This window comes from Pseudomonas asuensis (assembly GCF_014646755.1).
Classification (GTDB): domain Bacteria; phylum Pseudomonadota; class Gammaproteobacteria; order Pseudomonadales; family Pseudomonadaceae; genus Chryseomonas; species Chryseomonas asuensis.
Window position 1 is genome coordinate 1 of sequence record NZ_BMNW01000016.1, and the last position, 49,574, is coordinate 49,574.

41 protein-coding genes and 9 pseudogenes are annotated in these 49,574 nt (G+C 51.5%); 22 read left to right on the forward strand and 28 right to left on the reverse strand.

Translation table 11 applies throughout. The features are described 5' to 3' along the window. Window positions 1-97: 97 nt before the first annotated feature. Window positions 98-505, reverse strand: coding sequence for a GNAT family N-acetyltransferase (locus IEX86_RS22490; protein WP_188868413.1), 408 nt, complete (start codon window positions 503-505; stop codon window positions 98-100). A 131-nt stretch (window positions 506-636) separates the two neighbouring features. On the opposite strand from IEX86_RS22490, the gene IEX86_RS22495 reads away from it, so the two are divergent. Further along, entirely contained in the window at window positions 637-1,164 is a 528-nt protein-coding gene (locus IEX86_RS22495; protein ID WP_188868414.1) for a hypothetical protein, read from the forward strand. A 4-nt stretch (window positions 1,165-1,168) separates the two neighbouring features. On the opposite strand, the gene IEX86_RS22500 is transcribed toward IEX86_RS22495, so the two are convergent. After that, window positions 1,169-2,056 carry a LysR family transcriptional regulator gene (locus tag IEX86_RS22500; RefSeq protein WP_188868415.1) on the reverse strand — a complete coding sequence of 296 codons (888 nt, stop codon included), beginning with the start codon at window positions 2,054-2,056 and terminating at the stop codon, window positions 1,169-1,171. A 151-nt stretch (window positions 2,057-2,207) separates the two neighbouring features. Here IEX86_RS22500 and IEX86_RS22505 point away from each other — a divergent pair, with 151 nt between their 5' ends. Together IEX86_RS22505 and IEX86_RS22510 are read left to right on the forward strand one after the other, a co-directional pair. Then, window positions 2,208-3,767, forward strand: a complete 1,560-nt coding sequence (locus IEX86_RS22505) for an MFS transporter (protein WP_188868416.1) — start codon at window positions 2,208-2,210, stop codon at window positions 3,765-3,767. 181 nt (window positions 3,768-3,948) lie between these two features. Further along, window positions 3,949-5,145 carry an MFS transporter gene (locus tag IEX86_RS22510; protein ID WP_188868417.1) on the forward strand — a complete coding sequence of 399 codons (1,197 nt, stop codon included), beginning with the start codon at window positions 3,949-3,951 and terminating at the stop codon, window positions 5,143-5,145. Between the two features lie 476 nt (window positions 5,146-5,621). Here IEX86_RS22510 and IEX86_RS22515 read toward each other — a convergent pair whose 3' ends face one another. After that, a complete protein-coding gene (locus tag IEX86_RS22515; RefSeq protein WP_188868418.1) occupies window positions 5,622-6,008 on the reverse strand; it encodes a cupin domain-containing protein in 387 nt (128 codons plus the stop codon). 51 nt (window positions 6,009-6,059) lie between these two features. Beyond that, on the reverse strand, window positions 6,060-6,836 hold the full coding sequence (locus tag IEX86_RS22520) for an AraC family transcriptional regulator (protein ID WP_188868446.1): 777 nt from the start codon (window positions 6,834-6,836) through the stop codon (window positions 6,060-6,062). A 298-nt stretch (window positions 6,837-7,134) separates the two neighbouring features. Between IEX86_RS22520 and IEX86_RS22525 the strand changes: the two genes are divergently transcribed. Continuing rightward, complete coding sequence (locus IEX86_RS22525; RefSeq protein ID WP_229685458.1) at window positions 7,135-8,061, forward strand: DMT family transporter; 927 nt, start codon at window positions 7,135-7,137, stop codon at window positions 8,059-8,061. 63 nt (window positions 8,062-8,124) lie between these two features. Beyond that, entirely contained in the window at window positions 8,125-8,592 is a 468-nt protein-coding gene (locus IEX86_RS22530) for a DUF1203 domain-containing protein (RefSeq protein ID WP_188868419.1), read from the forward strand. A gap of 208 nt (window positions 8,593-8,800) precedes the next feature. On the opposite strand, the pseudogene IEX86_RS22535 reads toward IEX86_RS22530, so the two are convergent. Continuing rightward, window positions 8,801-9,479 (reverse strand): annotated as a pseudogene (locus tag IEX86_RS22535) (NADPH-dependent F420 reductase). Between the two features lie 96 nt (window positions 9,480-9,575). On the opposite strand from IEX86_RS22535, the gene IEX86_RS22540 reads away from it, so the two are divergent. Then, window positions 9,576-10,466 carry a LysR family transcriptional regulator gene (locus IEX86_RS22540; protein WP_188868420.1) on the forward strand — a complete coding sequence of 297 codons (891 nt, stop codon included), beginning with the start codon at window positions 9,576-9,578 and terminating at the stop codon, window positions 10,464-10,466. Between the two features lie 525 nt (window positions 10,467-10,991). On the opposite strand, the gene IEX86_RS22545 is transcribed toward IEX86_RS22540, so the two are convergent. The 3 genes from IEX86_RS22545 to IEX86_RS22555 are packed head-to-tail and all read right to left on the reverse strand — an operon-like array spanning window position 10,992 to window position 12,526. Next, on the reverse strand, window positions 10,992-11,423 hold the full coding sequence (locus tag IEX86_RS22545; RefSeq protein WP_188868421.1) for a carboxymuconolactone decarboxylase family protein: 432 nt from the start codon (window positions 11,421-11,423) through the stop codon (window positions 10,992-10,994). A gap of 28 nt (window positions 11,424-11,451) precedes the next feature. Further along, window positions 11,452-12,069: an FMN-dependent NADH-azoreductase gene (locus tag IEX86_RS22550; protein WP_188868422.1), complete on the reverse strand. Its 618-nt coding sequence runs from the start codon at window positions 12,067-12,069 to the stop codon at window positions 11,452-11,454. Continuing rightward, window positions 12,062-12,526: a GNAT family N-acetyltransferase gene (locus IEX86_RS22555; protein ID WP_188868423.1), complete on the reverse strand. Its 465-nt coding sequence runs from the start codon at window positions 12,524-12,526 to the stop codon at window positions 12,062-12,064. The genes IEX86_RS22550 and IEX86_RS22555 overlap by 8 nt, the downstream gene beginning before the upstream one ends. A gap of 121 nt (window positions 12,527-12,647) precedes the next feature. Here IEX86_RS22555 and pdxR point away from each other — a divergent pair, with 121 nt between their 5' ends. Both pdxR and IEX86_RS25835 read left to right on the forward strand, forming a co-directional pair. Further along, window positions 12,648-14,045 carry a MocR-like pyridoxine biosynthesis transcription factor PdxR gene (pdxR, locus tag IEX86_RS22560; RefSeq protein ID WP_229685459.1) on the forward strand — a complete coding sequence of 466 codons (1,398 nt, stop codon included), beginning with the start codon at window positions 12,648-12,650 and terminating at the stop codon, window positions 14,043-14,045. A 235-nt stretch (window positions 14,046-14,280) separates the two neighbouring features. After that, a complete protein-coding gene (locus tag IEX86_RS25835; protein ID WP_373290477.1) occupies window positions 14,281-14,562 on the forward strand; it encodes an EamA family transporter in 282 nt (93 codons plus the stop codon). 144 nt (window positions 14,563-14,706) lie between these two features. Here the strand turns inward: IEX86_RS25835 and IEX86_RS22565 are convergent, their stop codons facing one another. The 4 genes and pseudogenes from IEX86_RS22565 to IEX86_RS22580 form a co-directional block, all read right to left on the reverse strand. Further along, on the reverse strand, window positions 14,707-17,319 hold the full coding sequence (locus IEX86_RS22565) for a PAS domain-containing protein (RefSeq protein ID WP_308423911.1): 2,613 nt from the start codon (window positions 17,317-17,319) through the stop codon (window positions 14,707-14,709). Between the two features lie 12 nt (window positions 17,320-17,331). Beyond that, complete coding sequence (locus tag IEX86_RS22570) at window positions 17,332-17,526, reverse strand: hypothetical protein (protein ID WP_188868426.1); 195 nt, start codon at window positions 17,524-17,526, stop codon at window positions 17,332-17,334. 499 nt (window positions 17,527-18,025) lie between these two features. After that, window positions 18,026-19,378 (reverse strand): annotated as a pseudogene (locus tag IEX86_RS22575) (glycoside hydrolase family 5 protein); the annotation flags it as partial. 664 nt (window positions 19,379-20,042) lie between these two features. Next, window positions 20,043-20,576, reverse strand: coding sequence for an RNA polymerase sigma factor (locus IEX86_RS22580; RefSeq protein ID WP_188868427.1), 534 nt, complete (start codon window positions 20,574-20,576; stop codon window positions 20,043-20,045). A 567-nt stretch (window positions 20,577-21,143) separates the two neighbouring features. On the opposite strand from IEX86_RS22580, the gene IEX86_RS22585 reads away from it, so the two are divergent. The 4 genes from IEX86_RS22585 to IEX86_RS22600 all read left to right on the forward strand — a co-directional run bounded on the left by IEX86_RS22585 (window position 21,144) and on the right by IEX86_RS22600 (window position 24,796). Beyond that, window positions 21,144-21,500, forward strand: a complete 357-nt coding sequence (locus tag IEX86_RS22585) for a DUF1090 domain-containing protein (protein WP_188868428.1) — start codon at window positions 21,144-21,146, stop codon at window positions 21,498-21,500. 582 nt (window positions 21,501-22,082) lie between these two features. Then, window positions 22,083-23,771: a Na/Pi cotransporter family protein gene (locus IEX86_RS22590; protein ID WP_188868429.1), complete on the forward strand. Its 1,689-nt coding sequence runs from the start codon at window positions 22,083-22,085 to the stop codon at window positions 23,769-23,771. Window positions 23,772-24,054: 283 nt separating this feature from the next. Next, window positions 24,055-24,393 carry a hypothetical protein gene (locus IEX86_RS22595; protein ID WP_188868430.1) on the forward strand — a complete coding sequence of 113 codons (339 nt, stop codon included), beginning with the start codon at window positions 24,055-24,057 and terminating at the stop codon, window positions 24,391-24,393. Next, complete coding sequence (locus IEX86_RS22600) at window positions 24,386-24,796, forward strand: hypothetical protein (protein ID WP_188868431.1); 411 nt, start codon at window positions 24,386-24,388, stop codon at window positions 24,794-24,796. Before IEX86_RS22595 ends, IEX86_RS22600 begins: the two co-directional genes overlap by 8 nt. Window positions 24,797-24,814: 18 nt before the next feature. On the opposite strand, the pseudogene IEX86_RS22605 reads toward IEX86_RS22600, so the two are convergent. Further along, window positions 24,815-26,254 (reverse strand): annotated as a pseudogene (locus IEX86_RS22605) (HD domain-containing phosphohydrolase). Between the two features lie 89 nt (window positions 26,255-26,343). Between IEX86_RS22605 and IEX86_RS22610 the strand changes: the two are divergent. The 5 genes and pseudogenes from IEX86_RS22610 (at window position 26,344) to IEX86_RS22620 (ending at window position 29,089) form a co-directional block, all read left to right on the forward strand. Beyond that, complete coding sequence (locus IEX86_RS22610) at window positions 26,344-27,114, forward strand: alpha/beta fold hydrolase (protein WP_188868432.1); 771 nt, start codon at window positions 26,344-26,346, stop codon at window positions 27,112-27,114. 58 nt (window positions 27,115-27,172) lie between these two features. Continuing rightward, window positions 27,173-27,337, forward strand: coding sequence for an NAD(P)-binding protein (locus IEX86_RS25840; RefSeq protein ID WP_373290476.1), 165 nt, complete (start codon window positions 27,173-27,175; stop codon window positions 27,335-27,337). Between the two features lie 84 nt (window positions 27,338-27,421). Then, window positions 27,422-28,022 (forward strand): annotated as a pseudogene (locus IEX86_RS25170) (GMC family oxidoreductase N-terminal domain-containing protein); the annotation flags it as partial. Window positions 28,023-28,265: 243 nt separating this feature from the next. After that, window positions 28,266-28,745 (forward strand): GMC oxidoreductase, encoded by a 480-nt coding sequence (locus IEX86_RS25175; protein ID WP_229685461.1) that lies wholly within the window; start codon window positions 28,266-28,268, stop codon window positions 28,743-28,745. A 53-nt stretch (window positions 28,746-28,798) separates the two neighbouring features. Next, window positions 28,799-29,089: a Rossmann-fold NAD(P)-binding domain-containing protein gene (locus IEX86_RS22620; protein WP_188868433.1), complete on the forward strand. Its 291-nt coding sequence runs from the start codon at window positions 28,799-28,801 to the stop codon at window positions 29,087-29,089. Between the two features lie 1,632 nt (window positions 29,090-30,721). On the opposite strand, the gene IEX86_RS22625 is transcribed toward IEX86_RS22620, so the two are convergent. The 3 genes and pseudogenes from IEX86_RS22625 to IEX86_RS22635 form a co-directional block, all read right to left on the reverse strand. Further along, on the reverse strand, window positions 30,722-31,942 hold the full coding sequence (locus tag IEX86_RS22625; protein WP_188868434.1) for an ATP-binding protein: 1,221 nt from the start codon (window positions 31,940-31,942) through the stop codon (window positions 30,722-30,724). Between the two features lie 214 nt (window positions 31,943-32,156). Next, window positions 32,157-32,993 (reverse strand): annotated as a pseudogene (locus IEX86_RS22630) (IS5 family transposase); the annotation flags it as partial. Between the two features lie 565 nt (window positions 32,994-33,558). Continuing rightward, window positions 33,559-33,954 (reverse strand): helix-turn-helix domain-containing protein, encoded by a 396-nt coding sequence (locus tag IEX86_RS22635; RefSeq protein ID WP_308423910.1) that lies wholly within the window; start codon window positions 33,952-33,954, stop codon window positions 33,559-33,561. Between the two features lie 18 nt (window positions 33,955-33,972). Here IEX86_RS22635 and IEX86_RS22640 point away from each other — a divergent pair, with 18 nt between their 5' ends. After that, window positions 33,973-34,416: a hypothetical protein gene (locus IEX86_RS22640; protein WP_188868436.1), complete on the forward strand. Its 444-nt coding sequence runs from the start codon at window positions 33,973-33,975 to the stop codon at window positions 34,414-34,416. A gap of 1,027 nt (window positions 34,417-35,443) precedes the next feature. Here IEX86_RS22640 and IEX86_RS25180 read toward each other — a convergent pair. From IEX86_RS25180 to IEX86_RS22655, 4 genes and pseudogenes are all read right to left on the reverse strand, one after another. Continuing rightward, window positions 35,444-35,842 (reverse strand): annotated as a pseudogene (locus tag IEX86_RS25180) (hypothetical protein). Window positions 35,843-36,283: 441 nt separating this feature from the next. Further along, complete coding sequence (locus IEX86_RS22645; RefSeq protein ID WP_188868437.1) at window positions 36,284-36,490, reverse strand: hypothetical protein; 207 nt, start codon at window positions 36,488-36,490, stop codon at window positions 36,284-36,286. Between the two features lie 296 nt (window positions 36,491-36,786). Further along, complete coding sequence (gene fabF, locus IEX86_RS22650) at window positions 36,787-38,076, reverse strand: beta-ketoacyl-ACP synthase II (RefSeq protein ID WP_188868438.1); 1,290 nt, start codon at window positions 38,074-38,076, stop codon at window positions 36,787-36,789. A 523-nt stretch (window positions 38,077-38,599) separates the two neighbouring features. Continuing rightward, window positions 38,600-39,166, reverse strand: coding sequence for a TetR/AcrR family transcriptional regulator (locus IEX86_RS22655; RefSeq protein WP_188868439.1), 567 nt, complete (start codon window positions 39,164-39,166; stop codon window positions 38,600-38,602). A 189-nt stretch (window positions 39,167-39,355) separates the two neighbouring features. On the opposite strand from IEX86_RS22655, the pseudogene IEX86_RS22660 reads away from it, so the two are divergent. Further along, a pseudogene (locus IEX86_RS22660) lies at window positions 39,356-39,526 on the forward strand (integrase); the annotation flags it as partial. Window positions 39,527-39,592: 66 nt separating this feature from the next. On the opposite strand, the gene IEX86_RS22665 reads toward IEX86_RS22660, so the two are convergent. The 3 genes from IEX86_RS22665 to IEX86_RS22675 form a co-directional block, all read right to left on the reverse strand. Next, the gene (locus tag IEX86_RS22665) at window positions 39,593-40,057 is read right to left on the reverse strand and encodes a response regulator (protein WP_188868440.1); all 465 of its coding nucleotides are present in this window, start codon (window positions 40,055-40,057) and stop codon (window positions 39,593-39,595) included. A gap of 120 nt (window positions 40,058-40,177) precedes the next feature. Further along, window positions 40,178-40,375, reverse strand: a complete 198-nt coding sequence (locus IEX86_RS25845; protein WP_188868441.1) for a response regulator — start codon at window positions 40,373-40,375, stop codon at window positions 40,178-40,180. A gap of 594 nt (window positions 40,376-40,969) precedes the next feature. Beyond that, window positions 40,970-41,875, reverse strand: a complete 906-nt coding sequence (locus IEX86_RS22675) for an aromatic alcohol reductase (protein WP_188868442.1) — start codon at window positions 41,873-41,875, stop codon at window positions 40,970-40,972. 97 nt (window positions 41,876-41,972) lie between these two features. Here IEX86_RS22675 and IEX86_RS22680 point away from each other — a divergent pair, with 97 nt between their 5' ends. After that, a complete protein-coding gene (locus IEX86_RS22680) occupies window positions 41,973-42,368 on the forward strand; it encodes a winged helix-turn-helix transcriptional regulator (protein ID WP_188868448.1) in 396 nt (131 codons plus the stop codon). A 268-nt stretch (window positions 42,369-42,636) separates the two neighbouring features. On the opposite strand, the gene IEX86_RS22685 is transcribed toward IEX86_RS22680, so the two are convergent. Then, on the reverse strand, window positions 42,637-43,146 hold the full coding sequence (locus IEX86_RS22685) for a signal peptidase II (protein ID WP_188868443.1): 510 nt from the start codon (window positions 43,144-43,146) through the stop codon (window positions 42,637-42,639). A 154-nt stretch (window positions 43,147-43,300) separates the two neighbouring features. Beyond that, on the reverse strand, window positions 43,301-43,816 hold the full coding sequence (locus IEX86_RS22690) for a GNAT family N-acetyltransferase (protein WP_188868449.1): 516 nt from the start codon (window positions 43,814-43,816) through the stop codon (window positions 43,301-43,303). A 778-nt stretch (window positions 43,817-44,594) separates the two neighbouring features. Between IEX86_RS22690 and IEX86_RS22695 the strand changes: the two genes are divergently transcribed. Together IEX86_RS22695 and IEX86_RS25190 are read left to right on the forward strand one after the other, a co-directional pair. Further along, window positions 44,595-46,241, forward strand: coding sequence for a preprotein translocase (locus IEX86_RS22695; protein WP_229685460.1), 1,647 nt, complete (start codon window positions 44,595-44,597; stop codon window positions 46,239-46,241). Window positions 46,242-46,664: 423 nt separating this feature from the next. Then, on the forward strand, window positions 46,665-46,754 hold the full coding sequence (locus tag IEX86_RS25190) for an SEC-C metal-binding domain-containing protein (protein ID WP_229685462.1): 90 nt from the start codon (window positions 46,665-46,667) through the stop codon (window positions 46,752-46,754). A 477-nt stretch (window positions 46,755-47,231) separates the two neighbouring features. On the opposite strand, the pseudogene IEX86_RS22700 reads toward IEX86_RS25190, so the two are convergent. From IEX86_RS22700 to IEX86_RS22710, 3 genes and pseudogenes are all read right to left on the reverse strand, one after another. Further along, window positions 47,232-47,484: pseudogene (locus IEX86_RS22700) on the reverse strand (transposase zinc-binding domain-containing protein); the annotation flags it as partial. Between the two features lie 114 nt (window positions 47,485-47,598). After that, the gene (locus tag IEX86_RS22705; RefSeq protein ID WP_188868444.1) at window positions 47,599-48,528 is read right to left on the reverse strand and encodes a hypothetical protein; all 930 of its coding nucleotides are present in this window, start codon (window positions 48,526-48,528) and stop codon (window positions 47,599-47,601) included. Between the two features lie 177 nt (window positions 48,529-48,705). Beyond that, window positions 48,706-49,574: pseudogene (locus IEX86_RS22710) on the reverse strand (IS3 family transposase); the annotation flags it as partial.

The following is a 49,574-nucleotide window of genomic DNA, read 5'->3' on the forward strand; positions in this document are numbered from 1 at the left end:
GCCTTGAAAGGGCAAACACCGATTGGCTTTATCCTCGGGCAATGGCATAAACAGCCACAGCTCTTTTTAACCGACCCAAACCCCTTCTTCCCGGGACCTAACAGTTATCGATTCGAGCATCCGCCTCGATACGTTTTAAGCCAAGCCTTGTGAATGCAAGACCAACGACAAGCCTGACAGCTTCTGTGGCATAGCCTTTGCCAGCTTCATACTGGTCGATGCGGTAGCCGAGAACGGCTGAATGATAGTGAGCCCGCTGAACCGCTCTGAGGTTCACTCGACCAATAAGATGGCCCGACGGATTCCTAAGTAGATATTGGTATCCCTTGTCGTTACAGGCGTCATCAATAGCGGCTTCGATGGCTTCTGATACTCCCTGCAGTGAATAGTAATCCGGGTTGCGCGCATTGATCTGCGACTCAAAATAAGCTCTGTTCTGAACCTCGAAGCGCAAGAGGTCTTCAGCATCAGCCCTGGTTACATCAGCGATAGCAAGACGATTCATAGAAACCTTATCGTTGGCCTGTTAAACGCAGCTTGGCACCCTGCTCTGCCATGCATTGTGATCTCTACAATAGTCAGTTCAAGACCTTGTTATATTGAGGCGAATTCCGTCCATAAGTATCGTTGATAATAATGACTACAAATTCTCGCTCTGCTATCGAACACTACATTCGTGCCAAGGACGGTAATCGTCCGCATCTGATGGCTATGGCCTTTCATCCAGACGCTACGTTGGAGATGCAGGTACATACTGGCGCAATCTCATTTCCTGCAAAAACAAAGGGATTAAAGGAAATCAGTAATGTACTGGTAAGTCGATTCGGGGCCACTTATGAAAATGTCTATACTTTTAGCCTTGGAACGCCGCCTGAGCCAGATGCGAGTGCTCATACCAGTAAGTGGCTGGTAGCCATGTCCGACAAGCAAACTGCAGAGGTAAAAGTTGGTTGCGGTCTTTATGAGTGGTCATTTACATCAGGATTGGTAAGCAGGCTTCAGATCACGATCGAGCATATGCAGGTATTACCTTATGACGCGCTCTGTCCGATCATGACATGGGTAGCCCCGCTACCATATCCCTGGGTTTCACAAGCAGAACTAACCAACCTGGCACCTGAGCTTGAAGCAATCAGTGACATACTCAACTACATCGGGGGTTAACAGATTATGGAGCAGGCAACAGGTGCTCCGAAACGAAGTCGATAAAGACCCGGAGCTTTGGCGCCATATGCCGGCTGGACGGCCACAGGATATTGAAGCAACCGGTATGCTCGATGTGGTCATCCAGCACTGAAACCAGCTCCCCCCTCTCAAGCGACTCTCTCACCATAAAATCCGGGAGGCAAGCTATGCCCAGTCCGGCTCTGGCCACATCTACCAGTACTTCCGAGGTGTTGAATACAATCGTCTGTGAAAGCAGAGGTGTTGTCTGGTCGCTTTGCCGTATTGGCCAGGGCTCGAATCGACCGGTGGAGGGAAACCGGTGTTGTAGGCAGACATGCCCCTCCAAGTCTCGTGGCTCGTGAGGTATGCCGCGTTCAGCAAAATACGCGGGAGAGCCAACGAGCTGCAGATGATAAGTCCCGAGACGCCGAGACATAAGTCTTGAGTCAGAAGGCTCACCGGTGCGTATGACTGCATCGAAACCTTCTTCAATGATATCGACTAGGCGATCAGTGAAATCAACATCCAGCTCAACCTCTGGATATGTTTTCATAAAGCGGATCAGTACCGGCATGACCAGCCCGCTTACCAGTGGCAAGCTGATGCGAAGTCGTCCTCGCGGGGCCTTGTGGGTCTGTGATAGCTCAAGCTCTGCGGCTTCAAGCTCTGCCAGGATGCGTCTGCACCGCTCAAGAAACATTACCCCTTCCTGAGTCAGGGTGATGCTTCGTGTACTTCGGTGAAACAGGCGAGCCCCCAGCTGCTCCTCCAGTCGAGCAATACTCTTACCCACGGCGGAAGAAGACAGCTCCAGATGTTTTCCAGCTCTGGTAAAGCTCCGCGTCTCGGCGACCTGAACAAACACGGCAATCCCGTTTAGGTTTTCCATTACCTGCTCTAATTAAAGAATTTTATTCCGATATGTTCAGATTTTAAGCCTGTTTTTCCTGAACACAAGCTCTTCTACCCTACCGCCTTGTCAGTACAGATCAACAGATCGGTGTTGGTTAAAAGCCCTCCTTCCCTACAAGGTGTTAGAGATGAACCCTTCCAAGTCCTTCTTCACGAGACACCTCCTTCACCTGCTGGCCGCCTGCCTTACGGGGATACTCATCCCGCTCTGCTTCACAGGACCTGCCGTAGTACTTCCCATGCTGAGCAAGGAACTGGGCGGTAGTGCCAGTGAGCTTAACTGGGTCGTAAACGGCTATATCCTCACCTATGGCAGTGCGATGATGGCAGCGGGCAGCCTAACCGATATTTATGGTAGACGACGCATATGGCTGATCGGGCTGGCCTTCTTCGCGCTGGTTACGTTCGCGATCCCCTACGCTAGGTCTGTCTTCTGGATTGATATCTTTCGCCTTTTACAGGGACTTGGAGGAGCGGCTGCATTTGCCGGTGCGATGTCCTCACTGGCGCAGACCTTTCATGGCGCTATTAGTACGCGTGTTTTCAGCCTAATAGGCACGACATTCGGTGTGGGCCTTGCCTTTGGGCCTCTGGCGTCTGGCTGGCTGGTTGAAGTCGCTGGTTGGGCCTGGGTGTTTAATGCCACCGCCATAATCGGCGTTGCAGGTTTTCTTCTGGTGCTCAGAACTGTGAGGGAGTCCATGACCTTGGCCGGCCAAAGGCTCGATTGGCTTGGCGCCGTCACCTTTACGCTGGCGCTGGCCGCGTTTACCTATGGGGTCCTGCTGGCTCCCGAGTATGGCTGGCGGGACGGGTGGGTTCTGGGAGCACTGGTCTTGTCAGGGATAGCACTGGCAGCTTTCATCCGGATAGAACAGCGCGTTGCGAATCCCATGCTTGATCTGTCTCTATTTTCAAGCGCCCGCTTCGTCGGCGTGCAGGTGCTGGCTGCTTCTCCGGCGTTTTTCTTTGTAGTATTGATTGTCATGCTTCCAGCCCGCTTCATGGGCATAGAGGGTCTTACTGCGCTACAGGCTGGCCAGCTCATGATAGGCCTTGCTGCTCCTCTTTTGGTCGTACCGTTTCTCGCCGCGCTGCTGTCGCGCTGGCTAACCTCCGGGGTGCTCTGCGGGCTAGGCCTAGTGCTGGTTGCGATAGGACTAATGTGGCTGGGCACAACAGTAGGGCGTGAGGGCGGCGCACATGCGGTATTGCCCATGATAGTGATAGGCATTGGCATAGGACTGCCCTGGGGCTTGATGGATGGTATGGCAGTAAGCGTTGTAGAGCCCGAGCGAGCGGGAATGGCTACTGGAATTTTCAATGCTGTGCGGGTTTCCGCGGATGGCGTCGCCATTGCACTGGTGGGTGCCCTGCTTGCCACCCTTATCCAGTCAGGCCTGTTTCTCTCCATGAGAGATGTACCAAGGGGCGTACTGACCGAGGTATCCAGTCGCGCAGCATTAGGAGATTTGCGGACCGCATCTACCATGCTACCCAACAAAACCCTGGCCATACGTGAAGCCTATGAGGAAGGCTTTCGGTTTTTACTCTTTGTTCTAGCAGGCTTGAGCGTTTTAACCGCTCTGCTCGTGGTGCTATTGCTCGGACGAATTCAGGTTCATGCGGGGCAAGCGCCTAACGTTAAAGACAGCTTACCTGCGCCGCTGACTCCGGACGTGCACTGATGCGGCGGCATCCGCTTTTACTTCCGTTTACCAAAATTTAATCTCTATGACCCATTAAGGCTGGTGCCCAGCAATGTCACACGTACGCTGCAAGAATCAAGTAACGTTTCCTATTAAGGTTACCAGTGAAGAAAAGTTTGTTTGCGAGGTAACGGCTGATGCGGATTATCCAGCGTAGAGGATGTGGTCTGCTGCATGGATCGTGGTGGCGGTATTCATGCTGTCTAATTCACCTACGCCGCTGTATGCCTATTGGCAACAGAAGATAGGCTTTTCCTCTGGCACTCTGACACTTATATTTGCTGCTTATATCATTGGGCTGATCACAACATTGTTGTTCGCAGGCCAGCTTGCAGACCGGTACGGTCGTAAGAGATTACTCGTGCCAGGACTCATAGGGGCAATTCTGGCCACGCTGCTCTTTGAGACGGCAAACTCAGTAACACTCCTGTTTCTGGCACGTCTATTGACAGGTATTGCTGTAGGAATCGTCGTAACCGCCGGGATGGCACTAGTGGTTGATCATGCGGGTCCTTCCAAGCTTTCATCAGGTGCGCTCCTTGCATCGATGGCCATAGTAATAGGTGCAGGGCTTGGTCCCCTCTTCGCAGGTATTATTGTTCAATATAAGCCCGAACCGACCGTAATGACTTTCACTGCTGAGCTCGTGATTCTGCTCAGCGCGATCATTGCTCTCATAGTGCAGCCTGCCAACGTGCGATCACACGAGAATGAACGACGTCAATGGCGTCTTCCCACGGTCCCGGGGCATTCATTGGGGCATGTCCTTATAGGTATCGCCTTTTTTGGACCGGGTATCAGTGCGACCTCGTTCGTACTATCGCTTGGTCCGTCCATGCTGTCGCCTATCCTGCATGTCCAAAGTCCGCTCATAGCAGGTACGACTGCATGCGCCATGTTTGGCGTAGCCGTAGCGATACAGCTCGGCATTAAGAAAGCCGCGGTCAATTTGATCTTTTTAGTAAGTGGCTGCGCTACCTGCGGCGCCATGACTCTGTTAATTATAGCTTTGCACTGGTCCTCTGCTGTGCTGCTGATCCTGGCTGCGCTTTTGGCTGGCGCTGCCCAAGGGGCCGGTCAGTTAGGAGGATTTAGTCTGATTGCTCAGCATGTTCCAGATAATCGCCGAGCAGAAGCGAATGCCCTCTTCAACCTGGGAGGCTATCTACCAGCAGGACTCCTGCCAATCCTCACAGGAATTATAATAGACGTATCATCACTTGAAGTTGGAGCATTTACCTTGGCCACATTGCTAGGTCTAGCCGCTTTCGTGGCCTTGATAGCACTGACCGTCACTACGCGGCCAAGGCGTTTACAAAAAAAGTGGTGCGTATCAATCACTCGGAATCAAGACTAAACACTCCCTTGCCCGCATCTGATGAGGCGAAATCTTCAGCTATAAGATCCAATACGTCTCTGATTCTAACTTCTTCCCTGACATCGCTCCCTGCAACCATTTCAGCAATTGCCTGACGCTTCATTAGCAGGTGAGCGAGCGCTTCAAGGTCACTCGCGTTGAGATCTAATCGCAAGGTCACGTGATGGGTCATGCTTCGAAGCGAGATATTCGTCTCGTATTCAAAGGGAAACTCTATTTATCGGCTAAGCCGTACTACTTGACCCACGTAAGAAAAGTCATATCACTACATAGTTATCTTTTTTTAAACACGTTAGAGCAGTGTTTGAACTTGATATCCCATGGCTCTTACAGATAAATGCTGATACATGCAGCCACATGTCAGTACTGTTGCTCAGATAGAACCTAGAGCTTTGCACCGTGCGGCTCAAAGCTCTGTTCTAATTACACTGTGATGTTAATCGAATGTTTATCTGCTAAATCCAAACGTCATTGATAGCCGTACGGTCTCCACCCTCATGTCCAGTATTCAGGACACCACGCGGCTCGATCAGCAACAGCTTGACCTCTTCTTCTGCATAGGGTTTGTGCTCAACGCCGTTAGGTACCACAAATAGCTCACCCGCTTTTAGCGTCACGCTACCGTCCCGAAAGTCAATCCGAAGCGTGCCTTCAAGTATCAAAAAGGTCTCGTCTGTCTCCCGATGGGAATGCCAGATGAAGTCCCCCTGGATCCGTGCGATCTTAAACTGGTAGTCATTCATCTCAGCAACGACCCTTGGTGACCACTGCTCAGTTACCAGCGACAGCTTTTGCAGCAGATTTATGGCGGAGTAAGAGGCTTGAGTAGCAGTAATATCCATGAGACCGGCTCCTTTGCTTGCGGAGCCCTTACACTAACTGGACATAATTGATTACTCTTGGACGATCGTGCAGGTTTGCCGTCCAAGCATGCTTAGCCAGCGCGCCGGCGAAAGGCCGTAGCACCTCATGAAATGACGATTCATATGGCTTTGATCAAAAAAGCCAGCAGCCATAGCCGCATCAACCAAATTGAAACCGCCTAGCAGCATCTTTCGAGCTAGATCCAACCGACGCAGTGTTATGTACCGATAGGGACTTGTGCCATACAGTGCCCGAAAATCCCGCGATAGGCTCCAGCGATCCCGGCCACTTACGTATTCAAGCTCATCTAGGGTAATACTTGCACCGTTACTGGCATGAATATAGTCCCGCGCCCGTTCTGCTGCCTGGTAATCATAGGCACGTCTGCCGCGACGTTTGTTACCCACTGCATCGAGCGCCTGCGCCAGATCAAATAGCGCATCCTCTTCTTCAAGCCGCTCCAGTGGAGCATCAATGGATTGCATGAAGGTCTCAAGGACTAAGCCAAGACGGGGATCAGTTGAAAGGCCGGTTGGAATGAAAGGTAAAGGCTTGCCCCCAAGAATTTGCTGAATCACAACTGGTTCAACATAGATCATTCGATATCGAAAACCCGCCTCTGTGCCCGCCTCGCCGTCATGGAGCTCATCTGGATGCAGAACCAGGGTCCCGCCCGGTAGGCTATGGCGCATGCTTTTCTGATAATGAAAGCTCTGCACGCCTGACAGGGTACGACCGATGGCATAGGTATCATGGCGGTGTGGTTCATAGCCATGACCGCTGAAATAGGCTTCGATGCGCTCTATCCTCGAAGCGCTATCGCTACGACGTACCCAATCCCTGCCGCCAGCTCTCTAGCCATCCCAAGCTGCCTCGATAAAATCATTTGTATGAACGGAACGTATATCCCATCAACTCAGATGGCAGCAACGAAAGCAATCTATTCAATCATCGATATTGCCCGACCTCAAATTTGAAAGTCTGAAGCGGATGGTTAGGGCAGCAACAGCTGCGGCACAAGGATGTTCTGGAAGCCAGCGTCGAGAAATCACCACCAGCGCTGCTGTTTCCAGTCATTCTTTGATGGCTATGGAGCGACGCTGTATGAATGGGATGACAGGTAAGGATTGGAGTCTGTTAATTGTCTTGTCAGCCTTCTGGGGCTGCTCGTTTCTGTTTATCGGCATAGCGGTCAAAGACCTTCCTCCGCTTTGCATCGTAGCTTTGCGAGTGGGTCTTGCTGCACTTGTGTTACTAGGAATCACCCGCCTGCTTCACGTTACCCTGCCGCAGGATCGGCCTGTCTGGGGCAACTTTCTGATCATGGGTATGCTCAACAATGTCATCCCTTTCAGCCTGATTGTCTGGGCTCAGACTTCTATAACTAGTGGTCTGGCCTCGATCCTTAATGCAACCACGCCACTCATGACCATCCTTGTGGCCCACCATCTAACAACAGATGAAAAAGTGACGTCGCGGAAAGCGTTCGGGATTCTGACAGGCTTTATAGGCGTAGCACTCGTGATGGGGCCTCAGGCCTTTCAAGGTGAGAACTCAAATGTTCTAGCCTCTCTCGCAGTGCTTGGCGCAGCCCTGTCTTATGCCTTTGCCAGCCTGTTCGGACGCCGGTTCAAAGCCATTGGGGTAAGCCCCGTTATAAGCGCAACGGGTCAGGTCCTGGCATCTACAGTATTACTGGTTCCGATCACGTTGATGATTGATCAGCCCTGGACGCTTCCAATGCCCGGATGGCAGACATGGATAGCCATAGCAGGACTTGCCGTCTTTTCAACCGCACTGGCTTATATCCTGTTCTTTAGGCTACTGGCCTCGGCGGGTGCAACCAACCTTATGCTCGTGACGCTTCTTGTCCCGGTTAGTGCGCTGCTGCTTGGTTGGCTTATCCTGGATGAGGCACTTGAAGCCACTCATTTTGCAGGCATGGCAGTCATTGCTGCGGGTCTTCTGACACTTGACGGACGCGTGATGAGGCTTATCAAACGTCCTCAAACAGCCGTACCGCTTAAATAAGACCTGTCTCGTTTGAAACGCAGACGCTCTCCTTGTTTCCCGTCCGACCATAAAGATAACCTTATGTCATTTCGTATTACCGGCCTTGATCCTGCTCCATTCAAGCCTCTCTTCGGATTAAGCGAGGCAGAACTCTCCAATGCGAGAGCCATGCGATATATCGCGGATCAAACGCCAGGCTTTCCTGATCGGGTCAGTTTAAAAGACGTAGAACCAGGGCAAGCAGTCCTGCTGCTCAACTTTATGCATCAGCCAGCGCAAACGCCATATCAGGCAAGCCATGCCATCTTTATCAGGGAAGGTATGACTCAGCGCCATGACCAGATTGACGCGGTCCCTGAGTCATTAAGACTTCGTCTGCTCTCGGTTCGCGGCTTTGACAATAAGGGCCTTATGATAGATGCCGACGTTGTTGAGGGGCCCCAGCTGGAAAGTCTTATCAGGAAGCTTTTCTCGAACCCTGTAATCGATTACCTGCACATTCATTATGCAAAGCGCGGCTGCTATGCGGCTCGGGTAGATAAAGTATAGAGGCATTAGAAATGCTTGTTATTTGAAGCCTTTAGAGTCCCTAGAGCCTTATCCGGGTAATCTTATTTGTTGCGAAGCTCAAGTGGAGCAACCTGTAGCTACTCATGCCTGTTGCGTAGCTACAGACTACCTAAGGCAGACCCGTTGATTAGCTTAGGTTTTTAGGCTGCTGTTGCTGCTATGAGTTGGGTAACACCACTGAACGTCTCTACTCATCCTGTATCAAGGAGCGCCTCCATGAGCCATGAGGTAACTCTATCTCTCGCTCAGCTCTGTCCAGAGCCTGCTGTAGACCTCTCTGGTCGAGTCTTATGCAATAGCAGGGTTTAGCGCTCGAACCGCCAACTGTTCGCTAGAGAGCCTGCATCTACCACATCAAACCCAAGGCTTTCTATAAAGCTTGCTACCTGCCGCTTGGCCTGCTCATCATCACCTGCTATTGGAAGTGCACGTCGCTCGGATGAACCTGATGGTCGCGCATCGACATACAGGTCCTGAGCAAGGATTGCATTAAACGCCTTGACTACCACTGAGGCAGGTAGCGCTCGGGCTAACAATTCACTGGTTGTAATCAGTCGCTGGTCAAGCTCGGTGATGTGCCCGTCTCTTTCGGGATAGTAGTTATTGGTGTCTACTACCGTCCTTCCCGCAAATGCCTTTTGCGGAAGCCCGGTAAAGTTCTTGAGCGGGACTGAGACAACAACCAACTGTCCAAATCTGCACGCCTCTTCGACAGTGCCCAACTTGCATTGAAGAAGTTCAGACTGAACGTCCGCCAAGGTATCAGGACCGCGAGAGTTACTTAACATGACCTCATGGCCATTAGCTAAAGCAAGATAAGCAATACCCTTAGCCTGCTGGCCAGCACCGATGATTCCAATCCGCATTATCATTGCTCCGTAGTTGAACGGCCCTATGGTTATCTCTTGGGGGTTCTGGATAAATAGCCGGCTGGTTTTGGGATCAGCTACTGGAAGTGTCCAATGGATCTAACGCTGTCGAGCATGCAGACGTTTGTGAGGGTGGTAGAACAAGGCTCTTTCGCAGCGGCAGCACGCACACTTGAGGTCTCACCACAGATGGTAGCCAAGCATATCGCTATGCTGGAGAGACGCCTCGGTGCCCGGCTCCTGAACCGAACCACCCGCAAGCAGAAACTGACTGAGCTGGGCTTTGCCTATTATGAGCGTTGCCAGATAATTCTTGCCGAGGTGGCTGCTGCGGATGCCTTGGCCCAGGAGATCAGTACTCTCCCGCAGGGGAAGCTTAGAATCAGCGCGCCGGTCACGTTTGGCTCTCGCCGTCTGGTCCCGTTTATCAGTCGGTTCCTGGCGGACTACCCACAGGTAGAAGTAGATCTGGTGTTGATCGACCGTCTTGTGGACTTGGTTGAGGAGGGCTTCGAAGCAGTCTTCCGTATTGGTCCGCTTGCAGACTCTAGGAGAGTAGCGCGCCCACTTAAACCGTATCGTCTTATAGCGTGTGCCGCTCCTGCCTATCTTGCACGCAACGGTGTACCAGACACTCCAGATGAGCTGTTAAACCATGAGTGTATTGGGTATACCTATGGGCTTCCTCCCTTCAATCGACAATGGCAATTTACTCGGGAAGAAAAGATCCATGTGGTAGAGGTAACAGGCCGACTGCAGGTAAGTGATAGCGCAGCTCTACTGACAGCAGCTCTATGTGGTCACGGTATAGTACTGGCGCCAGAGATATTACTAAGCGAGGCGATAGGTGCAGGTCAACTCACACAGATATTGAGCAACTTTGAAGCGCCGTCTCGGCCAATGCATCTCTTGTTCAATGCCGATCGGCATAAAACAGCAAAGCTTCGAGCGTTCATTGACGCGGTGGTGGCAGAGTTTGAATGACTAAACGCTAGCGGCGTATAAAGCAACGATGAGAGTTCATAGGCTGATAAAGGTAATAAACCCTCTAAGTATCCATATGTACCTCTTTGCTGAATAATCCAAACCAGCACAAACAGTAGTCAAGGAGCCATAACGGCTATGGGGCTACAGCTACTCGAAGCGGTAACTTTCCGTTTCCCAAAAGCGCTGGAGGCTCTGCAGCTCTAGCCATGGAGACAGTCCGAATCCTGATAGGACATCGCACCTGACGCAAGGAGCAATGCCCTATAACTGTCCCCTTGTTACCTGTGAAGAGCTGACACTAACCAACTCCTTCACACATTACGTTTCGCCGTATTAAATGGAGCATTATCTCTCTTGGCTCCGTATGACAACACCCACTTTCCCATCATAAAAGATGCTGCACGACGGCTGATTGCTGCTTACTTATCTTAAGCTTGAAGATAAGCATATGGGCTCCTGCTCATGTTTAACTAGCAAGGTCTTTAAGGCAAAAAATATAAGCCATGCCCAGGATTATGCGTGCTAGAGCTGCATTCCTATCGCCAGCCGATTAAAGGCGTTCATGAGAGAGATGGCAAAGGTCAGATCTGAAATCTGCGCATCGTTAAAGTAATCTTTTAGAGGCAGATAAAAAGTATCTGGCGCACCCTTGTCAGTAACATGCGTCAATGCCTCTGCCCAGGCAAGGACGGCCTTTTCTCGCTCATCAAAATGTTCGCTGATACGCCAACCGGCCAGACAATCCAGTTTGACCTGCGCTATACCGCTATCACGAAGGGCCTTGGCATGCTTACCAAGGCAGAACGCGCAGCCATTGATTTGCGATATACGCAGGTAGACAAGTTCAACCAGTGTAGGGCCTAGCGAGCTATCAGCCAGGGCGCGATTAGTTGCCAGCAGACCTTCATAGGCAGCAGGTGACAGGGTTGAAAACGGGAGGCGAAGCTGGCTCATAGAGTTTCCTGTAATAAAGAGAATGGGGTTAGCCTGGTGTGGTTTGTAGCAGAGGCAAACGGGCCAGTCGGCACCGGGCTTCAGCATTGGCAGCCAGAGCGCTTTCGGTCCCGAGCGCCTGTCCCTCCAGGTAGATGAAGTGAACATCAAGGAGGCCAATGGTACCCAGGACATGACGCAGGTATGGACTCAGGAAGTCCGCCTGTCTCGCATGCGCCCCCTGGTGAAATCCTCCAGAGCTTACAATGATGTACACCGGGCGGTCCGCCAGTAGGCCTATCTTGCCTTCCGGCGTCGCTTCAAATGTGCGTCCGATCCGTACGACATGATCAATCCATAGCTTTAGCGAAGCCGGTACCGTGAAGTTATGCATTGGCGTTGCGATAATCAGTAGCTCGCTGCGCTCAAGCTCTTTGATGAGTTCTTCTGAGTGGTTAAATACTGTGGCATCTCTAGACGTACGTTGCGCAAGGGCCGTCTCGTAGTCGTCTGTCAGCGGAGGCACGGATCCTTCACCCAATGCGCGATACGTGATCGAAAGATTGTTGTCTCGGTTGCGGATGGTTTCTATCAACTCCTTAGCCAAGGCATATCCCGTTGATTGCCCTGTTCGGGCACTAGCGTTGATAAACAGGACTTCACACATGAGTTACCGCCTGTGGTGGAGATAAAGGCTCGGCAAAATGAAGGCCCCTTGCCAGAAGTCCTTCACGGAAATAGAACCGTTGAGCCAACGGCATATGCAACCCAGTATCCAGTACTATATGAGAGCATTCCTGCTGACTGCCCTGCTCACGGGCCACCTCAAGCAGGGCTGCGCCAATTCCTAACTGGCGCCGTGACGTAGCTACAACCAGATCGTCCACATAGGTAAAGTGGCCATACAGCAGGTTTTCCAGCTCACGAAAGCCGATAAGACCTATGACTTCATTACCTTCAAAGGCGCCATACAGGCGATAGCCTTGTGAAGCTTGTCGGGCTAGTTGCTGAACAAATGTGTCGGCATCCTCCAGATGCGGCCGCAGTACCAGCATTAGTTCAAATGCCTTCCGCTGCTGGGCTTCATGCTCTAGATGCAGATAGACAACCGATTTATTTTCCATAGGTGCTCTCCAGAATCCATGGGCACTATAGTCCTGTAATGGCATACGCTATAGGGCCAAGAAAGTGATAAATGACTAGGACATGAAAGCTATTATCCGACCGTTATCCAGTAATAGGCCCATGCCTATTTACCGACAAATTTACTGGCGGTTTCGCGATGCCATCGTGAGTGGAAAGCTGCGAGCCGGTGAGCGTGTCCCATCAGTGCGGACGTTGGCCGCCGAGCTCAATCTTGCTAGAGGGACGGTCGAGGCGGCCTATCAGATGCTTATTGGCGAGGGATACCTAGTTTCACATGGACCTGCAGGCACTATGGTTGCCCATGATCTTTATCCGGCAGAGCCCCCTGTGCTGGAAGCTGTCGTGACAGAGCATGAATCCTTGGTACATACCGGTGTGCTTCCACTGCCACTTCAGATGGGGTTGCCTGCGCTGGACGCCTTTCCTCGCAAGCTTTGGATACGCCTGGCCAGTCGCACCCTGCGCCAGGGCGGGCTGGATGGACTGGTTTATCCAGACCCACGTGGCCATGCCTCGTTACGTACTGCGCTAGCAGGGTATCTTGGCATTGCACGGGGTATTAGCTGTTCTTCAGATCAGATATTTGTATGCGCCGGGTATCGTGCCTGCCTGGAGCTTATCTATCGCAGTCTTCTAAGGGTTGGCGATCACGGCTGGTTTGAGGAGCCAGGCTACTTTATCGCGCGGGAATTCCTGAAGGAGATAGGCCTTGAGCCAGTGCCCATTCCTGTCGACTCAGCGGGCCTGGATGTACAGGCGGCTATGGGGATGGCTCCGGATGCCCGATTTGCCCTAGTCACACCCAGTCATCAAAGTCCGCTAGGAGTGTCTCTTACCCTTCCCCGTCGCCAAGCCCTGTTGGATTGGGCCATGGCGCAGGAGAGTTGGATCATTGAGGATGACTATGACAGCGAGTATCGCTATAGGGGACGTCCACTGCCTGCACTCAAAAGTCTTGATAGTCAGGGGCGGGTGCTCTACATCGGTACGTTCAGTAAAGTACTCATGCCCGGCTTGCGGCTTGCCTATGTGGTTGTACCCCAAGCGCAGGTAAAGCGTTTTGCCTATATGGCTGATACGCTGCAAAACCACTGCCCACACGTCCTGCAGTCAACCGTTGCGACCTTTATCGAGGAGGGCCATTTTGGACGTCACATCAAAAAGATGCGAGCGCTATATCCACAGCGCAGAGCACTCTTGATCGAGGCGCTTCTCGACACGCTAGGCAGCGCCGCTCATATAGATCCACAGGCAGGTGGTATGCATATCATCGTCCGCCTTGCCCCTGAATACGATGACAGGATAATTGCCGATCGGGCTCAGAAAGCAGGACTCGCCGTTCAGGCTCTGTCTAGGTGGTACGCGGGGCCAGAAACCTCGAAAGGTTTGCTTCTAGGCTTTACCAATGTGCAAAACAAGACCCAGTCAGCAAGTCTTGCAGCCCGTCTGCATCAGTGTTTTCAGGTATCAGCAGATAAGACACATCACCATAGCTGAATCAGCTTAAGGAATGCCTTACAAAAATTTGAAAGTCATAAGCAGGTAGTCACAGCAGTACCGCATCTGACATAGCACGGGCCCAAAAACTTACACCTATAAGTGCCATTATAGGGCTACTTAATTAATCAGACTTTTAAGACCAAAGAGATGTGATATGCCCGCAGACAACGCAATGGATGGTAAGTACTGGTACCGGTTGCTCTTGTTGTCAGCATTCTAGGGCTTCTTCCTTATTTTCATTGGTATAGCGGTAAAGGATTTTCCTCCGCTCTGCATCGTAACCTTGCGAACCTCTCAGGCAGCGCTTGTACTACTCGGGCTCACCTACTTGCTTCACCTTATTCTGCCAAAAGACCGGAATACTTGGGTTAGTTTTCTGGCCATTAGTATGCTCGATAGTGTTATCCCTTTCAGCTTGATTGTCTGGGCTCGGACCTCTATAAAGTGCGCTTGCGCAAGCATTATGTTCAAGGAAATGAAGAGGTCTACAGCCCCGTACCTGTTTGGCCTGTAGATCGCTCAGCGAGCCACAGGGCGTAAATGGATACTGAGAGTGTATGGAATGCAGTGTCACCTCTGATCGGAATGTGAATGCAGGCCAGAACATTTCCATCCCAACAGTAAGGCATTGCCATCTAGAAGGGGAAACCCCTGTCCTTTATTGTCCTTCAGTCATACTAGTTATTTTTGAGGCAAGTGCTGCAATCGTAAAGGGTTTGGTCATAAGCTCTACCCCTGATCGGTGGAGGCTTTTTTGTAGCGTGACGCTCTGATCATAACCCGTGATAAAAAGTACCTTTAAGCTGGGATACATTCTGAGCGCTTGAGCAGCAAGGTCTCGCCCGTTAAGGCCTGGTAGCCCTATATCGGTTATCAACAAATCGATGCCTTTGTGACTTTTCAGGATTTCCAGACCTTCATATCCATCACCCGCTACAAGTGTGAAATAACCCAAATCCTCAAGCATTTCTGGAATCAACTCGCGAATAGCAGGGTCATCCTCTACAAGGAGAACCGTTTCGCGTATACTCATTCTCTGAGGATTACCCAAAAGCTCAGTAGTATCCTCATAGAGCTTGCCTTCGTAGCGAGGCAGATAGAGGCTAACAGTTGTTCCTTTACCTTCCGTAGAGGAAATCTCAAGTTGGCCTTCGCTTTGTCTGGCAAAGCCGTAGACCATTGAAAGTCCAAGCCCTGTTCCCTGTCCCATCGGTTTGGTAGTGAAGAATGGCTCGATCGCTCGCTCCAAAACATCCGCTGGCATGCCCGCTCCGTTATCAGTCAGGGCAATTCGGACATACTCACCCTGGACGACACCTGGAGCACTAAGGCAGTTTTCAAGCCTGATGTGTAGCTCACCCCCTTCCCCCATAGCGTCTCGGGCATTAATAACCAGATTAAGAACAGCGCTCTCTAATTGATGGGGATCACATATAGTTAGCCAAAGCCCTTGTTCTGATTCGATCCTCAAAATATGAGATGGACCAATAGAGCGTCGTAAGAGCACCTCGATATCACTTATAAGCTTAATGGCATCGACTGGTTTCGGGGTAAGCGACTGTCGGCGTGAAAAGGCGAGCAGCCGGTGAGTCAGTGCAGCAGCCCGCTGCGCTGATTCCAGGGCGATGCCTGTATAACGCTCCAGTTTGTCGGTGCGGCCATAGGCGACATGCTTCTTTAACATTCCTAAAGAGGCAATGATTCCGCCAAGAAGGTTATTAAAATCATGACCGATACCGCCCGTTAACTGACCTACCGCCTCCATCTTTTGCGCTTGCCGAAGCTGCTCTCCAGCTTGCTGTAACGCCTGCTGCTGTTCTTTTTCTGCTGTAATATGCCTGCCATAGAAATAGCAGGCGTCGCCATCGGCTGAAGAATGCCAAGAGATCCAACGAGGAGTACCGTCCCGGTGACAGTAGCGGTTTACAAAGCTTGTCAGATGATCGCTTGAGGCTGCCCGATGGATAGCCTGTCGAGTTTCGGCTATATCCTCATGCCATACAAAATCATAAAGACTTTGTCCCTCAAGCTGGACCTGATCGTACCCAAGGATTTCTTTCCATGCCGGGTTGACGGAGCTAAAGACGCCATCGGCTCCTGTTACAGCTAAGAGATCTCTTGAGTTTCGCCAGACTCGGTCATACTGTAAAGTACGAACCGCAACGCTGTGCTCAAGTGTTATGTTTAACTGTTGAAGCTCTTCTGTTGCCTGCGTTTGCTCATGGATATCGGTAGTTGTACCAATCCACCAAAGGATCTCCTCCCCTACTCCATGAACCGGCACTGCCTTGGCGATATGCCAACGGTACGCTCCATCAAAACGACGAAGCCGCATTTTTGTCTCATAGAGCATTCCAGATTGTATACAGCTGGACCATAAGCGACCAACTGCAGGGCGATCCTCAGGATGGACCCATTCAAGCCAATCTCTAGCCAAGTGAGCACTACTTTCAGCTCCGCAATAGGCGACAAGCCAATCGCTTGCCCAACTTAGTGCACCATCAGGTGTAGCACTCCAAACTCCATTGGGAATGGCTTGCACTAGGGCTGTAAATTGCAACTCGCTAGCACGAAGGGCCTGCTCGGCCTGATATTGCTCGGTAATATCATAACCTTCAACAAAGATACCGGTGACTTTTCCTGTCTCGTCTTTTATGGGTTCATAGATAAAATTGAGATACCGCTCAGTGGAATCACTGGTGCCCTCTCCATGCAGACGAAAGGGCAATTGGGTGGCCACGAATCGCTCACCGGTTTCAAATACCTTGTCCATCCACTGAAAGAGCCGACCATCCTGTAGATCAGGATAAGCCTCCCGGATGGTTTTACCTATGAAATGCCTATTGCCAAATAAGCGTGCATGGGTAGCATTGGTAAATTCGAAGACGTGTTCAGGACCCGAGAGAATGGCGATAAAACCGGGTGCCTGATCAAACAGATGGCGTTGGCGTTCGATTTCTTTACGGTGGCGACGCTCAGCCAGTACCTCAGCGGTGGTTTCGACACAGGGGCAGAAAAATCCAGCAACCTGTCCGTATTCATCGCGCACAGGCGTATAGGAAAAAGCGAAGTGGGTTTCCTCAGGGTAACCGTGACGGTGCATGGTTAACGTAATGTCATCCATATGGATGGACGTGCCGTTATAAACAGAGTCCACAATGGGAGCCAACTCTTCACGGGCTTCTTCCCAGACCTCAAGCAATGGCCGTCCCATAGACATGGGGTGCTTGAACCCAAGGATGTCTGCATAGGCATCATTGTAGAGTATGATCTTGTCAGAACCCTAGGCAATAAACATCGCCTGTTTTGCCCCAAGCACAATGCTGACCAGCATTTGCAAGGTTTGAGGCCAAGTTTCCGGTTTACCCAGCGGTGAACTCTCCCAAGCGAAGGTTCGGATAAGCTGCCCCGCTTGACCTCCTCCCTGCATAAAAGTGAGTGTGTCATTGGACGGCTGAACTTCAATCTCGCTAGCCATTAGAGAGCCTATTTTTAATGGACGGGATCAGTCGCTATTGAACCGCTATGACCTGATCTTAAATTACACTTGCGACTAGTCGGTCTGCTGTTATACGACTTTCCATTAAAATCAGTTTTCAGATAGCGCAAAGCTTCTCTTCTGTAATCAGATACAGATTAATTTATTTGGCTTATTGGCGTTGCTATGGTTCATCTTGTTGCAGTTAATTAATGTATAACGCGACCACAAAGGATGAACGGCTGAGTGGAGTAGTAAAAGCATTACTGGTTCGCTCGTTGTGATCCTAAAGCTGCTGGCTCCAGCTTTTCTATTAGATACAAAAGCCAAAGGTTTGTACTCCGAAACCGGAATAACAGTTGCGAAAACTATATTGGATCATTACTTGCTCCCTAAATATATTGTACTGCACTACGGGAACGAATATGAAAGGCCACCTTTGAAGGCGGCCTTTCATAGGTTTTGAACAGCGTAAACCCTGCCTTATTTAGTTGGCCACTACCACCAGCGTCTTGGGATAGCCAACTACTGCGCCGTCAACCGCAGCTCCTTCAAGGTATACGGCCATCCTGGTACCCACCTGAGCAGAAGTGACCTTTCTTACCTGCCCGTCGGCCAGACGGACCGACGCACCAGCCTTAAAGGCTACCTTGTTGGCGTCGGTAGCAGGGATTGAAAAGCCCGGCTTCTTGCGATACACACCGTTTAGCCAGTCCTCATTGGTAATGTTGTTAATCTCACTCACAACACCTGTTGTAGCGGGTGTAGTTGCAACTGGTGTGGTGGGTGTTGTTGGTGCAGTTACAACAGTCTTTTTAGGACCGATTTCCGTACAGCTGCTGTTGTCCATATACTTCTTGAGAGTCGGCCACTGCGGACGCTCTACACCATTGATAGGCTCAACCGACATGAAATAATCGCCCCAGCCTGGGCCTGCTGCCCAATAGGAAGCTGGTACGCAATTCTCTTTCAGGTACGCCAGCATGTTGTCCATCAAGATGTTCCAGCGTGGGTTGTTATCCGGTACACCAAACTCACCGATGTAACCACGCTGACCATGCTTTTTCAGCCACTCCACAAAAGGCTTGACCCGGTTGACGCCATACATCACATCAAGCGTGTTAACGTCCACATCGCCATAGCTGCCACCGGCGTTCTCATCAAAATAGGAGTGCGCCGAGAAGATGATGTTGTTGGACGGGTCCTTCAGGTTCAGCAACGGATCATTCCACTCGGCCCAACGGGTCGCGCTCGACCAGCCGTTACCTTCCACAATGATCGGACGCGTCTTGTCTACTGCACGTACGCCGTTGATACCGTACTGGGCAGCCGTTGCCCAATAGGCCAGTGCGCCGTTGGGCTCGTTCATGATGTCATAGGCGTACAGCGCGGGCTGGTTGCTCCACTGCTGCGCGATCTTGGTCATGATCTCCTGGTAGCGCACATAGGGGACGCTACTGGTACCAATCACCTGTCCGCGATAACGCGCATAGTTATGCAGGTCCAGGATGATCTTGATGTTGTGCTTTTGGGCATAGCCAAACGTACGGTCAATCAAGGCTACATAGGTAGGATCCAGCGGTCCACCCAGCTTAGGCTGCAAACGCTCCCAGATAATGGGAAAGCGAAACGTCTTGATGCCCCGGGCGCTCCACTGCTGGAAATACGACTCGATCGGGAAGATGTAGTTGGTACCATTGATGCCAGGAAGCACATGAGGCGCAAATCCCGCACCGGAGAGGTTAAGGCTCACCAGGTCAATGGGTTCCGCCTGAGCAGCTTGGCCACCCAAAACCAGTGCAGCGACAACAGGAAGACACTTTACAAAACGCTTGGAAAGACAAGAGAACATAATGAGATAAACCCTACTGCGAAGTAATCAGGGATTGGCGTCTCCTATCCATATTTGCGAAGCCAGATCTAAAAAATAAATGTTTCAGCCACTTAAATTCATGACAGAAGCGCTTCCGGGCACATGCAGTAGGTAATTCAAACTCTATGCCAAGATAGGGCCGATCATATACATACAGATAAGTATAGAAACCTCTGCTTGGTAACTTGCTGATTTGCGTGTCCTTTCTTAAGGACCATTCATCAGGCTTAACCAATGGCAGAAGGACAACACTTAGACAGCATCTTGAAATCGGACTTCTTAAAATCAAAATGCCAATATATTGGCATCACTTTAAGATGTAACATCGATAAAAAATTCCTGCTCAGGGACAGGGATCAAAGATGAGGATTAAGGACAACCTAACATTTACCTACAGCCTCGCCCATGCTTTAGCGATCGCAGAAAGTAGCAGACAGGCCTATTAGCATGCATAAGTGGCGACATGCATACATAACACTGTCGCCATCTATGCTTAGGTCAGGCTGGCTTTGTTGACCTGAAAACCCTGCCTGTCTTGGTGTATCTGCTGTGGCTTGTCACAGCGGCGTAACGCTGGCAGCTGCTCATGCCTGTGTCATTACGCCCTAGATTGCCAAATCCACTTCACCTTGTACTAATGTGCTTATGCCATTGTGTCGACCTGCCGCTTCAACTGCTCTCTTGCTCGCGATAGACGTGAGCGGACAGTGCCAATAGGTACACCCAGCGATGAGGCCGTTTCCTGATAATTACCGTCCATTTCAAGGCTGACCTTGATCACGCGCTGCATATTGATCGGCAATCGGTTAATGGCATCGACAACTCTTACCAGCTGACGATGACCATCAACCTGATGACCAATATCTCCACTCTGCTCCACATCTGAATGCAGATGATCATCCCAGCTCTCCTGATAGGGTTGCTTGTACAACCGCCGAAAATGGTTACGGATAAGGTTTAGGGCTATGCCACAAAGCCAAGTCTGGGGTTTGCTGGTTCCTTGAAATTTGTGCTCACTGCGCAGGGCTTCAAGAAAGGTACATTGAAGAATGTCGTCCACGTCGTCCGGATTCATTACGCGCTTCTGAATGAAGGCTCTCAACATCTGGATTTGATCGCTGGTGAGCTGACGAATACCGGCCGATACGCACAGGACATTAGAGATGCTGGCATGCATGAGACTTACCTTCTATTGTAATTGGTAAGCTCTCTATAGCGATAGACGTGCCAGCTTATTGATTGAATATAAGTTATTGATTTATAAGCAATAACTTAGCTTTACAGTCATCATCCAGCGCAAGATTTTGCATAAAGCACTCTAAAGTATTACCAAATCTTGCACACGTATCATGGTGATAATGGACCCAACTCGTTAGGCCCATGAGAGGTATATGGAAGTTTCATCTAAAGGCAGAATGAGCAGATTTTCTGGTGGTAACCATGACGAGTCCAATAACGGATGCTAGGCAGCAGGTTCAGGCTTTCATCTGCACTCATGAAAAATGAAGTGAGATAAAGACATGAGCCCCACATGGCTCAGTTTTTGAAAAACAGACAGGCTTTTGAGTCAGGTTTTATCTGCCACCTGCACAAATCTCGTACTGACTAGCGGACTTTCGTTTGCCGGAGCGGAGTGCTGGAGTGCTGAGCTGCCATCAAGACGCCTAAACGTCCTCTACGGCAACTATTACGACAGCAGCTATGCTGCTTAACCCACTGTATGACTAACTTGGTCCGCCAACGAATGCGATATGCAATTGCTGCTCTTTATCTATTACTTACTATGAGCCTTGCTGAGGCGCAGAATTGCTCAGAGAAAGAAAATAAAATTCAGCGACAACTGGATCATGCCCGAGAACATGGTAACGACAGCCGTATTCGCGGCTTGGAAACAGCGCTGAGATCCGTACGGAATAATTGTACAGACGCAGGGCTACAGGCCAAACGGCAACAAAAAATCAGCAAAGCGCGCAAAGAGGTCAATGAGCGTAAGGCTGATCTGCAAGAAGTGATCAACAGCAGCTCGGCTGAGACCATTAATAAACGCAGGCGGAAGCTGGCAGAGGCCCAGCAGGAACTGCGTGATGCAATCAAAGAATAGATTCTGTGCAAAAAGAATTTATGCATAAGAAGACCTGAAAGGTCACGCTTTGAAGCTAATGGTCTCTTTTCGATAGAGTAGCAATTCGGCAAAGCCTTCTAAGCGCTTTAAATAACGTTTCAGCTCACTGTTCTGACCTCAACGCATCAAGCGGACCGGGATATGGGCCTGTTCCTAAATTGATTGCAGTACTGAGGTAGTGTCTTGCTGCCGTGCCCTTGTTTATGTAAAGCATACGACATCGCCTGATAAACCAGCCTCGAGCAAATAGCAAGCAAACCGTGTCCCGCACGGTTGTAAGGTTGTGCTTGGCGCGATCCCTACCGATCATGTGCTTATCTTGCTCAGAGTAGTATGGCCAACAACATCGAAAAGAAGGCTCACCCTAAATGGCCTTCAGGTTGCCGCCACGATTGTACAGAGACCATTGGTCACCTCCCTTATAAAACACCGGTTGGCTGTCACCGGTATGTCACATCTTGCCTCTAGCGTTCATGCTTTGAACCCTGCGCACCTGCCGGTATGTGCTACCCGGTGGGCAGAGGTCCGCGCCGGCAACCTCCCCTCTATTGGAGAGCTGTCATGGAAATTGACATCTTCAAAGAATTGCTGGTCCCCGTCATTGGCGGCCTGGGTATTTTCATGCTCGGGCTGGAATTCATGTCCGACGGGATAAATAATCTAGCCGCCAACCGCATGCGCGCCTGGCTTGCCAAACTCGCAGGCACGCCCGTAAAAGGACTTGCCGCCGGTACGGTCATTACCGGTGTGCTGCAATCGAGTACTGCCATGACCGTCATGGTGGTCGGCCTGGTCAATGCCGGTGTTGTAGGCCTGAGACCCGCGATTAGCGTGATTATGGGGGCCAACATTGGTACAACGTTGGGTAACGGCCTGATCGCCTTGCCCTTGGGACCTCTGGGGCTAATCTTCGCGGGCTTGTTTGCTCTGGTTTATGTGTTCAGTAAGAATGACAAAGTCAGAAGTATCTCGCTGGCAGCCATTGGTTTTTCACTGATTTTCTATGGGTTGAACCTGCTGACCGGTGGGCTCAAACCACTGCGCGACCTGCCCGAAATAATGGCGGCAATCTCAAGTCTGCAGGCTGATAGCTATGGCGGCCTGGCCCTATGCGTGCTGACAGCAGCAGGTATCACGGCGATGATCCATTCATCGTCGGCTACCATCGGTATTGTCATGGGCCTGGGGGCAGCAGGCATCCTGGACTGGCAAACCGCCGTGGCATTTTCCTTGGGGGCAGACCTGGGGACAACCATCACCTCGTGGCTGGCATCGCTAAACCTGTCAAAGAACGCCAAGCGCGCAGCGTATGCGCATATCTCATTCAACTTCATTGGCGTGGCAGTGATGTTCCCGCTGTTCTTCCTGTCAATGGACATTCTGCAGTGGGCTATGAGCCTGTTCGGTATGGACGTCGCCAAATCGGTAACGGTCGACGGCAAGGAGAGCTTCCCGCTCGTACCGGTGGCGGTAGGCTTGTACTCCATTGGGTTCAACATCTTCAACACGGCATTGATGTTTCCGTTCATAGGGGTGTTTGACCGCATACTCTCCCGCATTGGTTCGAGCCGGGGCGAGGAAGAGGACTACTCCATGCCCCGTTACCTCGACCGTGCAGCACTCAACGATATCAATACCGGTGTAGCTGCCGTGAGCAAGGAACTGGCGCGCTATACTCAAGGCGCAGGCTTGCTATTGGCCGCTGCTCGTGGCGAACCCAACGCGTTGAAAGACGTTGCCGAACATGAGCAGGCATTGAACTGCCTAAGTCAGGAAATTCGTGCTTACACGGCACAGATGTTCAAGAATAACTTGAATGCACACCAGACCAATCTGCTCGCGAGCCTGATCGAAGAAGAAGACTTCAGTGCAAGTCTTACGGAAACCTTGTCGCAAATTGCGCGGCGTATCGAACGCCAACTGTTTTCCAAAAACGGCCAGGCTATTGTCTCCGCCCTCCTCGACATCGTAGAGCCCGCTGTAAAAAATGGCCCCCAAGGGGTCTACTTGCCACAAGCCTATGCGGGGCAGATTGTTGAGCTGCGCGAGCGCTGTTTGCAAAACGAACAGAAATTGGGCTGGGACGAACGTGGCGCCATCCTGACTCTATTGGGGAGCGCAGAACGCGCACTTCATCTGGTGCAGCGTATCACTGAAGAAAGTGTGTCCGTCTCACGAAAATTAGGGCATAGCGATGAGACCCGGGCCGCTGACCATGCACCGCCCGGCATGCTCGCCAAGCCTCTTTGAGGTCAGCAGCAGTGCATTCGATGAGCGCCATTAATTACAAAGACTGGAAAGGCAGACCGCAGCGCCTAGCCATAGCGCTGGAGGCAGCCCCAGTGATGACTTGCCTCACGGTCAAAGTACTGGGTCTGTGGCTGTGTCAGCACTCATGCCTGCACGCTGCGATGCCTACGCCGGTACTTTTCGTACAGAACCTAGGGCCGTGGGTCATCTGAAAGGCCTAACACACGGTTCAAACCATTCTCTTCGCTCACTGGGACGGGCTAAAGTCCGCCCCTTGATAAACGTGAGCCAACCAAGTGAACCGCCCCGCCGATGCAGAAATAATCCTTCGCCTGATCCCACTGATGCAGGAGGAAAGACATGGTCGATCAGCTCAGGATATTTGCCTAACTTTGCCGTTCACGATGACTACCAAACATCGGCAAGAATCGAACTGCTTGATATTGCTGAACTGGCACCTGGTGGCGAATGCCGGGCAAACGTATGGTTTATTACCCCCGAGGCATATCCGAACACACTCTGGCGAGGCCGCGAAATTGTGGTTTCTGAAGCGTCCCATGTCGTCGGAAAGGCTATCGTCCTCGCCGTTTTCAACCCCGTTTTGGAGCGTCATAATGGCTAACATTGCAGTCAACTGGACTACTTCCAGGCTGCCGGTTATGCTAAATTTCAAGGCTTTAATTATCTTGCTAACCAATGCTTCAAAATGCCTTCCGCTTAGCCTCTGTCTATTATGTATTTTAAGTGCAGCGGCTTCACTATTCGTCACGTTTGAGGCGGGCTGTATTGGGGACGTGAAAGGTGGCGCGCTTGGTAACCCAGCTCGCGCACTTGAGCTTGAAAACATCAGCCTTTTATTCTTACTTCTCAGCGCAAGCGTCGGTGGTATGGCAATAGGCTTGATAACACGATCCATCCACCGTGTTGCAAAAGGTGTTGCCTGCGGGCTACTCATCTTTAGTGGTGGATGGATGGCGGGCATGCAGTTCGAAATCTGGGGATTTGCGTCGTGTTTCAAATCCTAACCATCGGATTTAGGCTGATCAAGCGATCAACCCGAGTGTCAGGCCCTTCAAGGTAGCCGCTGCTCGTGTTGAGCATCCCAGCTTGCAAAAGATGCTTTCCATGTGTGTGCGAACCGTGCTTGGACTGATGTCCAGCAGCCGCGCCACCTGCTTATTGCTGGCGCCACGGCTGATTTCAAGGAGGATGCGACACTCTCGCGTAGTCAGTAACGAAGCCTTGTGCTTATAAATCCCTCGCTCGCCCCGTGCGGCCGCCATCACCGCTTGGCACGCATTGTTGTCAAACAAGCCACTGCCAACATCCTGCTTAAGCAGTCTCACCGCATCTGATTCGCTATAGGCCGGCCGCCATGGCCGGGCTTGCCTTAGTGCGACCCAGGCTACGGAAGCGGCGAGCAGTCGATGCTCGGCACACAGCGCATCGCCCATTACGCCTCGAAAATAGCCACTGCCGTTGAGCCGTTCGTAAGCATGGGCTGCAATCTCTCCAGACGCGGCCAACTAATTAAAAGGCCTTAGCGCCTGTTGCGTCCAGTAGGGAACGAGGTGTACCCGCTCCGCAGCGCCGTATGGGAGCGCCCCCGCAGTATTCCAGAGGTGGTTGGAAACGGCTGCCCGGCCGAGACTGTAGACAAGCGCTGCCTTTCCGATCTCGTTAAGGGCTGGCTCACCAAGCCCCCACTGGCATGCAGCTCCCATAGCGACATGTGCCACTTGTCGTGAATGCCCTGCCAACCAGGGAAGCTTCAGGTCAATCACATCTCCTACCAGCGTTAGCGAGACGTAACGTTCGGTCTGCGCATGGTCAGTGAGTTGAGAAGGCGCTTCCAAGTCCGCCAGCCATTCCCTTGCGTTTCCTATGAGCAACGATGCGAGATAAGCAGGATAACGCCGATCCGACTGCTCACGGATCCGGCGTAGCGCCGCATCAAGGCCATAGGCTCGGCTGAGAATATCCAGATCACCAGCAAGCACCACTTGATAGGCGACCTCCGGAATGTATTCATGCGTCAGGCCCTGCGGCCGACCGGTCCCATCGTAGGCTTCGAATACGTGGCACAGGCCTGCCTTGACAGCGGCACCAAGTTCGAGAGTTTTGGCTATTTCTCCAGATACCTCACAGTGCACGACAGCAAGCGGGGCTGCCTGATGCACCGCATTCATTTCTTCCTTGCCTAGAGTCAGGTCGAGCATCGCGCGGCGGCCATCCACATCATCACCCAGAAGATCCGCAAACCCTTCGGCATTTGCGGTACAGCCAGACCAGCGCAGTAGGGCAACCTGTTCCGCTAACCTCAGGTGCTCACCGTCGCCGTGCCTGGCCCAGGCCAGCATTCGCGCCAGTCTAGCAACGCGCTGGGAATGCCGGAGAGGCTGTCCCATGTTGAGGTCACCGACCTGGGCAATCACTCCTAGTGCTCCGCTCAATGAGATGTTCAATGCCAACGCGCTATTCATTGAAAAATACTCCGGAGTCGGATAAATGACCGATGCCCACAAAGCAGGCAAGTCAGCAGAATTTGAGCTCCAACACAGGAGCCAATCCAATGAAAACACTCAGATCAAAAATCGCCGCCTTCGCCTTTGCCCTTACAGGCACGTTTATCGCAAGTACTAGTCAAGCGGAGGATACAACGCCTTCGGTGGTGATCGTACATGGCGCATTCGCCGACGGATCCGACTGGGCCAAAGTCGTGCCGCTGCTTCAGGCCGAAGGGGTTGCCGTTACGGTCGTGCAAAACCCGCTCACCTCGCTTGCCGACGATGTTGCCACTACACGCCGTGCCTTAAACAATCAGCAGGGAAAGGCGGTTCTAGTCGGTCATTCATGGGGCGGTACAGTGATTACCGAGACCGGCAGCGACGAGAAAGTTAGCGCTCTGGTATATGTCGCCGCATTCGCGCCGGATGCCGGACAAACCAGCGGCGAACAGGGCAAAGGCGCTCCTACGCCTCCTGGCATCAGTCAGCTCAAGGCAGACGGCAATGGCTTTCTCTACCTGACGCCAGAAGGTATGGCCAAGGGCTTCGCTCAGGACCTCCCAGCAGCGCAGACCGCCGTGATGACCGCAACGCAAGGGCCCATCAAGGCATCTGCATTCGAGGATAGAACGACCGTCTCTGCCTGGAAGACCAAACCGTCCTGGTATCTGCTCGCCACTGAGGACCGGATGATTCACCCCGACGTCCAGCGCGCTACCGCAAAGCGTATCGGCGCTCAATTGAATGAGCTACACACGAGCCATGTTCCACAACAGTCTCAACCTGCCGAGGTAGCTAAGGTGATACTCGAAGCAGTGCGAAGCGATGGTGGTTAGTGATCCCCGAAGCCACTAATACTCCTGAACCCACTCGTTACATTGATACGGAGCGGACATGAACCATCTACATGCTCAGAGCTATGACTTCATTGTGTGTGGCGCAGGTACGACGGGATGCGTGGTTGCTGCCCGTCTTGCCGACCATAACAACGCACGCGTATTGCTGATAGAAGCAGGCAACGCGTATTCAGGGCCTGAGGTTGTCGAACCGGCACAATGACCGATGAACCTCGGTACGGACCGTGACTGGGCATTCGAGGGGCAACCTAATCCCCACCTCAATGATCGTCGCCTTTCCCTGAGCATGGGCAAAGGGCTCGGAGGTGGATCTAGCATCAATGTAATGGTCTGGGCGCGTGGGCACCGCTCGGACTGGGATTATTTCGCTGCCGAGTCCGGCGATCCCGCCTGGAGCTACAACTCAGTACTAGATTACTATCGCAGGATTGAAAATTGGCAAGGAAGCCCGGATGCAGCGCGGCGCGGCTCAGGCGGGCCCGTGCATGTTGAGCATGCCTGCCACACCTCAACCTCTCGCCCGGGCGACATTGGAAGCGGCCAGCAGTCTAGGTATTCCTAGGTACGACAGTCCCAATGGAGAGATGATGGAAGGCCCGGGCGGCGTCGCGATTACCGATCTACGCATCAACCAGGGCAAACGCGAATCCGTTTACGACTCCTACATCCGGCCACGGCTGCAGCAGCAGAATTTGACGGTCCTGACGGGCGCGTTGGTGACCCGTGTACTGCTTAGCGGGACAAAGGCAATCGGTGTTGAAGCGGTAGTGGAAGGCAAGCGGCACCGCTTTCATGCTGGAGCTGAAGTCATTCTATCCATGGGCGCGGTAAACACGCCAAAGGTACTCATGCAGTCGGGGATTGGCCCGGAGGATCAACTGCACTCCCATGGCATCGCCTTGATCAATCACCTTCCAGGTCTGGGCCAAAATCTTCAGGACCATATTGCCTTTGGCTGTACCTGGGAGTATCGGCAACCTCAGCTGATAGGCGGTAGTGGGTGTGAAACCACCTTGTACTGGAGGAGCGACAGCCGCCTGGACGCTCCAGACCTGCTGCAATGTCAGCTCGAATTTCCAGTGCCCTCTCCCCCTGAAGTTGGTACTCAGCCGCCGCAACATGGCTGGACGATGTTTGCAGGGCTGGCCAAGCCTGTTAGTCGAGGTCGCTTGCGCCTGTCGGGTGCTGGCCCACTGGACGCCCCGCTCATTGAGCCGGGCTCGCTGAGTGCCCCTGAGGATATGGCAGCGGCGTTCGCGTCGATCAACCTGTGCAGGGCGCTCGGTAACAGCGAAGCCTTCAACGGGTTGGTAAAGCGCGAGGTCGTTCCAGGGCCGAAAGAACGTCGCGAGATGGAGCAGTTCATACGTAATGCTGTCTTAACCTACTGGCATCAGTCCTGCACCGCAAAAATGGGCCGCGATGCGATGTCAGTAGTCGACTGCCAGCTTCGCGTGTATGGCATTGAGAAACTTCGCATCGCGGATGCCTCGATCATGCCTCGAATCACTGTGGGAAATACGATGGCTCTATGCGTTGTCATTGGTGAACGTGCTGCCGACATGGTTCTCGCTGCGCATGGCTCAATGGCTACAACTTCTGTGTCTTAACGGGTAATGCAGTGAGGATAATGATAGTTAGCGGAGGTATAGCTGGCCTTGCAATGGTTAGGGCGCTAGAACAGCAGGGATTCGGCCCCGATTTGATCAAGCGCAAGGCCGATGCGCCACAGGGAAGCACTGGGTTCTACTTGCCAGGGTATGCAGCACGGGCTTTGCACGAGCTAGGGCTACGGGATTCACTTTCAACGATGGCAGCTCCGATCGAAACCCAGCGCATTCTTGATAATAGAGGGGCAGAGTTGAGCGTCACGCGGCTCCCCGGAAATCTGGTCGTCGGGCCATGTCTAGCGCTTGCGCGCGAAGCCTTGCATGCAACATTGCTTAACTCGTAGCGGGACACGCGACTGCATTTTGGTGTTTCAGTTACAGGGGCAGAAAGAGTGGCCAAAAAAGTTTAGCGACTTTCGCCGACGGCATTACCTGCGAGTACGACCTTTAAGTGGTGCCAATGGCAAAGACTTAAAGATACGCCAAAGTCTTCTTTCCGAAGTCAGACCTTTGTATACCGATAATGTGTGCTGGCGTTTCATTACAAGAAACATCGTTAGGTCCATGGTTGGACAGTAATGCTCGGAGAATAGAAAAAGTAGAGGGTCAAACTCAATAATTACATTAGACGGCTATTTAGCATTAAAAATTGGTCTTTTATTGCCCATGCAATACGGAGGGGGGTGGCCAAGGTTATAGAGGGTCAATATTAATTAGCGGTATGTTTTAGGCTGAAAAATTGGTCACCGACCAAGCCGGTAATTATGGCTATTATTGGCCCTTTATTTTGTATAGAAGCCAATTATTATAGCGGTATGTTTTACACGGATTATTTGGTCATTTTTTGCAGGTGCTAGCTGGGATTAGTGAAATCGTCTGGTTTGAAGGGGTTGTCGAGTACTAGTCAAGGAGTCTATCCGCGCTATACGAATCATCCTTTTCCTAGGTTTCTTCGCTGAATACCGCCTCATGTATTTCTGCATTGCCTGTTGGAATTATCAGCAGGGTGGAATGCAATCAAGGTCATTTTTGCCTTAAATCTAAACCTGCTTTTAGCACTCTCACTGGTGTCCTAATGGTTACCTAACAGATATTCAAGTTCCCGCCGTTGATTCGCATAGGTAAGACAGTGTTTTTTTAAAGGTATGGTTATGAATGTCTCTGTTCTGGCATTGCTTTTTTACTGGTAAGTAAAAGCCCGGCACTTGTTTCTACCAGTATTCAACAGAACCTCACTGATTGCTCACTGATTGCTCACTGATTCCTATTGGTATTTGACAGAATCTTACTGGTAGCTCGTTGCCCCCTGTTGGTATTTGGCGGAGTCTCGCCGATGGGTGGGCTATAAATTCTATTGGTATTTGGCGGAATCTCACGGGTAGCTCACTGATTCCGATTGGTATTGACGGAATCTCACTGGTGGCTCGCTGCCCCTTGTTGGTACTTGATGGAATGTCGCTGCTGGCTCGCTGCCCTCTATTGGTATTTGGCGGAACGTCGTTGGTGAATGGATGAATTCTATTAGTATTCGGCGGAGTCTCACCGATGGGTGAGTGAACTCTACTGATATTCAGCTGGATCCTCGCTGATCTCCCTAAGTAACCTGGAGAACTCTAAAGGACAAGTCACGACTTCTGACGGGAGAGGTGATGAAAACCGGACGGCATAAGTAGCACGTGAGAGTCGATTAGTAAGAATTTTTCGCAAACACGCATCATGTCGAGTTAAACATGTCATCCCACTGTCCTACGATTTGACCTAGTGCACCTTTTCCCTTGATAGGCCGAAGTAAGCCAGCAGCCAGGACAAACTGATAGGAACACCACCAGCGTGGCTTGGGTCGTGCTCCGAGTTGCGCTTTCGTAGGTAATAGAGGGCAAAGTCGCAACCTTTGTGTGCCATGTCCAGTTCGCATGGCGATTAGATTATCTTCAGCGCAATTAGCCACAGACTCAACGGAAGAAGGGAAAGCCTCTTCAATTGATCCATAACAATGAAATCGGCACGGCTATTAGCTGCTTATCGAAAGACACAACCTGATCACCAAAATAGAAGACCACGCCATGTTTGAATTGCTGCGGTGTTACCTCTCGCAGTTGGCGAAGACTGCTGAAATCTTTACTGCTGATCGTGGCTGCTGATTTAACCTCAACACCTAACAACTCGCCTTGCCGATTCTCAAGAACAAAATCAACCTCAACGCCGGTATAGGTGCAGTAGTGCATTAAATGTGTGCATGATGCCGACCAGCCCTGATGCTTGACTAATTCTGCATGTACAAAGGCTTCGACAAGATCAGCGGGTAATTCAAATTTGTCTTCAATTCGGCTGCTGTTCAACGCTTGCAAATGGGCCATCATGCCGTAGTCAGTCACGAACAGCTTGGGCGACTTCTGAAGTCGCTTTCCTAGGTTATAAGCCCATGCCGGCACCTGACGTATCAAGAATAAGGCTTCGAGCAGAGTCAGGTAACGCTTAAGGGTCGTTTGCGGTATCCCAATTGAGCGTGAGAGCTCGGCTGCATTGAGCAACTTGCCACTACGAGCCCCAAGCAGCCTCATCAACCTTGGCAACTCTATTAGCCCATCGATTTGAGCCAGGTCACGAATATCTCGAGTTAGAACAGTGTAGAGGTAACTTTCGAACCAAGCTTCGCGGTGGCGATTATTTACACGTCCCAGTGCCTCGGGATATCCACCTTGCAATAATCGGTTTATAAAGTCCTGCCTTTGAAAACCGCATCTGTCGGGGAGGTCGTTTCTGTAGAGTCGATCAATCACGCTCGTCGACTTGCCTTCTATCTCGCACTGCGCCAGCGGCCAAAGGCCAATTACTTTCATACGCCCTGCTAAAGACTCGGCTACCTGAGGCAGAAGCGTCAGGTTGGCCGAACTGGTGAGCAGGAAACGTCCAGCGGTACGGTCTTGATCTATAGACGCCTTGATCGCGAGAAATATCCGAGGCGCGCGCTGGACCTCATCAAGACAAACCGGCCCCTTGAGGGAATTTATGAAGCCGAACGGGTCTGCTTGAACCGCAGCACAGACTGTAGGATTGTCGAATGTGTAATAAGTGGCTTTTCGTTCAAGGCTCTGAATTAAAGCGCTCTTGCCGGTTTGGCGTGCACCATTGAGTAGCACTACCGGGGTATCCTGGAGGGCTTCTATTATATTTTGGTGGATTTTTCTTGGATACATGGCTGAATTTCATCCACTTGATGGGTGAAATTACAGCCTAACTCAAGTTCCATAATTGTTAATGTGGCTTCACAACCGGGGCCTGCTAGTGCTTAGAAATGCCTAAAACCTTCAAGGACAAAACCTAGAAATCAGTGACTTTTTCGTTATCAATATGCCGCTTATAAAGACTTCTACTTTTGAAATGTATTTGGATTTTCTGGAGTCTGTTTAAGAAAGCTTTTCTCAAGCAACTCCGTAAGCAAGCCAGAGAAATCATGACTTCAAAGCTGCTGGTGAGCTTCTCGAAACGAGTGGCTATCCAGCGATGCTCCTCAAGCCAGCTAAAGAGCCGCTCGATAACATCGCGCTTGCGGTAGGCGGGTCGGTCAAACAGTCTGGGCAGACTTTTCCAGGGACAGCGATGCATCTGACGTAGCGGGATGATGGGCTTGATCCTGAAGCGGTCGCAGTACTGGCGTAGCGCCTGGCTGTCATAACCATTATCAGCCAGAGCCGTGCGGTACCGTTTGATAGGCCGACCTGGCGAAGACGGTAGGCAAACTGCTTCCAGTATAGGTGTGAAGTAACCAATACCAGCATGATGGCCAGGCGAGACAGCAAAGCTCAAGGGAACGCCGTGGGTATCACAGATAAGATTTAGCTTGCTTGCCAGCCCGCCACGACTGCGCCCCAGCGTTTGGTTACCCCTTTTTAGGGGTACCTGAGAGGGCACGCGTTCATAGATAGCGATCGAGTCAACCATCCAGATACTTAGATCAATACAGCCGTCCCGCCTCAGCTCCAGATGCATCTGCTTGAGTAGAGCGTTAGACAGCAAGCGGTCTCGCCAGAGACGGAAACGGTGATAGACCGTTTGCCAGGCGCCAAAATGACTGGGTAAATCATGCTACTTCGCCTCTGAACACAGCGCCCAAAAGATGCCGTTAAGCATCCGGCGATCATCCTTGCGGCGCCGTCCGCGCTGCTGCCTGAGAGAAACCAGGTCGCTAATCAGTGCCCATGATCGGTCGCCCAACTCGTAACGGCCCGTGATCTCTGGCCTCCACATGAAGCCTAGCAAATCGATTTTGAGACAGAATTTAAATCAAACTTGTGATAGCACTCACTGTTGTATCCATTCAAAAGAAGCCACTTTTGGTTCATGTTTGATGAAAGCTTTGGGAATATTCGAGACCAGAGTCGAGAGGCTTCTGGAATTCAACTGATGAGCTGCTGAGTCAGCGACAGCCGGGGAATCTATGACCAGCTTCAACATCGACGCCACGTGAGCAACATTAAAGCGTAAAGGTCCAAGATTACATCTTCTGCTTCAAGCCGTCATGCTCGTCACGTGGCAACAACCTACTTGCGAGGGCAAAGCTCCCTACTTTGGCAAATGTATCGGTTTTCTTCGGATTGAAGAAGCTTCGGTGTTTGGTAATCGCTGTTGTCGACGAATTTTATCTTTAGCGGTGTTGATGATATCCGTGCGTGAACTCTCACAATTGTTTGTTTTATCTGGTACCTAACGGCTAGCGCGAACCAACCGGCAGTGTAAGCATTAATGTGGCGTCATTGCCGAAATGCCAAGCGCACAACTCATCAAAGCCTATCAACGACGTAGGCAAAATCGCTCAGCGAGCCGATGTAGTTTGCTCTGCTACTAGCTTCATTAGCTCATTACTAACCCGGCTCAGCAGCGTTTCATAATCCTCCAGACTGCCCGTACCAAGTAAATAGGTCAGAGCTATCATGGTGACTGGGTGAACGTCGAGAGCCCTGCACAAGCTATCAAGCTTTTCAAGCGTCGGGCTCGTACCTCCACGCTCTATTAAGCTGACATAGGTGCGACTACTGACAATTGAAAAATCTTCCTGACTAAGGCCTTGGCTTTGCCTTACCAGTCTCAGCGCCTGACCGAACGAATTTCTAACATCCATTTTACGTCCCCGCAAAATGGAAGGATGAAGCGGTATTGAACAATTTATGACTACAACATATATTGTTCGCCAATCGAGATATAATCTCATCAAAAGCCGAGGCGCGACGTGTTCAAGACCAATCGTAATGCCGAGTTACTTCCTGGACTTTCAAACGACCCAGCCGGCGTGCAGTTCTGGTCATTTGTCGAGCAAGAGATAGCCTGGCCTTGGTTTTATCTCCAGCTAGTAGAGGTTGATGGCCAAGAGATTTTTCGAAGCATGCTGATGGTTCCCACAATCCCATTGCTTGAGCAGATCGTGGCCGTAAAAACTGACAACGCCTGGATAGAACAAGCTCTACTAGTTTCACCAAGCTCACTAAATAAAACAGGACGCTGGATGATGGAGCCGCTGGTAGAGGTCTGCTCCATACGCAACGAGCAAGACCGAGAGCTTGGATATGTTTACCGCGTAGAAGGACCGAAAACTTATTCTACCTTGGATTTCCTAGTGAATGAGCCCTTAAAAACTTGCACGATTTTCTCGGCGGAATTGCATCTTCCAAATTGAGGATGCTTAACCATGCCCAGATTTGTCGTTTGACGCGTGGTCACCCTAGCCTGAGTGGGTTATGGATAATGTCCATCGCGATGAGTGAACCCTCAGGGCTGTTGTATTTGAGGTGGCAGAGCAGGCGGCTGAAACGGGGAAAATTATCTTAAAAGGCCGCCGCGTTCTTAATGGCGACGACAAGCGTTCACGTTAGTTGACCACTATCGCTCAGATGGGCTTATTTATCTGCTGTGTTTGGTCGATAGTACGCGGCTGTGAGCGCGGCATCGGACGAGATAGCCCGATAAACTGATAGCTATGGTGCTTATAGATTCCACATATTTTGCACGGCCTATCGCTGGACTGCCGGGCTTATCCTCTTCCCTAGGCGACAATCTAGAGCGTCTCGATGTTGAGATGGGCCTCGGCTGTTAGCTTTTATCAATAATTTTCTAAAGCCGCTTGGCATCAGGCGATCATACCGCCGAACTTGGCTCCCCTTGTATAGAGCGAGGCATTACTGAAGCCACTTCGGCGGAACAGCTCCTTAATCGGTACGATGCCTCTGCCTATGTGATAAAAGCGATAATCTGCTCTTGGGTAAAACGCTTTTCTCACCGTCGTCTCCTACCCATTAAAAAGACTCTACTAAGCTAGGGGTAGTACTGAAATCGAAAAACAGGTCAAGCTGATCCGGGTCATCGTGATCGTGTTGACTCCGTTGGAATCATAACATTAGTGAATTTTTATATGGTGCAGTGTCAGCAATACCATAGCTGCTCTTTTTTCAGGCAGATGGCGGCATCTATGGATGCTTCAGTCTAATGCCGTCACTGCTTATGCGGTAGACATCCTTGTACAGTTATCTTTTTAACAAAACTGATTTATACCGACCCGGTAGCCCATTATCTGAATGGAGCGGATCTTTCTTGACTAGTATCTACTGTGGTTAAGGCAGAGGCGCTATGCGTAGCATGAGCCAGACTACATATAAAAACTAACTGGTAGTACCGTACTTTATACGTCCTAGGAAATACTCAACGGCTTAGAGTCCGACAGGATTGCCGGTGACATCCAGCGGCACGTCACCTTCCAGCTATGTTCCAGCCATTCTTCAGCCAACATCTTAGTGCCAAACACATTGGTGGCATGCTTCACCACGCTTGCGTATTGGAAGGCAACGGCGCCCTGTTAAGAGTTGATGCGTGCCGGTTGCTTGCTGCTCTAGCGATAGATTGTCCCACGATGCGGCTCAAGATTTTCTTCGTCAAGTACAAATTAGAAATGGCAAGCATGCCTTGCACGCCTTTCAGATCGAAGTCTTTGACAGTGATCCTGTAGACCGAGACCGGGCTTAGCTGACCGAAGTCTATCTGGAGAAGGTACTCAGTCAGCTTGCAGACAGGGGCGGCGCCTTCTGAGTACAAGTGTGAAAGGACGCCATAGCGCGCTGCTTTGAGTAATATATCCTGTAAGAGTAACGCTATTTGGCGAATTAACACCTTTAACATTATCCCGCCTTGATCCAACAATTTTATTGATATGCTATCGGCCAGCGTTGTAGGGAGCTGATTGGCAGCGGTTCGCCGTTGCCTCCCCTGCGAATACCCCTCCCTCCTCTGAGAAACAGCCATGGATCAGCATATAATCATTGAGGAGCGGGATGGAAATAGCGCAATACCATACCTGACGAGGCTTTGCAGGAAATAGGCATAGGCGTTGGAGACAAACTTTACTGGTTAGATGAGTACGTAGGCACTACATGCTGCTTGGTACTTAACAAGACGGCACGCATTCCTGATCGCGCTTATGAGCTGTTTGATGAAAGGAATCAGTGTTCATCATATCAAATCAAGCTGAATAATCCGCTAATGCTGGCAAAGACTTACTGCTTACCTTTGACTCCCGGATCTTCGCACACATCCTGTTGTAGCGACTTACCAGCAAGGACTGAATTCTCAACTTTTTCAAAGGCGTCGATTGCTTCTTTGTTGAAAAAGCTGTGATATCGTGGTGATTGCTGCATACGACGAATTTTATCCCGGGCAGGAGCAAGAATATGTGCACACGAATGTCCATCGTCATTTTTCATACCTGATTCCTTCTCATTATCCTTTGTAGCAAAAATAGAGCATTGGAAAGACAGCGGCAATGTGTAAGTTGCAATCCTGGATGCGCATGGCCCCATTTAGCGGACACGACGGTTATTAGTAATCAAAAACCGATTTCATAGATTTCGTTTTTTGTGCCATACCAATGACGATACCGGACTGCTCACCGTTGTAAACTCCGCCGTTCAGTGGATAGAAAAGCCGAGCTGCACCTTTCAAAGCGCAGGAGCCGAGAGCCATGAGATGCCTATCCAGCGCCTGCAAGCTTCCGGAGCCATCAACGCGATGGCTTCCAACGCCGGAAAAGCGCGCTGGCATTAACGCCCCCGAATCCAAAACCGTTGGACATAGCGTATTCGATTGGCATTTCCCTCGCGTGCAAGTCGACCAGATCAAGTCCGCAAGCAGCCTCGTCGGGGTTCGTCAGGTTCAGCGTGGGCGGCACAATCTGGTCGCGTAGCGCCATGACGGTAAATATGGCTTCGATCCCACCTGCGGCACCGAGAAGATGACCCGTACTGGATTTGGTCGAGGTAATCGCTACGCCCGAGCCTGTCCCGAATACGGAGCGAATCGCGGCTAGCTCTCCACGGTCGCCAACTTGAGTCGACGTTGCATGGGCGTTGATATGGTGGACGTCACCGGGAGCGACTCCGCCATGCTGAAGCGCCAGCTCCATTGCCCGTCGCGCGCCGCTCCCGTCCGCTGGCCCGGCAGTCAGGTGATAGGCATCTGCACTTGTACCGTAGCCGACCAGCTCAGCAAGAGGCCGTGCACCACGTGCCAATGCATGCTCCAGCGATTCAATCACCAGCAGCCCTGCACCTTCGGCCATTACGAAGCCCTCCCTGTCGCGGTCGAACGGACGAGAAGCTTCCTGTGGGCGGTCGTTGAACCCGGTCGATAACGCGCGGGCAGCCGCGAAACTTCCTAGTGTGACACGATGGATCGCGGCCTCAGTTCCGCCGCATATGGCAATATCCGCCTCACCACTACGGATCAGGCGGGCCGCATCCCCGATGGCTTGCACTCCAGCAGCGCAGGCAGTAATCGGCGCGCCAATCGGGCCCTTGAATCCGTACCGAATGGACACGTGCCCAGCGGCCATATTGGCGAGAAATGACGGTGCCGTGAAGGGGGAAAGCCGGCGCGGGCCGCGGCTATCCGTTGTACGCACTGCTTCGGCGATGGCATCGAATCCGCCGACGCCCGAGGCAATAATAGTAGCTGTGCGCTGCTGGGCTATATCTTCGACTGGGTACCAATTAGCCTGTGCAAGCGCTTCCTGCGCTGCCAGGAGTGCAAACTCAATGAAGCGATCCATCTTCTTTCGGTCCTTAGCCGAGACGTGCAGGTCAGGGTCATAGCCGGCCTCACCATCGTCAGCCAAACTCGGTACCTGCCCAGCTATGCGGCAACCGGTACCCTCTGAGAGATTGTTAGGAAGCACACGGATGCCCGATTGACCTGCCAAAAGACGAGACCACACAATTTCTGTCCCGCATCCCAGAGGCCCTACAACCCCTGTACCCGTCACGACAATTCGAACTGGTTTTTGAACATTCATGTCTTGCCCCTTATTGTAAAATACCGGCATCTCAGCGCACCTGTCATTGACTCAAACGACGCGCCCTATAGGAGCCAAGTTAGTAATAGGCGCTGTCCCAACCCTGTACGCACTGCATACACTCTCAGCCTTCAGCCAGAGCCAGGCGGCTAAAGAGTCTTCATTTTTTAAAAACTCTTATCGGATATCAACGAGCGAACAATTGCATACGCTTTAGATTATGATCGACATATAAATCATATGATGGTCATCATGTAAAGAGATTGTCAATTGAAGAGCAGTGAACTGTACTCCCTCGCCCGCGATCTAGGACCGCCTTATGCGAGTACAGCGGCACGAGCCTAGACCGAATACAGCTGTATATTGTGAGAAGCCGAAGTGATGGCGGCGCCGCTCCGACTGAATGAGACCTCACTCTGCTGTCAAAGCCGGAAGTCAAAGATTGGAATTTTTTCTTGCTGCTCGCGATGTACTTGAGTGGAATCTGCCCTGCGGCCAGGACTCTCTGATACTCATGCGAGGTTTAGAGCTCCGGCAGCTCCTCGCCAAAAAGCCTGAGCAGACTGGCACGGGTTTCATCAAGCAGGCGATCAGACAATTTCGGATCGACCACGCTCCGCGACAGCAACAACGCACCGACCATTGCACTGAGCGCCAGCGTAGCGTCTTGGCTGCTTTCAGTGTGTGTGCTGATCTGCCCCAGTCTTGCGTTTACAGCCTCATCGGTCACTGAGCTAGCCTGTCCCCGCTGACCAAGCTCCGCTGATATTGTTGGAAACACGCAACCTTTCGCCGGCTCGTCACGGTGGGTTTTCGACAGATAACGGTGAATAAAGATCGCCAACGGTTGGTCGCCGGACAGGCCGGTGGGAGTGACCGCATCGAGTTCAGTTGCGCAATACCGAAGAGCTTCCTCGATCAGCTCATCCTTGGAGCTGAAATGGGCGTAGAACCCTCCGTGTGTAAGGTTCAAAGCTTTCATCAACGTCTGTACGCTGGTCGCGCTCACACCGTCGCGACGGAAGCGGCGCGCGGCCTCTTCAACGATGCGTTGACGAGTCTGAGCCTTGTGATCTTCGGAGTACCGCATGGGCCGCCTCAGTGATTCATATACTAGCCGTCATCCTACTCCTCACGGCTGGTGAGGAAAACTTTAAAGCGCGACTGAGATCACCATAGACTGGGGGACTAGACAACATAATGAGCGTACGCTTCTGGACGGTTAACGACCGTCGCCATGACGGCTCATCCTTGGCTTCCTTCACGAGGAGGACAAGCCATGAAAACCGACAATACACAGTGCCACCAACCTTGGAATAAAGGAAAGCTAGTCGGGTAGGAAGCGCCGCCTCGGCTCAGGGATATTTGGGCGATCCAAGTCAGGCTCCAAATTGGTGAGAAAACCCGGGATCTCGCTCTGTTTGATCTTGTCATAGACAGCAAGCTTCGGGACAAGGCTAAAGGAAATTCGCATCGGGTTCATCAAGTGCGGGTTGTAAGAAGCAGATTTACAAGATTAGGTAGAGGATGGGTCAGCGTCTTCCAATACTTTTAGTACCACCCCTCGCAACTGATCGATTGACCATGGCTTTGCCAAGAACTGATCAAAGGCGTCGAAGTTAGATAATGAATTCGCGCTATAGCCTGAAGTCAGAACAATCTTTATATGAGGCCATTTACTAGCGACTAGTTTTGCCAGATCAACGCCGTCCAGTCGCCCTGGTGTACGAATGTCTGCTACCAGAACAGCTACAGTGTGAGCATGTTCTTGTAGAAACGAATAGCTATCATCAGCGGTAGAGAGTGCTTCGACACTTGGTCCAACTGAGTCCAGCACTTCTGCCATCAAAAACCGTAGGTATTCTGTATCCTCAACGACAAGAATCTTTTTTTCGGTGGTGCATTTGCCTACTCCATTCACAGTACCACCACCTCTTAGTAAGCTGAGTTGAAAAGCCTCTTCACTAGTAAGTGTAGGCAAAAAGAAGGTAGCCTGGCTTTAATATCTAAAAATGATTGTTTGGTTGAGGCAATGACGGCAAGAGTTAGCTACCGAGTCATTTGAAAGCGCAAAAACAGCTTCTTGCACTGCACTAACCGTCTAGGGCTTTGGAAGAAACACGGTTGGTTTAACCAAGCCAACCATGGCCGGAGCTTCATATCCAGATGTTAAAATGATACCGATATGCGGCCACTCCAGAGAGACTCGATTGGCGAGATCGACACCGCTCATTTTTCCTGGCATCCGAATATCAGAAAGCACCAAATCGATATGGGCTGAATGCTTTTGTAAAAGCATTCAGCCTACGTCGGCAAAGGTAGTGCTATAACGTTCAAGTTAAGCTCTTTCATTACCTCTGCCACAAGCATGCGCAAGTAGGCTTCGTCCTCAAGTACGAGTACTATTTTTTTCAGATTCGCTCTTTTTCTCAGTCACAGTGACATGAGTCAAAAAAAGGGGTGGCGTTCCTATGCTCAGATAGATTGCCTGAATAAGTAAGTGCGGTCCAACTATCTAGCGCTTACGTCAAAGATCTGTAGAAGTTATTGAATCTTCTAGAGATTATTCAAACAGACTACTCTGTCTTCTAATAAGCCTAAGTCCCACTAATAGTTTCGCTCAAGATGCCTGGTGAATACCACTTTAGCTGCTCTAGCCTTATCTCCTGATGCTCACACAAAATATCGTTCAGTATGCGCTCTGGGATAGAAGTCATCTGAGCAAAGTTTACAGTTAACGTAACTGACGTTGCGCGCAGATGCCCTGTAACAGCCCAGTAGTTATTTGGATCTACCCTGTAACCATCAGGTTGCGTGACTGTTATCGGCCAAAAGTGGCCATCCGTGAACCGCAACTCGTGGCGAAACCAACCAATATAGGGGTGCTGTTTTATCAGAGCAAATGCTGCTTAATCCATTGCGAGACGGTCATTGTATTGATCTTCTTTTTTGCATTGTAGCTATCGGCCTTTGGCCAAGCGACGCCTTTCCCTTCGGCGAATACTGCGCGGTATTTTCGGATTGAATCATCGGGCGCAGCAATCAAATCATCTCTAAGCATCGGCAACGGCCACTCTACACGTTCAACCTTGCGATTTAGAACCTGATCAATTGTATTTGCCAGCTCTCGGTAATTAAGAGTGTCTCCTGCAATGAAGACGACTTCGTTTGCCAACTCTGGTTCGCACAGTATGGCAGCCGTTAGGCGTCCGATATCTTCCGGCGTGGTGACGGTCACTGCTGTGTCCCAGCTACCAAGAGCATGAACAGTGTTGTGGCTGAGCTCCACAACGCCGAACGAAGGTTCGAATAGAAAGCTTGTAAACATCCCGGTGGAGATGATCAGCCATTGCACTTTTGACTGAGCACGTAGCAATTGACGAACGTCTAATTGCTCATCAAACAAGTTTTGCGGGCTGCCGCGACCGATCACGTCGTAATCCACACCGAACTGCCACGGTACAAATCGTTTCACCCTTGACTGTATTGCTGCTCGGGTTAGCTTTAGCTGTGTTCCTTTCCCAGCTGTAAATCCCAGACAACTGACCAGTGTGTCGAAACCACCGAACAACGCAGCGAGCTTATCCTCGGGGGCAGTTGCAGCATCGGCGAACGTCACCTTGATGCCTAGTTTGTCGAGCGCATCAAGCATCTGTCGTTTTATTTCGAATGTGGCGTCGAGAGCTAACGGTCGTAGCATGACTGTCACATGCGTTGTTGGTAGGGCTGCCAGTTCGCGAAGAACGGCCATGCCGAGTTCGCCAGCGCCCAGAACAAGAATGTTGTCGGTCGGCTGCATCAGTTACTTCCAGTGAGTGATCAATGATGATTGGTTAATCCTGTCACCATTCACTAACATTCAAAAGAAGGCACACGAGTGATACCGCATGAACACAATGACTGAAGAGGCAGTGATCCGCCTATCTCAAGCGGTCTGCGACACGCTCAGTGATGAGGACGATGGTCTCAAGCGAGAGGTATTGACCCACGCGGGCAATCGTTGGTCACTGGGGATTGTCCACACACTTGGAGTAGAGGGGAAGCTGAGACACGCCGAAATCGGTCGTCGGCTTGAAGGGGTTACACAGCGAATGCTTACCCGGAGCTTGCGTCAGCTTGAAAGAGACGGATTGATCAAACGTTTTGACCACAGCGAGGTGCCGCCGCGTGTCGATTACGAGCTGACCTCACTTGGTAGAAGTTTTCTGGCGCATATGGTGCCGCTATGGATGTGGCTTTTAGAGAATGCACAAGATTTTCGCGCAGCACGTGCTCGTTTTGATGAAGCGTAAGGCAACGAAACAAGTGCGTGCGACAGGCAATGCGTTACTAAGGTTATTTGCTGCGCTCATTCGTGAGAGACAGCTTTCGGCCGATAGCTGCACTCAGTTGTGTAGTCGCTGAGGTATACCCCAGTGGCTACATAGAGCTCGGGCCAAGAAATGAGAAGTACCGAGGCTAGAGAATGGAAAGCTGACCTAAGCACAGATTGATGCTTCCAAAGGTCAGCTTAAAAAGCAGAGGCTAGCGAAAACAGAGAATTGATAACTCAGCTTGTATTCAAACCTTACTTGATTGAGTACGAGGCTTCAGCAATTCTTCGAATAACAGGAACCCGGCTCCTGCCATGATGGCTATGTCAGCAATGTTAAAAACGCCTGTATGCAGCGAGCTTAGGTTAAGGACGAGATAATCCACTACATGACCGTTACGCAATAACCGGTCCAAAAGATTGGAGGCTCCTCCTAATGCAATAAAATAGACAGCTATCGCTTTAACTGGATTAGCTGTCCAGCGCAGCAATGCCCAGCTGATAGCGAAGATCACGCCTACCGCTACTCCAAAGATAAATATCAGCTGCTTGATATCTTGATTGAAGCCAGCACCTAAGCTCAGGAAGGCCCCTGGGTTGAAACTCAAAACAATATCAAGCCATGCGAAACTACCACCGAAGCGGAAGCTCTGTGATTGCAATGTTTCAAGGGCCAGGAGTTTTACCCATTGGTCCAATGCAACAAACATTACACCTATGAAAATGGCGAATATGCGGTTTTTCCGAATCTGCAACATGTCAGTCCTTCAACGCAGGCAATAGCCACTTATAAAGGTCGGCAAGATAACGTAGCCCCAACAATACGTCCACGCCACCTGCCTAGAGCTTGGCTGCATCCCAGTAGGGTGTAGCAACTAAGGCATACCTCAATCACTACTTAGAAACTTACGCTCAGGGTAGTGTAGGCCTTAGCTCTAATACCATTGACTGACTCATGAGAAGAGAGTCTTTACGCAGAGGCTCCAGATCTCCATCCGGCAGGAAGCCAAACGCCTTATACAAATGCATCGCTGGTGTGGCGTCTGCCATAACACCTAAACGGATACGGAGCGCTCCACACCTCTTTGCCCAGGCCAAGAGTTCATCGAGCAGAGCACGGCCTGCACCTAGCCCTCGTGAAGTAGGACTTACCCACATTTGAAAGATGTCAGCGGTGTCCGCTGATAACTTTCCCCAGGCCAGACCACAAATCTTACTCCCATTCAGTGCAAACAGGGCATGGTCATGGTTAGAGGAAAAAGCTGAAATGATTCGGGCTTTCCAATTCTGATCTGCCCTTAGCGCCTCTTCTTCATAGGTGCTTGCGAAAGCGTCTGGAGAGTCGCGAAGTGCACACAGTCGCATATCCCGATAAAGCTGCCACTCGCCAGGTTTGATTGGCCGTACAGATATCGCGTCATTTGCCATTTTCATTCACACCAATAATTGCTTACGACCCAGCCTGAGCAAAAGGTTACCAGAACAGCCTATAGAACAAGATGTAGTCGCTGGGGTATACCTCAGCGACTACACACTTAGTTAACTGCATTCAACATAACGTTCGTTGCGCGTAGGCGTCCTGTCGCGGCCCAGTAGTTATTTGGAGCTGCCCTCGTGACCTGAGTGGCAGCTATCGGCCGATTCTGTTGAAAAAGTCCCGTAGCGACGCTCGCCTATGAAAGGAGGTGAGCGACATTGAAATCTGATTCGCTCAAAAGGTAGAGATGCATCGGATTTTACATAGCAACGCGAAAATCGAGTGCTTTTCGACCTGCTGACAACCCGTGTCCGTAAAAGTCGACTTTTTCAACAGGATCGGCCAATAGCGGTCAATGCGGATTGCTCAGAGATGCCTCTAGCTAGTCGAGAAAGACACACGCGCGATGTGGCACCTGTTGGCGGTTGGAAGCACAGCCGTGATGAATAGTTACTCGGGGTTGCTTCCTCCAGCTCCACCAGTCGTACGCTGTTCTCCTCAAGATCGTCATGTACATCCCAGTAGGTGAGCATTGCTAGCCCCAGCCCCTGTTTGCTCGCGGTGCGTCCTGTACCTCAGAATGGTCAGTTTCGCTTATTGTCGGACAGGTCCTCTGCAAAATCTTCAGCTAGCCTCACGAATCTAATGATTGGCTGCCGCATCGGCTTACCCTAGGTAAAGAGCGTCCACCGACACGAATCCTAAGTCATGAACCTTGGAGTACCGGGAATGCATTCCACGCAACGAAGCGAAGCCGAAGTTTTTGAGGAACTGAGAATTCTAACGGCCCAGCCTGGCTACGTTCATACTGTGGCCGGTATTTGTTACCGCGACAACCTCGTATCGTTCCAAGGTGAGTACAAGGCTTCCGACCTTGAGCATCTATTTGACCGGAAAAGACTCAACCGCAATGAAGTGAGTACGCTGTTGGGGTTGATGATGCGTCAGCCTCTAGATCTAGCTGAGGTCGATGAAGCCACCCTTCGAAGTTATGCCTCTCGAACTGACGAGTTGTTGGGCGAGCTTCACGACGCCATGACCGGCCTGACGATCGGTGAGCTGGTAACCCAGGCTCAGCAGGGCGCGGCTATGGACGATTTTTGGCAAGGCGCAATGATGAAGGAGCCGATTTTCTATGGCACCGAGTCAGCATACAGCTTCCAGTACCGAGATTTTTTTGCGGAGAAATATGCCCCTGATGATGACTGGTTAGAAAGGGTCATGGGATTCAGCAGTACCCAGGCACTGCGAGTAGCGAGTGCGATGTGTTCGTTGATGGACGCGCGAGCAACCAATGGAGCGGGATCGCTCGGCGAAATCCAGGTAGGAGAGATACCTACAGGCTCGGTGCTGGAGCTGTTTGAGTTTACTGCGCAGGAGATAGCCCAGCGTTCGGGTCAGGAGCTCGCTGTCGTTCAAGCAGTTTTCAAAGCGCTAATGTTCAGTGGTGACAATGGCCAATTTAAGGAGGTCGGAGACTTTAACCAGATCGCCGCAACCCCACTGCTGCCGACAGGGCGGGGCTCAGTATTGCTGTTCTCTCACTATTCGATCTACGAAGCGCTTTACGAGTCGCCTTTCTTCTGGATGAACCAAGATAAAGAATACAAGCAACAGGCATCGGACAATCGAGGTGCCTTCACCGAACAGTTCTCTCAGCGCCGCTTGGCATCCGTGTTTGGAAAAGCCAATGTCTACACCAATATCAATCTGTTTGAGGGAAAGCGGATTGTCGCCGAGGCGGACGTGTTGGTCATCTTCGGTGACCGGATCATCATCGTTCAGGCTAAAGCCAAAAAGCTAACCCTAGCTGCCCGCAAAGGTAGCGATGGGCATATCAAGGCGGACTTCGCCGCTGCGATACAGAAGGCCTATGACCAAGGGGCTGAGTGTGCGGCTGCTATCAATTCTGGAAAATGCCGGCTCGAAGATGATCGTGGCCAGGCTGTCGTGCTTCCAAAGCAGGTTAAGGAGATCTACCCGTTTTGCGTAGTGTCCGATCACTACCCTGCGTTAGCGTTTCAAGCCAGCCAGTACCTGAAATACACCGCTGATGAGATCGTTCGCCCGCCCTTCGTGATGGACGTATTTCTGCTGGATGTACTCGCAGAGATGCTGGGCACACCGTTGCGCTTTCTGAGCTATGTCCGAATGCGCCTGGAGTCGGCACAAAAGCTGATGATGGGACACGAGCTCACCGCACTTGCCTACCATCTGCGATGCAACCTGTGGCTCGATGATGAATACAACATGGTAATGCTTGAGGACTCGATCGCAGCGGATTTAGATACCGCTATGGCTGCGCGGCGGGAAGGTCTTCCGGGCCAGCGAGTCCCTGAAGGCATCCTCACCAAGATGAAAGGGACGTACTACTAGCGATTGATTGAACAGATCGAGCGCCGGCCTGACTCTGCGGTTCTTGAGCTGGGGTTCACTCTGCTATCTATGGGAGAGGAATCATGTAACATGGTTCACAAGGCCATCGAAGGCCTGACCGCCATGGCAAAGATGGATGGCAAACGCCATGACTTCGTGCTTGGAATGTCTGAGCCGGGGACTGGGATTTGCTTCCATTGCAATCCTACACCCAGCGAGGAGGCTATTAGATCTCTGCAGGTGCACTGCTCCAAACGAAAGTACGTTCAACGAGCGGCGGAGTGGTACGGAGTATCTGTGGGGCTCAAGGGCGAAATCCAATTCGGCATCACGCTCAGTTTCCCTTGGGGACGATCCTCTGAGATGGATGAGTTAACCAAAGGCATGAAGCCCTCTTCTTCATTCGGAAGGGCTATTAAGACAATGGAGCGAGCACTTGTTCTTAAGAAGTATGGACGCAACGAACCTTGCCCTTGCGGAAGCGGCATTAAGTACAAAAAGTGCTGTCTCTGAGGCCAGATGCTTGGAGCTTGGTAGCCGTATGACGCCTGGATGAAGGCCTGCTCGATACTCTCACACGCTGAATAGCTCTGGCTTTTCTAGATACCTTCCATTCTCATAAATAACATCGTTCGAACCTTTATTGGAGACTTGGTCGTCTCGAGATTCGTAGACATCCTTGGGCGTCCGCTATTGGCCGATCCTGTTGAAAAAGTCGACTTTTACGGACACGGGTTGTCAGCAGGTCGAAAAGCACTCGATTTTCGCGTTGCTATGTAAAATCCGATGCATCTCTACCTTTTGAGCGAATCAGATTTCAATGTCGCTCACCTCCTTTCATAGGCGAGCGTCGCTACGGGACTTTTTCAACAGAATCGGCCGATAGCTGCCACTCAGGGCTTTGTAGTCATTAGGGTATACCCTAATGACAGGGCCAAAACCCCATGGCTGACTTCTGGAACCGCTCTGTCTAAGGACGCCACACACGAGAAAGAACAGCGGCCACAGCGTGTCGGGCAGCGTGAACACCAGGGAGTACCAGAGGCAGTCAGGCAAGCGGTTACTCTGGACGGCAATCCACTGATCGGTGGCCTTTTTGTCGCAGGACAGACCAGGCCCGGCAGTGGCACGCGTTGCACAGGTATTTGATATGCGAGCAATGCTCATTGCCGCAGCTGTAGTGCTTGACGCCCAGGATCGAGGTGCCGCCGGTCAGCATTTTGCTCACCGACTCCACTTCGATCTCGCGCAGCCCGCCGGCCTCCAGCAAACCCGTCCAGCAGCCGTTGGCCGTGAACAGGTTTTTCAAGGGCCGGGGTTTGAAGCTAGCTGACATGGAAACGTTGGGCAATAGGCGTTATGCGTTTTCTGCGTTGGCCTTTCTGCCGGCTGCACGGGCTCGGCTCTGCCGGGTGGTCAGCGCGGCTCGTGAAATGGTCTGCCCCGGGTGCTCCGGGTCCGGCACCTGTTGCCGCTGACTCAGCGCGTTTCGTGAAATGGTCTGCCCCGGGTGCTCCGGGTCCGGCACGCGTGCGTTTCTGCCACGTGAGGATGAGGCACCGGACTGTGACGAAGCAGGATACGGCTCGCTACGTGCCGTATGCGCGGGCCGGCTCCGGCTAGGCCCGGGCATGCCCGTCGAGGCGCCGGCCGAGCCGTCATGGGAAAAGAGCATGCTCGGGGTACTGACTGAGACACCTGAAGGCAGCGGTGCCCCCTCAAGATCTTGAGGGTTGCCCTGTATGACCAGGGCCCGGGTCAATTGCCCGCTTGAGTCTTGCGCGGCCAGAACCGAAGCTGGCGTCTGTGTCGCCATATGAGGGGGTTCGAAATGGGCCTGACAATAGACCTGCCCCATTGTAAGATCACGCTTAAGCTCACTAATGACTACTCTTTTCAAACCCAGGGATGGGTCAAGCGCGCAGCTGAGCATCATCCGTTCGGGGTACTGTCGAGGTAGATGCATGGATGCAAAGTAATCTTGTGCTCCGATAACGTAGGTATACACGCCATCGTTATCAGGTTTATCAGGTGAGTGTGCCAGTGGCTCTTTGGGCGTTTCGGAGCGGAGTGCGCTATGGAGGAGTTGGGCTTTGGTATCGGAAAGTCTTGTCATGAGACGCCCGATGTGGAAGGTAAGGTTACCAACCTGTACAGAAGCAGGTAAGGCGGCGATTGTAGGTTGAACTGACGTACCTACCTGTAGGGTTTCTGGCCTTGAGTGCTCACCGGAAGAAGGCAACACGGTGTGATGTGTTACCCCAAAACCTGTGTGGATGGGATTCATTGCTGATTAGCCTATGCCTAAAAAATAATAGGCCGAGATAAACAGCCTGGAGGCCAGTAGGTGGTCATAAGAGCTGATGAGGTTCCGCAGGCTGGCCTGTGACATGGATCAGGCAACCCTGCTCTAAAGCGGGCATGGACCAATTTGCAGCCGCAGGCTGCCCTCTTGAGAGGCAAGCTATAAAGCCTTGAGTCGGTACTGCACTGGGCTTACGCCACCCAGCGATAATTTCAGCCGGTCGTGGTTGTAGTAACGAATATACCCACGCAGCACCTCCTCCAACTAAGCCACGCTGCTAAAGGACTCCCGGTCATACAGCTCTGACTTGAGCACGGCAAAAAAGCTTTCCATCGCAGCATTGTCCAAACAGTTACCTCGTCGTGACATACTCTGGTTAGGCCGCGCCGCTCCAGGAGACGACCAAACGCTGGCATCTGATAGTGCCAGCCCTGGTCCGAATGCAAGAGCGGAGCCTCGTCCCGCCTTAAGCGCTTGAAGGCTTTGCCCATCATGTCGCGAACCATGTCAAATACAGGTTGCCGAGCCAGCTCATAGGCCACGATCTCACGGTTATACAGGTCCAGCACCGGTGACAGATAGAGCTTTTGGCCGCCGACGTTAAACTCGGTAATATCCGTCACCCATCGCTCGTTAGGCCGCCCGGCTGAGAAGTCGCGATTGAGCCGGTTAGGAGCCGCCCAGGCGGTTGCACCTCGGTAGGCCCGGTACTTACTGCGTCGCCGAACTGATGACCTTAATGCCAGGATGCCCATCAAGCGCTGGATGGTTTTATGGTTTATCCCAGTGCCCTGGTTACGGATGGCAGCAGTGATACGGCGATAGCCGTAGCGGCCTTTATGACGCTCAAAAAGCGTCTTGATAGTGCTTTTGAGTCCAGCGTGTTTATCAGCGACAGCCAGCACCTTGGTTTGATAGTAGAAGGTACTGCGGGCCAGCCCTGCTGCCTTGAGCAAGCAGGGCAACGGGTAGTGCTGCCTGAGTTCTATGACTATCTGTGTTTTCTCACGAGTGCTAGGCGCTGCCGG

Excerpts from the sequence above, each read along its gene's own strand:
- IEX86_RS22680 (WP_188868448.1), top strand. The coding sequence starts at position 41,973 with ATGACTGAAGAGGCAGTGATCCGCCTATCTCAAGCGGTCTGCGACACG.
- IEX86_RS25840 (WP_373290476.1), top strand. The coding sequence starts at position 27,173 with ATGAACCATCTACATGCTCAGAGCTATGACTTCATTGTGTGTGGCGCA.
- IEX86_RS22570 (WP_188868426.1), bottom strand. The coding sequence starts at position 17,526 with ATGGCTAGCGAGATTGAAGTTCAGCCGTCCAATGACACACTCACTTTT.
- IEX86_RS22635 (WP_308423910.1), bottom strand. The coding sequence starts at position 33,954 with ATGAGATTATATCTCGATTGGCGAACAATATATGTTGTAGTCATAAAT.
- IEX86_RS22590 (WP_188868429.1), top strand. The coding sequence starts at position 22,083 with ATGGAAATTGACATCTTCAAAGAATTGCTGGTCCCCGTCATTGGCGGC.
- IEX86_RS22550 (WP_188868422.1), bottom strand. The coding sequence starts at position 12,069 with ATGTGTGAAGTCCTGTTTATCAACGCTAGTGCCCGAACAGGGCAATCA.
- IEX86_RS22625 (WP_188868434.1), bottom strand. The coding sequence starts at position 31,942 with ATGTATCCAAGAAAAATCCACCAAAATATAATAGAAGCCCTCCAGGAT.
- IEX86_RS22695 (WP_229685460.1), top strand. The coding sequence starts at position 44,595 with ATGCATTCCACGCAACGAAGCGAAGCCGAAGTTTTTGAGGAACTGAGA.
- IEX86_RS22580 (WP_188868427.1), bottom strand. The coding sequence starts at position 20,576 with ATGCATGCCAGCATCTCTAATGTCCTGTGCGTATCGGCCGGTATTCGT.
- IEX86_RS22545 (WP_188868421.1), bottom strand. The coding sequence starts at position 11,423 with ATGAGCCAGCTTCGCCTCCCGTTTTCAACCCTGTCACCTGCTGCCTAT.
- IEX86_RS22540 (WP_188868420.1), top strand. The coding sequence starts at position 9,576 with ATGGATCTAACGCTGTCGAGCATGCAGACGTTTGTGAGGGTGGTAGAA.
- pdxR (WP_229685459.1), top strand. The coding sequence starts at position 12,648 with ATGCCTATTTACCGACAAATTTACTGGCGGTTTCGCGATGCCATCGTG.
- fabF (WP_188868438.1), bottom strand. The coding sequence starts at position 38,076 with ATGAATGTTCAAAAACCAGTTCGAATTGTCGTGACGGGTACAGGGGTT.
- IEX86_RS22555 (WP_188868423.1), bottom strand. The coding sequence starts at position 12,526 with ATGGAAAATAAATCGGTTGTCTATCTGCATCTAGAGCATGAAGCCCAG.
- IEX86_RS22585 (WP_188868428.1), top strand. The coding sequence starts at position 21,144 with ATGCGATATGCAATTGCTGCTCTTTATCTATTACTTACTATGAGCCTT.
- IEX86_RS22685 (WP_188868443.1), bottom strand. The coding sequence starts at position 43,146 with ATGTTGCAGATTCGGAAAAACCGCATATTCGCCATTTTCATAGGTGTA.
- IEX86_RS22645 (WP_188868437.1), bottom strand. The coding sequence starts at position 36,490 with ATGAAAAATGACGATGGACATTCGTGTGCACATATTCTTGCTCCTGCC.
- IEX86_RS22495 (WP_188868414.1), top strand. The coding sequence starts at position 637 with ATGACTACAAATTCTCGCTCTGCTATCGAACACTACATTCGTGCCAAG.
- IEX86_RS22690 (WP_188868449.1), bottom strand. The coding sequence starts at position 43,816 with ATGGCAAATGACGCGATATCTGTACGGCCAATCAAACCTGGCGAGTGG.
- IEX86_RS25190 (WP_229685462.1), top strand. The coding sequence starts at position 46,665 with ATGGAGCGAGCACTTGTTCTTAAGAAGTATGGACGCAACGAACCTTGC.
- IEX86_RS25175 (WP_229685461.1), top strand. The coding sequence starts at position 28,266 with ATGTTTGCAGGGCTGGCCAAGCCTGTTAGTCGAGGTCGCTTGCGCCTG.
- IEX86_RS22705 (WP_188868444.1), bottom strand. The coding sequence starts at position 48,528 with ATGAATCCCATCCACACAGGTTTTGGGGTAACACATCACACCGTGTTG.
- IEX86_RS22600 (WP_188868431.1), top strand. The coding sequence starts at position 24,386 with ATGGCTAACATTGCAGTCAACTGGACTACTTCCAGGCTGCCGGTTATG.
- IEX86_RS22675 (WP_188868442.1), bottom strand. The coding sequence starts at position 41,875 with ATGCAGCCGACCGACAACATTCTTGTTCTGGGCGCTGGCGAACTCGGC.
- IEX86_RS22490 (WP_188868413.1), bottom strand. The coding sequence starts at position 505 with ATGAATCGTCTTGCTATCGCTGATGTAACCAGGGCTGATGCTGAAGAC.
- IEX86_RS22530 (WP_188868419.1), top strand. The coding sequence starts at position 8,125 with ATGTCATTTCGTATTACCGGCCTTGATCCTGCTCCATTCAAGCCTCTC.
- IEX86_RS25845 (WP_188868441.1), bottom strand. The coding sequence starts at position 40,375 with ATGCTTTTACAAAAGCATTCAGCCCATATCGATTTGGTGCTTTCTGAT.
- IEX86_RS22515 (WP_188868418.1), bottom strand. The coding sequence starts at position 6,008 with ATGGATATTACTGCTACTCAAGCCTCTTACTCCGCCATAAATCTGCTG.
- IEX86_RS22500 (WP_188868415.1), bottom strand. The coding sequence starts at position 2,056 with ATGGAAAACCTAAACGGGATTGCCGTGTTTGTTCAGGTCGCCGAGACG.
- IEX86_RS22525 (WP_229685458.1), top strand. The coding sequence starts at position 7,135 with ATGAATGGGATGACAGGTAAGGATTGGAGTCTGTTAATTGTCTTGTCA.
- IEX86_RS22620 (WP_188868433.1), top strand. The coding sequence starts at position 28,799 with ATGGTTAGGGCGCTAGAACAGCAGGGATTCGGCCCCGATTTGATCAAG.
- IEX86_RS22505 (WP_188868416.1), top strand. The coding sequence starts at position 2,208 with ATGAACCCTTCCAAGTCCTTCTTCACGAGACACCTCCTTCACCTGCTG.
- IEX86_RS22510 (WP_188868417.1), top strand. The coding sequence starts at position 3,949 with ATGTGGTCTGCTGCATGGATCGTGGTGGCGGTATTCATGCTGTCTAAT.
- IEX86_RS22655 (WP_188868439.1), bottom strand. The coding sequence starts at position 39,166 with ATGCGGTACTCCGAAGATCACAAGGCTCAGACTCGTCAACGCATCGTT.
- IEX86_RS22610 (WP_188868432.1), top strand. The coding sequence starts at position 26,344 with ATGAAAACACTCAGATCAAAAATCGCCGCCTTCGCCTTTGCCCTTACA.